This is a genomic window from Flavobacterium sp. GT3P67, assembly GCF_004349155.1.
Classification (GTDB): domain Bacteria; phylum Bacteroidota; class Bacteroidia; order Flavobacteriales; family Flavobacteriaceae; genus Flavobacterium; species Flavobacterium ranwuense.
Window position 1 is genome coordinate 346029 of sequence record NZ_SMLF01000002.1, and the last position, 52983, is coordinate 399011.

A 52983-nucleotide genomic window follows, 5' to 3' on the forward strand; every position below is an offset into this window, starting at 1 on the left:
ATGACATCATGTTTGATGAAGAATTGTGTAACCAAGGAAAAGCGTTTACGAACAAAATTTGGAATGCCTTCAAACTGATAAAAGGCTGGGAAGTTTCGGACTCCATTCCGCAGCCGGAATCATCTAAAGTGGCGATTGAATGGTACGAGGCCAAATTGCAACAAACGCTTTTAGAAATTGAAGACAATTTCGAAAAATACAGAATTTCTGATGCTTTAATGGCAATTTACAAACTGGTTTGGGATGATTTCTGTTCTTGGTTCCTGGAAATGATAAAACCGGCGTACCAACAGCCAATTGACAGCGTGACTTTTGCGAAAGCGATAGAAATGCTTGAAAATAATTTAAAATTATTGCATCCGTTTATGCCGTTCTTGACAGAAGAAATTTGGCAAATTCTTGCCGAAAGAACTCCGGAACAAGCTTTAATTGTTTCGACTTGGCCAGAATTGAAACCATTTAATGCGGGTTTAATTACTGATTTTGAAAATACTATTGAAGTGATTTCTGGAATTAGAACGATTCGTAAAGACAAGAATATTCCGTTTAAAGATACAATCGAATTGAAAGCGGTAAACAATGACAAAGCCTCAACGTATTTTGATTCAGTAGTGATTAAATTAGGAAACATAACTTCCTTGGAATATGTTTCAGATAAAGTAGACGGAGCATTATCTTTCCGTGTAAAATCGAATGAATATTTCATTCCTATTACTGGAAATATAAATGTAGAAGAAGAAATTGCAAAACTTGCTGCCGAGCTGATGTATACACAAGGTTTTTTGAAATCAGTTCAAAACAAGCTGGCAAACGAGAAATTTGTGGCTGGTGCGCCGGAGAAAGTTTTGGCAAACGAGAGACAAAAAGAAGCAGATGCGCTGTCTAAAATTGAAACCATCGAGCATAGTTTGGCCGGATTGAAATAAAATTTAGTTTATTTATAACATTCAAAATCCCATTCGTCGCGGCGAATGGGATTTTTTTGAAAAATTAAATACATATTTTGTTTTTGGCTAAGAGTGGAATACTTGAAATTCTAGACGGTATTTTATCGATAAACGTCATTGGTATTGCGATTTAAAGAGTATTTCTTCCTTTAAACGATTTTTATGCATTTACTGATGTATTGTTAATATGTTTGTTAAATATTTGTCAAATATTACATCAATAAAGAAATGAAAAAAATATTTAGTCCAGCGTATAGAGAGTATTATCTTGAAGGGTATTCAATAGGTTTGGATCCATTTCTGGAATTTAATTATGCAAAAAGGAATGAAGCTTTTATTGCTGGATTTGATTCTGGAAGATCAGATTATGAGAGGATGAACGGATGCATTAGTGATGGAATCCCACAATGTATTGTTACTAATGAAGTTTTGGAAGATTTTCTTCTTGCAGGTTTATTGGGCTTAAGTATCGATACGGATGGTTATGCTTCACATCAAATAAATTTGATAGCAAAATGGTATCAAAGTGGTGTAGAGAAATATGAGCCAAATCAAAGTATCGCTCTTTTTGAATTACTTGAAAAAAATGGAATTCAAATAAATTAAATTTATTGTTTTGCAAATAGTTTAAACTAAAAAATCCGTGTTATCACGGATTTTTTTATAATAAGTATTTTGATTTTAACCCAATAAAAACAAGAAGATCAACGGAAATAAAATTCCTGCCAAAGCGAGTTTCCAACCGCGTTCTTTGAAACTGAACTTTCCTGCTTTTACCATAATAGTTCCTGTAAGAGCAATAATAATTAAACTCAGTGCAAAAACATCAGAATAATAAATCCAAAAATTAGAAGTGCTTTTATGCAATTTCATCGTTTGGCTGATGATTGGTGTTTTTACAAAAGATACAATTTCTCCTTTTCCGGTTTTCATATCAATCTCGACATCATGTTTTTCAAAAGAAATTTTAAAGACTTCTTTTTTTACATTATGACGTCTGAACTTGTCATCAATACCCAATTGATTTCCTAAATCTTCCGCAAATTTTTCATTGATTTCACTTTCTGCCGGAAGCTTTACTGTTATGGATTTTGTTTCAGTAGTATATTTCTCAGGATGCCAATATTCTCTGTGATTCATCATAAGCCCTGATAAAGCAAAGGAAACGATGAGTCCAATATAGAAGTAACCTAAATCTCTGTGTAAGTTACGGAAAGTTTTCTTTTTCATTGTATATGCGGATTTTGCGTTTGCAAAAATAATCTATTCTGGTATAAAAAATCAAAAACTTTTTTCTGTTTTTCGATAACTGATTCAGTCAGAAAAAAGTTTTTGAATCTGTTTGTTTTGCTTGTTTTAGAACTTGTATTTTAATGATGTCATAACCATACGCGGAGCGATTGGGTTTACACTGTAATTTTCATGAACGGTATAATTTAACTCATTTGTAATATTTGATAATCTACATAAGATTGAAAATTGTTTCCAATTGTAACCTGCAGAAACATCAATTGTTGTGTACCCTTCTAAAGGAATTTCTCTGTCCCAAATTCCACCAGGTTTAGTACTATCATATTGGCTGTTCCAACCACCAACTCTTTTACCTATGTAGTTTCCTATTGCTCCAAAAGATACTCCTTTTAATGCTCCGGTTGGCAAAGTATAGAAAAAGCTTAAATTAGCTGTATTAGATGGTGTTCTTGCTACACGATCCCCTTCAATGAAGCTTCCTTTTAATCCTGAAGTTTTGGTATAACGCATATCATTATAACTGTAACCGGCTATAATGTTTAACCCTTCAGTAGGTTTTGCAGTGATGTCTAATTCTATCCCTTTGCTGGTTGTTTCACCACTTAAAACCTTTATTGAACTATCTGTATTACTTGAACCATCGGCTTTAAATTCCGCTGTTTGCGCTAAATTACTATTTGTAATTTGGTATACCGTAACATTTGTACTTAAAACTCCTCTCCAAAAATCTTTTTTAACACCCGCTTCGTATTGGTCAATAATAGAAGGTTCAATTGCTTTTAAGTCAACTGTTGTTCCAGTATTTGGTGTAAATGAGTTTGAGTAGCTGGCAAACAACGACATGTCTTTGGTTGGTTGGAATACAAGTCCTAGTTTTGGAGTAAAAGCTTCATCTTTACGTTTTGGAGCTTCTGTAACTGTATTTTTAAGTAAGTCGTATGTGCCCACTTCTGCTTCTTGCCAAGACCAACGAATTCCTGCCAAAACTTTAAATTTTTCGGTAATCGAAATTAAATCTTGTGCATAGATTCCAAAACGATTCGTGTCCGTTTTTACTATTTTGGTAGCATTAGCATTTGGGATAGCTCCTCCTTGATTAAAATTGTCAAAATCAAAAATGTTACCGCTACCATAAGTTGGCGTGCCAAATGCAAAAGTATAAGCTTGTGTAAATGAGTTTTCCATATCAACACCTGTGAATAATTGGTGTTTTACTTTTCCTGTTGAAAAATTCCCTTGTAAACTAAGTTGCTCACCGATTATTTGCTCTAGGTTTTTATTTTGTCCTAATGGTCTACTCCAGTCGCCGTTTGCTGCAGGCTGAATACGTTCCGTTCCTTTTGAAGTTCTGTTGTAATCTTGAAAAGAAGTATTGAAATTTAGTTTCCAATTGGTGTTCAAATCATGTTTTACTGATGCAGAAACAGTAGCTTGTTTTGTTTGACCATTTGACCAAGTTGCGCCTAAATAGGTGCTTCGGGGAAGGTCTACAATTTCTTTTCCAATGATTCCAGTTCCAAAATCAGGAGTCCAGTCATCGTGCAAGTAATCTCCTTGTAATGTAATTTCTGTTTTTTTGCTTACTTTGAAAAGAAAAGAGGGATTAATATAGTAACGCTCTTTTGTTACGTTATCTCTGAAGCTTTCCGAGTTTTCATAAGAACCTGTAAATCGGTAAGCGATAATATCATTCAATGGACCGTAAATGTCAATTGATGGTTTGTAAAAAGAATAACTTCCCATTTGCATGGATACTTCTCCTCCTTTTGTGAAAGAGGGTGATTTTGTCACCATATTCAATATTCCGCCAGGCGCTACATTTCCGAATAATAAAGCGGCACTACCTTTTAATACTTCTACTTTTTCTAAAGAAGAAACTTCTGGGATAGAACCACTGCTAAAACGAAATCCATTTTTAAACATATTATTGGCAGACATGTCGTATCCTCTTGAGAAGAAAGATTCTTGAGCTCCACCACGTGCTGAACTAACGTAAACACCATTTACATTTTTTATGACATCGCTTAGTCTGATTGCTTGTTGTTGTCCAATAGTCTCGCTTCCAATCACTTGTATGCTTTGCGGAGTGTCCATCGGTTTCAAACCAGAACGTAAGGCAGATACGGGTGCTTTTTGATGATTAGAAGTAATGATTACTTCTTTAAGAGTCCCTCCTTTTTTATTTTTTATGGTGTCAGAAACAGTGTCGAAAGCTTCAATAGCGTTTGTGTTTTCTGTATCATTTGCTGCTGTTTGTGCAAAGCCAGCCAGACTATATAAAAAGGTTAACGAAAGCGGTAAAATATATTTCATGATTGTTTATTTGGAATAATTAAAAATAACGATGCAAATATAGAATCCAATTTTGATTTAACAAAACTTATTTAGATTAAATATGAATAGTAATTTAAAATTATTTTTTATGGAGTTGAAATACAGTATTTTAACTCCATAAAAAAACCTTGCTTATTTAGAGCAAGGTTTTCTTTAAGGTAAATATGTTAAAATTTTGAGGTCGATTTTCTATTTCGTCCCCACCAAATATAGAATCCTGATAAAGGGAGACTTGCAATAAGTAAACTGGTCAGGAAGGCGAATATTTTCCCCGGTAATCCTAATATGGCCCCCGTGTGAATATCGTAATTCATTTTCATGAGGTTATCAGCAATATCAGCATCTTTTTTTCTGCCCCATATATGAGAAACATTGATTTCTTTTAAACTGTATTGATCAAAATACCGGTAGTCAATTTCCCAATAGGTTCCTTTGTCTAAATTAGCATTGGCGGCTATTGGTGAAGCAACTGTTTCTGGCGGATGTATTTCTATGGATTCCGCTTGAGGATATTCTTTTTGCATTTTATGCCAGATTTTATCCAATGGGTTTGCGATTGCATTAGTTGTTGTGTTTATTTTCGAAAGCGGTTCTTCATATAGCAGTGATTTTTCACCACCGGACACTTTATAATAGGAATACGCAAACCATTGAAATCCCCATACCAAACCCGTAACGGCAAAAATAATTCCAATTATAAGCACATAAAAACCGGTAATATTATGTAAATCGTAATTTTTTCTTTTCCACTTCGTGCCATTTTTCCATTTGAACCAAAAGCGCTGTTTTGCCGCATTTTTATTTTTGGGATACCAAAGAATCAATCCCGAGACTAATAATACAAGAAAAATTAAAGTGGCTATGGAAACTACGACTTGACCAATTTCATGGGGAAGCCATAAGTTGAAATGTCCGTCTAGTATAAAAGGAAAGAGCCCTTCCTCATTGTTTATCGTTTTCAAAACTTTTCCTGTATAAGGATTTATAAAGATCGTATAGTAATACGTGGGTTCATAATGATAAAATTCAGCTTCTACGGCATTATTTTTTTCGTTGTATTTTACAGCATGGAGTAGTTTATTTGGAAGCTCTTTTTTAGCAATTGCTGCTAATTTCGAAGGAGGTAAAAAAGCATCTTCCTGTTCTTTTACAAAACGATATTCTTCAGTGCTGTTTTGTATTTCTTCCTGAAAAGCATACAAACAACCCGTTATGGCAATTATAAAAACTATTATGCCTGATGATAAACCCAACCATAGGTGTACTTTTCCTATCAGTTTTTTGAAATTATTATTTTTCATTTAAAAAGAATAAAACTCCTCACCTAAATGAGGAGTTTAGTGAAACAAAACTAACTAACTCTAAAATTTATACCCAACAGATAAGCGCATGTTGGTTCCGGCTTCTGTTTGCCAGTAATACATGGTATTATAGCTATAATATCCTCCAGAATACAAGTATTTATTCAAGATATTATTGACAACAAGGTTGACTGATATTTTGTTTTTTTGGTAAGTAACACCTCCGTCCAATCGGAAATAGTCTGGAAGCATTCCTGTATTATCAGGTGAAATAAACCAAGGAGCTCTCTTTACTTGGTATTGGTATCCTAATGAAAAGCCAACACCATTGAGTGTTCCTCTATCTATTTTATAGTTCAGCCAAGCATTTTGTATGTGTCGTGTAGTTCCCGCTACTTGAGTTCCCACTAGAGATTGATCAGTGTCTTTGGTTGTTTTTCCTTCTGTAAAGGCGTAGTTTACAATAAGATCTAAGTTTTTGAAAATTTCACCTCGAATATCTACTTCAAAACCTTTTGTTTTTTGTTGTCCACTTTCTCTACTGAATTGGTTGGTAGAATTGGAATGTTCAGGATCTAATGTTAGCACATTGTTTTTGGTTATTTGGTAAACGGAAACAACTGAATTCCATTTTCCGTTTAACCAGTCTCTTTTTAAACCGAATTCTATATTTCCTCCAGTTTCAGGCTTGAAGGATTTTCCTTGCCAGTCCGCGCCATAATTTTCATTAAAAGATTGATCGTTCACAAAATAAGCGGCCGTGTTTTTATCAATAGAATAACTCAAACCTACTCTTGGTGTAAATTTTTCGTTTTTGGTCCCCCCAGAGTAAACATTATACGCTTTAAGTACAGTGTATCTTCCTGCCAATGTTAATCGAAGTTTATTGTCAAAGAAACCCAATTCGTCCTGCACATATAGCGCTTTGTAACTGTTTTGGTATTTCACACCTCTATCTTCCAGACTTTTACTTCTGTCAAAAGTAGGAGAGGCGGCTAGTGTTCCGTGTACCGGATTGTAAATGTCTAAATCGGGCATTGTAAAGGATTGTGACCAGTCGTGAAAAAATGTTTTATCACTTAAATCCAATCCCGATAGTATTTTGTGGGTTACGGATCCTGTTTTAGCTTCACCATTTACAAAAGCTTGTCCAACATATATTTTTCCTAAAATATCCCAATTTCCACCAGCACGTTTAAGAATTGCATCATTGTTTGGGTCAAAGCCGGCAGGCCATAATGACATTCCTTCCTGTTGGTAATTAAGATAGGATGTTTGAGCCGTTAATTTCCAGTTATCACTTATTTTCTGGTCTAAAATGGCAAGAATATTTCTTTCTGTCATTTTTGTCGGGTCTAAATTTGATTCTGAAGTGGTAAAGTTTCTTGGCAAATCAGCGTACCCTTTTTTAGAAAAAGCATAGTTACTCCCAACGGCATTTACTTTAGAGAATTGTTGCGTGTATTCCAGTGTTATTGCTGTTTTATCGGTTGCCAAATATTTAAGCACAGGAGCAAATGTGTAGCGGTCATTAAAATCAAAATCACGGTAACTGTTTTTCTTTTCGCCCATTATATTAATGCGGTACAATAGTTTTCCGTTTTTGGTCAATTTCCCATCAAAATCTAATGTTCCTCTATACATATCAAAACTTCCCAGCGTTAAACTCGCTTCGCCTTTGGTACGTCCGCTAGGTTTTTTGGTAACTACATTATAAAAACCGCTCGGGTTACCGTTTGCGAGCATAAATCCTGCAGGACCTTTTACAAATTCGATCCGTTCTACCATACTCATGTCCTCCGTAAGTGGTCCCCAACTTGAGCTTACATTCATTCCGTTTCTAAAAGCGGCTACTTGACTGCCTCTCATAGTTATATTGGCATAATTATCCCAATGTTCCACTCTTGTAGCGCCACTCACATTGCGGGTCACACCTTCCAGCATATTAAAAATTTGTTGGTCTTGAATAAGTTTTCCAGTTATGACCTGAATGTTTTGTGGGATTTCTATAATAGGAGATTGTAATCGAAGCGTAGATGAAACACGATTCGTTTTGAAAGCACTTTTGTTACTCAAAACCACCACTTGATTGAGTTCATTGTTTGATAAAGTAAGTTTTAGTGCTACGGCAGTAGTTTCTCCAGTAGTAATTTTTACTTCTTGCTCCAGGTCATTATACCCAACTAAAGTAACTTTTAGGATATGAACTCCTTCTGGTATGTTTTTTAGTATAAAAATTCCATTGTTATCCGCAATAGTATTTTTGTTAGCTCCTTTTATAGAAACTGAAACTCCTTCGGCGGGTTTGTTGTCACTAGTCAAAATAACCCCTTTTATGCTACCGGAGTTTTGGGCAAAAGCGGTGGTTATAGAAAGTAGTACTAGGCATACGAGAAAAATAAATTTAGGGATTCGTTGTTTTAAATAGTTCATGATTAAAAATTAAATGAGTTAAAGCTTATTTAGAACAAATAAGAATAAGCAAAAATAAAATTTAATTTTTATTTAACAAATATTATTTAGACTAATTAAAAATAATATTTTAATAAGATGATTTCCATATTTTTAGGTATAAAAAAACCTTGCTTTTCTAGAGCAAGGTTTTAATTTGAGTATAAAATATTAAACTTTTACTTGATTTTTTTCATCGAAAACTGTTCGGAGCTTGGTTTTCCTTGTTGGATTCCTGAAATTTTAGCGACTAAACTGTCTGGAGTAATTTGGATATAACTGATTTTTTGAGGATAGTCGTGTTTCAAATTTTCAAATGCTACTTGTTTATCGGTTGCAGCTGTCAATTTGAAAGCTACTGGTTTATCGTTATTTTGTCCTTTTACTGTTGCAGTATAAGTCAGTTCTTCTCCTTTTTGTTGCAAAATAATAGATTCAAAATGCAAAGTATCTTTCTCTTTAATATAATAAGATTGTGCTTCAAAAGTACTGTCGTTTACTTTTTTCCAATTTTCCGTTAGATTGCCATCAGCTGATTTGTTTTCCCAATTACCCAAAAGCCAACTTGTTGCTTTGATTTTTTCGTTTTTGTTTGAATCAGAATTTTTGCAAGAAACAATTGCTAACAAAAGCAGTAAAAGAGTGGTTTTTTGAAACATTGGTGTTAATTTTTGGTGTTAATTTGAATAAGCTAAAGTATGAAAAAAAATAGAATAGAAAGATTTTTGATTTTACGGAGTTTATCACATTTGAAATCAAAAATCTGAAATCAAAAATCAGCAATTATTTAAAGACTTTCGTTCAAAATAGAATAAACCAGTTCTTTAGTGGGTTTTTGATCTTTTAATTTCGCTCTAACCACATCAAAAGTGACTTTGAAATCACAGCCTGATTTATAGTTGCTGCAACCATAAGCGGTTTTTCCTTTAAGAACTGTTCCTTTTTGACATTTCGGACAGGCTAATTCGTCTGGAATGGCCTTCGCCTCCGTTTTCTTAGGCTCTAATACAAGTTTGAAATTTTCATCAAAGCGAAGCAAACCTTCCACAGTGCCGGCATCGGTTTTAAAGTCTTTTAAATTTACGGTAGATCCTTTTTGAAGCAATCGCAAATATTGGTTCTCCGATATTTTTTTATCCGCAAAAGTATAGGGCAATAGAAAAGTGCAACCTGCTTTATAATCGGAACAGCCATATGCCGATTTTCCTTTGATGAGCGTTGCTTTTTTACATTTAGGACAGGCTTCCGCCAAAATTCCTGCCGCTTTTTTTTTCTCAACAATAATGTCTTGTTTTTGAATATTTCCTGCATGCGAAATATTGGCACGTCTGGTTTCACTTCGTACTTCGTACACCAAGGATTCTACCATGCGTTTCATATTGTTAATAAACGCAGCGGCGGTAAAGGTTCCTTTTTCAATATCTTTCAACTGCTTTTCCCAAGAACCCGTAAGTTCCGCCGACTTTACCAATTCATTTTGAATAGTGTCAATCAATTGAATTCCCGTTGGTGTTGGCAATACCTGTTTTTTATTCCGAACAATGTATTGGCGTTTAAACAGCGTTTCAATAATATTGGCTCGTGTTGACGGACGCCCAATACCATTTTCTTTCATCAATTCGCGTAAATCTTCATCATCGACTTGCTTACCAGCGGTTTCCATGGCACGCAATAAAGTTGCCTCGGTAAACTGATTGGGTGGCTTGGTTTCCTTTTCTAAAAACGAGGGTTCGTGCGGCCCTTTTTCTCCCACAACAAAACTCGGTAATATATCGGCTTCTTTTTCTTTAGCGTTCGGGTCTTCAAAAACTACACGAAATCCTTTTTTTAAGATTTCTTTCCCCGTGGTTTTGAAAGCTACATCGGCCGCTTTTCCGATCACTGTTGTATTGGCTACCAAACAATCGTCATAAAACACCGCAATAAAACGCTTGACAATAATATCATACACTTGTTGCTGATTGTATTGCAAATTGGATTGTATGCCCGTTGGAATAATCGCATGGTGATCTGTTACTTTTTTATCGTTGAAAACTTTAGCCGATTTTTTAATCTTTTTTTCTAAAAGTGGTTGCGTCAACATGGCATAATTAGTCAAGTTTTGCAGGATGCCGGGTACTTTTGGATAAATGTCGTTGGGTAAAAAGGTGGTATCGACTCTCGGGTAAGTAACTACTTTTTGCTCGTACAAAGTCTGGACAATTTTAAGCGTTTCATCTGCCGAAAATCCAAACTTTGTATTGCAATATACTTGCAAGCCTGTTAAATCAAACAGCTTAGGCGCAAACTCATTGCCATTCTTTTTTTCGACAGAAACAATTTCAAAATCACTTTTTTGGACTTTATTAGCCAAAATTTCGCCATCTTCTTTTTTTAAAAAGCGTCCTTCTTCATAGCTGAAAAGCGTTTCTCTGTACATGGTTTGCAACTCCCAATACGGTTGCGGTTTGAAATTCTCAATTTCCTTGAATCGGTCCACAACCATGGCTAAGGTTGGGGTTTGCACCCTTCCAATAGACAATACTTGTTTGTAACCGCCATGTTTTACGGTGTACAAACGGGTGGCATTCATACCGAGTAACCAGTCGCCAATGGCTCTGGAAAATCCTGCGTAGTATAAATTATCGTAGTTGACGGATGGTTTTAAGTTTTCAAAACCTTCTTTGATGGCTTCGGTGGTCAGGGATGAAATCCATAAGCGTTTTACCTCGCCTTTGTACTGGGCTTCATTCATGACCCAGCGCTGAATGAGTTCTCCTTCTTGCCCGGCATCCCCGCAGTTGATGACCAACTCGGCTTTATCGAACAGGCTTTTTATGATTTTGAATTGCTTTTGAATACCCGAATTCTCCACCACTTTGGTTTCAAATTTATCGGGAAGCATGGGCAGGTTGTTCAAATCCCAACTTTTCCAGTGGGGTTTGTAATCGTTCGGTTCTTTCAAGGTGCATAAATGCCCAAAGGTATAGGTTACGGCATAGCCATTACCTTCGTAATACCCGTCGTGTTTGGTATTGGCCCCTAAAACGGATGCGATTTCGCGTGCTACACTTGGTTTTTCGGCAATACAGACCTTCATTTTCTCTTACTGATTTTGAGTGCGCAAATTAGGAATTTAGAAATTGGTATTAAAAAGAAATCTGTAAGAGTTATGAACGGGCATTCACTAGCAGATAATTGAGAGGAACGCGTAATCTCATCCAGTTTCTCAATTGTTTTTTTGCTTATTGCTGTAGGTAAAGTTTACAAAACTAGGGAAGCGATTGTGGATATCCGAAGGATCGGGGATGGTTTGCTGATTTTTACTTGTGCAAGCAATTTCTTTGTGTCCCAATGGTTCCTAATTTGAGCGATAAATGAGTGAAGACCTGTTTTGTTATTATTTTTATTAGGTTTTGTAATTGATTATATTTTTCTTTGGTTAGCGCCAACAATAAGGTGGTTATTTGTCTGTGTAAATTTTGCTGGAATAACCTACTTTAGTTTTAACTCAATTAAGAATCGAACAAAAACAATCAATAAAAAAAAATATGAAACACCTGTTTTACATTATTTTAATAGCTGTAACTTTGTTTACAAAGGCCGGAGCACAGGATACTTCTCTGTTTCCAAAAGGAGAAATAGCAACGGTTAACAATCACACAGGAACTGTATGGCTCCATGAATTAAACGCACCTGATGCGAACTTTGATTACAGCTTAGCTGTGGCAACCTTTGCTGCTGGTGCAAAATTAGATTGGCATATTCATCCCGGGGGACAAATTCTGCTTATTACAGAAGGCACCGGGTATTACCAAGAAAAACACAGCCCCATCCGAGTAGTTAATAAAGGGGATGTAATTAAATGCCTGCCAGGTATTACTCATTGGCATGGTGCCACTCCTGAAAGTAGTTTTGCTTATATTGGAGTTACTCCCGCCCAGAAAGGTAAAACAATATGGTTAGAAAGAGTAACGGATAAAGAATACAATAGCATAAAAACACTTGCAATGAATAGTGCAAATAGGGAACAAGAAATTATTAACCTCTCCAGAGATAAGTGGCGCTGGATGTCAGAACGCAATGTTGATTCCCTTGAAGCCCTTTTTAATGAAAAAGCGGTCTTTATTCATATGGGCGGAAACATGACTAAAGAACAGGAACTCAATGTCATCAAAAGCGGAGCAATTCAATACAAGCAAGCGGATATACAGGAAACTTCGGTGCAGTTTATAGGCAATACTGCCATCCTTTTAAATAAAATCCGACTCACAGCAGTTGTTGGCGGTAATGAGGTGGTTAATCCTTTTGTGGTTACAGAGGTTTATATAGAGCAAAATGGCAAATGGAGTTTAGGCTCACTTTCATTCACAAAATTACTCGGACAATAGTCCCGAACAACAATAAAATACGATGTTTAAAACTTTAAATCTTGTATAATAAATACCTTTTGATTGAGTGATAAAGCGGAATAAAAACCTAAGAATTTCGAATTTTACCAACCTATGTTGCGTATAATGCCGATTGTTTCATTTATAAGTTTTTCAATAACTAATGTGAATTCTAAAACATAACAAACGAAAATTTTCTGAAGTAGAAATGGTATCAATGTCTAATTTTCCACATATAGTTTCGTTGCGTTACAAGGATGCCACTTCCATCAGGACTATCGATCTGTTTTATTTGCATGACAACCAGATTTCGAATGTTACAGCACTGATTTTTATTGTTGTTTATAATCCTACAAGGTCTGTAAAAGCCCTTGTGGGAGAATCTTAAATCTATAAATAAATGAAAATCAGACTATTAAATAGAAAATAACCATTGCACTCAGTACTACCTAAAGCAAAATATTCGGCTAGATTGTTATTTATTTTCTGCTCAAATGTATTTGTGTGAGCCGTCACAGCTTGGCATTTTTTTAGACAAACCGCAGGTGCAATCGTTGATTCCTTTTCCGTTAAGAATACGCGGAGTGTATTTCTCAATTCGGGTCTCGCGGGTTTTGGATTGTTTAGGAGCCGAAAAATAGAGATTGTAAGCACGTTGTCGGCCTGGGGTTAAGGCTTGAAAAGCAGTTTTTAAGTTGGGGTTTTTGGCTAAGGTATTTTGTAATTCTGCCACCAATTCAAGTTCGGTATTGCTTTTGAAATTCACTTTCAAGCCTGCTTTTTCAATTTCAATGGCTTCATAAATATAGGCTTTGATTATAGATTTCTGTTCTATGATTTCTGCCAGATTGGTAAACTTAAAAAAACGTATTGCCTGACTGTTTTCTCCGGGTTTGCTTAGAATTCCATTGCTGTCTTGAAGTAAAGTTCCTTTAAAAAAGCTAAGCGCACAGTATTCTTTAAAACAGCCTATAAGTGCAACATTGTTTCCCTCAAAACTATAACATGGCGTGCGCCACTTTAATTCTTCGGTTAGCCCGCACGCGAGCAGCAATAGTCGCAATTGCTCTATTTCGGGCTGCCATTTTTTGGCATTGTTTATAAAGTCATCAACTTTGGGATTCATTGTGTTAGATTTTAAAAAATAAAGAAGGTTTTGGTTTTATAAAAGTATAAAAAAAAAACGCGTGGTAAACGCTATGATGGCGCTCTAAATTAAAATTGGTACTCGATGCAAATTAGGGCGAGTGGAATTATGAACGACTATGAATGAGTCATTGCGAGGAACGAAGCAATCACATCTAGTATTTTCTATTGTTTTATTTGCTCATCGTTGTGTGAAATTTGGTGATCTTGTATTTATTTTTGGATTAGAGATCAAGTAGGTTCCTGATACAATTTTTAGACCTTTTCAAAACTAACTCCTTTTGCTGCATGAATTTTACGGAAAACCATAAATGTTCTTTTTTATTACAAATGCCCTAGCTCTGATGGAAGCGGTATCCTTTTTCTGGTTTTTTTGCCAGAAAAAGATACAGCGAATAGCAGGAAACAGCTCCTGATTGCCACACAATTCGTTAGTCATTGTTCGCAATGACAATCTCAATTGGGAACCTTGCAAACTGAATACTTTTTTCGTATTTTTGCACTCCAAATAAAGGAATAAGAAAATGTTAGATAGACTTCAAATAGTAAAACAACGTTTCGATGAGATCTCGGATTTAATCATTCAACCGGATGTGATCTCGGATCAGAAGCGTTATGTGCAATTGAATCAAGAGTACAAAAGTTTAAAAGCTTTGGCCGAAAAGCGCGATGAATACGTGCTTTTGATGGCAAATATTGAAGAAGCAAACGAAATAATAGCCGATAACAGTGATGCAGATATGACCGAAATGGCCAAAATGCAACTCGATGAGGCCAAAGAAAGATTACCGGAATTAGAGGATGAAATCAAATTTATGTTGATTCCTAAAGATCCCGAAGATGCTAAAAATGTCATGGTGGAGATTCGCGCCGGAACGGGTGGGGATGAAGCGAGTATTTTTGCAGGGGATTTATTCCGTATGTACACGAAATATTGTGAGAACCGTGGTTGGAGAACTTCGGTTGTGGATATGAATGAAGGAACTTCTGGAGGTTTCAAAGAGATAATTTTTGAAGTTACCGGTGAAGATGTTTACGGAACCTTGAAGTTTGAAGCGGGTGTTCACCGTGTGCAACGTGTACCGCAAACAGAAACGCAAGGACGTGTTCACACCTCCGCAGCGACTGTTATGGTATTGCCGGAAGCAGAAGAATTTGATGTGCAGATTGATATGAATGATGTACGTGTGGATTTTTTCTGTTCGTCAGGACCAGGTGGACAATCGGTAAATACAACCAAATCAGCGGTTCGTTTGACGCACATTCCAACAGGATTAGTAGCGCAATGTCAGGATCAAAAATCACAACATAAAAATAAAGATAAGGCATTTGGCGTTTTGCGTTCCCGTTTATACGAACAGGAATTAGCCAAAAAACAAGCCGAGGATGCTACCAAACGTACTTCTCAGGTAAGTTCTGGTGACCGTTCTGCAAAAATCCGTACCTACAATTACGCACAAGGTCGTGTAACGGATCACCGTGTAGGTTTGACGTTATATGATTTAGGAAATATCATGAATGGTGACATCCAGAAAATTGTTGACGAGCTAGCGTTAGTCAACAACATGGAAAAATTGAAAGAAGCCAGCGAAGTTTTTTAAATAAAAAAAAGTGAAATGAATTTCACTTTTTTGTGTTCCTCGGAGCCTTAAAAGGGAAATGTCTTTTTATAATAATAATAAGCTATTGAAGCCTGTATTTAGTTTTAAAAACTATTTATAGGCTTCAACAATTCTATACATCACTATATCATTTGTAGCCATCAATTTTATAGTTTTTAATGCTTTGGCTTCAGAAAGTGTATAACCACTTGCATAACCAGTTGGGGTGTTTACTTCCCAGAAATATACCGTTTTATCAGTTGTTTTGCTAATTGCAATTTTTTGTTGTTTTGAAATTGGATTTTGATCAATTTTTTCTTTTGCGTTTGCAAACAAAATTGTTGTTGCAAGTAAAGATGCTGATAAGATAAAGTTTTTCATGTTTTTTTGTTTTTACATTGTTAGATTATTACTGTAAAGATAACATACTTTTGGATTTTGTTTATTATATAAATTTATTTTTCTTACATAATTGAATCTTATTGGTTTGAAAATCAATTTCTTTAGGTTTAAAAAGAATGCTTTAGTTTTGTCCCGTTAATCTATTCCGATACTGATCTAAAAAGGGAAAAACAATAAAACATAGTGTATTCATTGGTTTTTAAGTTATAAAACGGACAATGCTTTTGGGTTTTTTTCATAAATTTGCAGCTCACAATTTAAACAATGACTACACAACAACTTATTGACCAAATCAAAATCAAGAAATCATTCCTAGCTGTAGGACTCGATGTTGATTTGAATAAAATACCGCAACATTTATTAGAACTGGAAGATCCTATTTTTGAGTTTAATAAAGCGATAATTGATGCGACCCATGATTTAGCAGTAGCTTACAAACCCAATACGGCTTTTTATGAAGCCTACGGAATAAAAGGTTGGATGTCTTTGCAAAAAACAATTAATTATATCAATGAAAATTATCCGGATATTTTCACGATTGCGGATGCAAAACGTGGTGATATTGGAAACACGTCCTCGATGTATGCCAAAGCTTTTCTCGAAGATTTAAAGTTCGACAGCGTTACTGTTGCTCCTTATATGGGAAAAGATTCGGTAGAGCCGTTTTTAGCTTTCGAAAATAAACATACCATAATGTTGGCTTTGACTTCCAATGAAGGCGCATTCGATTTTCAGACTTTAAACGTTGATGGAAAAGAATTGTACAAACACGTATTAGAAACTTCTAAAACGTGGAAAAACAGCGAAAATCTAATGTATGTTGTTGGTGCTACCAAAGCGGAATATTTTACCGAAATCCGTAAAATTGTTCCTGACAGTTTCTTGCTTGTTCCCGGAGTGGGCGCACAAGGCGGAAGTTTAGCCGAAGTTTGCAAATACGGTATGAATGCCAATGTAGGCTTGCTGATTAATTCTTCCAGAGCGATTATTTATGCTTCAAACGGAACTGATTTTGTTGAAAAAGCAAGAGAAGAAGCGTTGAAGATGCAACAGGAAATGGAAGAAATTATTAGTTTAAGGTTTAAAGTGGAAGAATTTTAAACAGGGACTTTTTCTTAAACCATTAAGAAATTAAGTTTCATTAAGCTTGCGTTTAGATTTGAGTAGAAAACTTTGTGGGCTTCGAGGTTAAACTTTAAAATCTTAACTTTTCTTAATTTCTTAATGGTTAAAAAGCTGTCAATTTATGCTTTAATAATGTCAACTTTTAAACTTTAAACTTGAAACAAAAAAAATTAATCGATCAACTCGGGATTTCCCATTCATTTGAAACTTCTCCCAAACGCATTATTTCACTGGTTCCTTCACAAACGGAATTACTGTATGATCTAGGTTTGGAAGCCAACATTGTTGGAATTACCAAATTCTGTGTGCATCCATATCATTTTAAATCAACGAAGAAAATCGTTGGCGGTACCAAAAAAGTGCATTTTGAGAAAATCAGATTGTTACAACCTGATATCATCATTTGTAATAAAGAAGAAAATACACAAGAAATCGTAGAAGAATTGCGTAAAATTTGTCCAGTTTGGGTAACGAATATCATCACGATTGAAGACAATTTTCAAATGATTACCGATTTTGGTCAGCTCTTCAATTGCAGGACCGAAGCCCAGAAATGGAACGACAAATTGGCTTTTGCCTTGAGCGATTTTAAATACTTCGTCAAAGATATACCCGTTAAAAAAGCAGCGTATTTCATTTGGAAAAACCCTTTTATGGTCGCTGGTTCGGATAATTTTATCAATGAATTACTGAAGCTGAACCATTTTCAGAATATTTATGATACCAAAGGACGCTACCCGGAAATTGAACTCAAAAAAATGCGCTTGGAAGGCGATCCGGATTTGGTTTTTCTATCCTCTGAGCCGTATCCTTTCAAAGAGGAAGATGCTTTCGAAATAGGAAGACACACGCATCATGCCAAAACGGTGTTTGTAGATGGCGAAATGTTTTCTTGGTATGGAAGCAGGTTGCTAAAAGCGTTTGACTATTTTAAAAAAATGCATCAAAAATTATAATTCACATTCTTCTAAAACTAATTCTTCTGTTGTCATGGTAGACTTAACAGTAGATTTTTCGATGTTTAAATTTTGTTCTGAGAACATTTGGTATTCTCTTTTAAGCTTTTCTATTTCACTTTTCTCTTTCAATAATCCTTTCATGGGTGTAATTTTTTTGCAAATTTACGGTATACAATCTTTAAAATAGCATTATTTTTTGTTAAGATTGGGATTTAAAATTAAAGTCCTATTTTTACAAAAAAAATTAAAACGTGATTAACTATACCATTTACGAAAATAAAAGCAGCGATCAGTGGGTAACTTTTGTCCATGGTGCTGGTGGAAGTTCTTCTATTTGGTTCAAACAAATTCGTGATTTTAAAAAACAGTATAATGTATTGTTGTTAGATTTGCGGGGTCACGGGGAATCAAAACCCACTTTAAAAACGGCTTTCAAACAGAAATATACTTTTTCGGCTTTGGCCAATGATATTCTGGAAGTCTTAGATTTTCTAAAAATTAAAAAATCACATTTTGTTGGTATTTCATTGGGTACCATACTCATCAGACAATTGGCTGAAATGTATCCGGAACGCGTGCAAAGCATGATTCTTGGGGGTGCTATCCTGAAAATGAATTTCCGTTCTCAAGTATTGATGCGATTGGGAAATATGTTTAAATATGTATTGCCTTATTTGGTTTTATATAAGTTTTTTGCTTTTGTCATCATGCCTAAAAAAAGTCACAAACAATCCCGTGTGCTTTTTATCAATGAGGCCAAGAAATTATACCAAAAAGAGTTTATCAAATGGTTTAAACTAACTGCCGAAATAAACCCGGTTCTTAAGTGGTTCCGTCAGGTCGAATTGAATATTCCTACGCTTTATGTTATGGGTGAAGAGGATTATATGTTTTTGCCATCAGTTAGGAAAGTTGTCGAAAATCATTATAAATCGTCAAAACTCTTTGTAATAGAAAAATGTGGACATGTAGTAAATGTGGAGCAACCTAATGCTTTTAACGATGCGGTTCTTTCTTTTATAAATGCGGCTAAATAAAAAAATGCCTGCATTATAAATGCAGGCAATTCTTTAACTAACCAAAACCAAAATAATAAATAACCAGTTTATTACTATGCAAAGATCACACATAAGGAGGTGTTTTGCTGTTAAGATTTTGTTATTACTTTGTTGTACATAAGTTAAGTTTCTTTAACTTTAATTCTTTAGTATTTATTTAAGGATTTTGATGCCGTCTGATACTATGGTATAGATCGAGATTAGGACCATCTTTGATATTCATAATGATTTTGCTGCTAAGCGTTTAGGAGTTGAGGTTGATTAGTTAGAAAGATAAAAACACTTTGAATTTAAATAAAATGAATATTTTCGAATTGGAATTGTTGACAGATACTCTCGATGAAACGGAATTGTTTTATAACAACGTCATCGGGTTAAAAACTATTTCGAAAAATAAATCGACTATTTCATTTGCCGCAGGTTCCACAAAACTAACTTTTCGGTCTTCCAATAATTTAAAACCGGTATATCATTTTGCTTTTGACATACCCAATAATAAATTATTAGAAGCCTTTGCCTGGATAGAAAAGAAGACAGAAATTTTGGAGGTAATTCCGCCTGATAAAATCGCCGATTTTTATAATTGGAATGCCAAGTCTTTTTATTTCTATGACAATAATGGAAATATTTTGGAATTCATCGCCCGTTTCAGTTTGGATAATGCTTCTGAGAAACCATTTGATGGTTCATCAATTGTTTCCGTTAGCGAGATAGGTTTTGTCACTAAAAATGTTTCCCAACTTAGTGATGAAATGTTTAATAAATACGGTCTTTCTGTATTTTTAAAACAACCCAAACTCAATAAATTCGTTGTTTTAGGCAACGATACGGGGCTTTTTATCCTTGTTGAAGAAAATCGAGATTGGTATCCAACGCATAAAAAATCAAAATCATTCTATACCAAAGTAGTATTTGATAGTGATGGAATAACTAAAGAAATTGAAGTTTCAGGTTAAAAAAGTAATCAAAAAATGCTCGCCAAAAGTGAGCATTTTTATATAATAGAGAATATTCTTTAATTCTGTGGGGTTTTGGCTCCCTCTCCTTTGGAGAGGGTTGGGGAGAGGATTTTAAGAAAACACAACTGTTTTATTGCTGAAAACCATTGTTTTTCGTTCCGAATGCAGTTTTATGGCTCTTGCCAAAACGATACGTTCCAGATCTCGTCCTTTCATGATAAAATCCTCAATGGAATTAATATGTGAAACACGGGTAATGTCCTGCTCAATAATTGGACCTTCGTCCAGCTCTTGCGTAACATAATGACTGGTGGCACCAATGATTTTCACGCCTCTTTTGAAAGCAGAATGATACGGTTTTGCTCCCGGGAAAGCCGGTAAAAAGGAATGATGAATGTTGATGATTTTATTTTCATACAATGCAATCAAATTTGGTGTGATGATTTGCATGTAGCGTGCCAGTACAATAAAGTCAATTCCGTATTTTTTAAGCAATTCAATTTGCTGTTGTTCCCCTTCTGCTTTGTTTTCTTTGGTAAAAGGAATACAGTGAAAAGGAATATTAAAACGTTCTGCAATAGGTCTTAAATCCTCGTGATTGCTAACAATCAGCGGAATTTCTACATTCAATTCCCCAGCACTGTAACGACCCAAAATATCAAATAAACAATGGTCGTATTTAGATACAAACAATGCCATTTTTGGTTTTTGATCTTTAGTGTAAATCTCCCATGACATATTGAAATCTTGGACAATCGTTTGATGAAAATCATTTTGTATCGATGCTAAACCTATTTCTTTATTGGTCAATTCACATTCTAAACGCATAAAAAACTCATTCTGTTCTACATCAACATGTTGGTCAATATAAACAATATTACCTTCTATTTTTAATATAAAATTGGTCACTGCGGCAATGATTCCTTTTTGGTCTTCACAATGAATGAGTATGGTTATTTTTTGCATTTCTAATGGTTTACATATTTCAATAGGTCTTTTTTGATAAAATCCGGGGTTATTAATGCCGCTATTTTAGCCGCCGAATTTCAAGTTATCTTTTGTCCTGCATCGCAAAAACCTTTTGCAATAAAACAGAAGTTCTGGCACTCAAATTTGTTCTGATGTTTTTCTCTTCAACGGCAACCATCTTAAAAACGCCATTCAACGCTTGATTGGTGACGTAATCAGTCAAATCTGGATTCACTTTATTTACTAAAGGAATACTGTTGTATTTTGTAATAATGTTGGTCCAAACTTTATCTGCACCCACTTTAGTAAACGAATTTTTAATCACAGGATTAAATTTTCCGTACAAAGCAGTTGAAGTACTGTTTTGTAAATAATTCGTAGCCGAACTTTCATTTCCCATCAAAATCGATTTGGCATCCATAAAAGTCATGTTTCTGATGGCGTCAACAAATATTGGAGTCGCTTCCTTAACCGCGTCTTCAGCAGCACGATTCAACACTTTCAACCCTTCGTCAGCCAAAGAACTGAGTCCTATTCTTCTTAAACCAGCATCCACTTTTCTCAATTCTTCCGGCAATAAAATTTTTACGGCTTCATTTCTGTAAAAACCATCTACTGCGGTCAATTTTGTTACCTGTTTCGAAATCCCATTATTCAGCGCTTCCTTCAAGCCTCCTGCAATATCAACACCGCCAATTCCTTGCGTCTGTGGCAATTGATTCAAAACCTGTTGCATTTCTGCACAACCGGAAAGTGAAACCGCCATCATTACCATTAAAATTTTTTTCATCGTAAATTACTTTTTTTCTTGATGTGCCATATGGCTTTTGTAAAAATACTATTTATTCAAAAACAAAGCCAACTATTCTTTAGGAGCACAAACTTTAGTTTATTAATCAACATTTGTCCCGCTTTCCGCTATATCCTCGCCAAAAAAAGCGAGGGATGCCGCTTTAATCGGGGCTAAATAACAAAATTCTTCCTTATTTATTAACAACCAGAAGCAATATCAAATGATTTTTAAAATAAAATCGTAAATTGCAGGCTTAAATTATCATATTCATAAAATGGAGCAACAAAAGCCATATATCCCTAACAATAAAGTAAGAATTGTTACCGCAGCTGCACTTTTTGACGGTCACGATGCCGCAATCAACATTATGCGTAGGATTATTCAGTCTACAGGTGTTGAGGTAATCCATTTGGGCCACGACCGCAGCGTTGAAGAAGTAGTAAATACTGCGATACAAGAAGATGCCAATGCTATTGCAATAACATCCTATCAAGGAGGGCATAACGAATATTTCAAATACATGTATGACTTGCTTCAAGAAAAAGGAGCAGGGCAAATCAAAATATTTGGTGGCGGCGGAGGTGTAATTCTGCCTTCTGAAATTGCCGAATTGCAAGCGTACGGAATCACCAGAATTTATGCGCCAGATGATGGACGCGCTATGGGATTGCAGGGAATGATAAATGATTTAGTACAACAATCTGATTACCCTATCGGAGACAAACTAAGCGATGAAATCGATCATTTGGAAGAAAAAAATCCAAAAGCAATTGGCAGAATCATTTCATCAGCAGAAAATTTCCCTGATGTAGCGGCCAAAACTTTGGAAGCAATCCAAAAAAAGAATGAAAACAGTACGATTCCGGTTCTTGGAATTACAGGAACGGGTGGAGCAGGAAAGTCATCATTAGTGGATGAATTAGTGCGTCGTTTTCTAATCGATTTCCCGGAAAAAACAATCGGATTAATATCTGTCGATCCATCCAAAAGAAAAACGGGTGGTGCATTGTTGGGAGATAGAATCCGTATGAATGCCATCAATAATCCTCGTGTTTACATGCGTTCATTGGCAACACGTCAATCGAATTTGGCTTTGTCTAAATATGTTGCCGATGCGATTCAAGTGATTAAAGCAGCAAAATATGATATTATTATCTTGGAGACTTCGGGAATCGGTCAATCCGATACGGAGATTATGGACCATTCTGATGTATCCTTATATGTAATGACACCGGAATTTGGTGCTGCAACCCAATTGGAAAAAATCGATATGCTTGATTTTGCTGACTTGGTAGCAATAAACAAATTCGACAAACGCGGTTCTCTTGATGCGTTACGAGACGTGAAAAAACAATACCAACGTAACCATAATCTTTGGGATGCTAATTTAGATACACTTCCGGTTTTCGGGACGATTGCTTCGCAGTTCAACGATCCGGGAATGAATACGCTGTACAAAGCGATCATGGATAAAGTCCATGAAAAAACGAATTCTGATTTGAAATCAACGTTTCAAATCACGCGCGAAATGAGCGAAAAAATCTTCGTTATTCCGCCACACAGAACGCGTTATTTATCTGAAATTGCCGAAAGCAACAGGAAATATGATGTTACGGCGGTAAGCCAAGAACAAGTAGCTCAAAAATTATACGGTATTTTTAAAACGATTGAAAGTGTTTCGGGAAAATTTCCAGTTATAAATAAAACTGGTATTGATGATGACTCTGTATTGCCAAGCGCTCTGGAACTCGTAAAACAAGGGGTTGCTGAAAATAAAATTTTTCTAAATCTTTTACTGAATCAATTCGATAAAGTAAAAATGGATTTAGATCCGTACAATTGGGAAATTTTATTGACTTGGAACGAAAAAGTAAACAAGTACAAGAATCCGGTTTATACCTTTAAAGTTCGTGACAGAGAAATAAAAATGGCTACGCATACGGAATCACTTTCTCATTCTCAAATACCGAAAATAGCATTACCAAAGTACCAAGCTTGGGGCGATATTTTACGTTGGTGTTTGCAGGAAAATGTTCCTGGAGAATTTCCTTTTACAGCAGGTTTATATCCTTTCAAACGGGAGGGAGAAGATCCATCAAGAATGTTTGCCGGTGAAGGCGGACCGGAAAGAACCAACAAACGTTTTCATTATGTGAGTGCAGGATTGCCTGCAAAACGATTGTCGACTGCTTTTGACAGTGTGACTTTATACGGAAATGATCCACATGTACGTCCTGATATTTATGGAAAAATAGGGAATGCCGGAGTGTCTATTTGTTGCTTGGATGATGCCAAAAAATTATATTCCGGTTTCGATTTGGTCCATGCGATGACTTCGGTAAGTATGACTATTAATGGCCCGGCACCCATGTTGTTAGGCTTTTTCATGAATGCAGCGATTGATCAACAATGTGAGTTTTACATCAAAGAAAACGGTCTTGAAAAAGAAGTTGAAGTAAAAATCAACAAAATATATGCAGCAAAAGGAGTCGAAAGACCGCATTATCAAGGCGGTTTGCCGGAAGGAAACAACGGTTTAGGGTTGATGCTTTTGGGCGTTACCGGAGATCAGGTTTTACCTTTGGATGTTTATAACGAAATCAAAACAAGAACGCTATCTCAAGTTCGTGGAACAGTTCAAGCAGATATTCTTAAAGAAGATCAAGCACAAAATACCTGTATTTTCTCTACTGAATTTGCCCTTCGATTAATGGGCGACGTGCAGGAATATTTCATTACTAAAAATGTTAGAAACTTTTATTCGGTTTCTATTTCAGGGTATCACATTGCCGAAGCAGGAGCAAATCCTATCACGCAGTTGGCTTTCACATTATCGAATGGTTTCACGTATGTGGAATATTATTTGAGTCGTGGAATGAGCATCAATGATTTTGGACCAAATTTATCTTTCTTTTTCTCGAATGGAGTAGATCCGGAATACGCAGTTATTGGTCGGGTGGCACGTAAAATTTGGGCGAAAGCCATGAAAAATAAATACGGCGCTAACGAACGGGCTCAAATGTTGAAATACCACATTCAGACTTCTGGACGTTCTTTGCACGCACAGGAAATTGACTTCAATGATATTCGTACGACTTTGCAAGCTTTGTATGCGATTTATGATAACTGTAATTCATTGCACACCAATGCCTATGATGAAGCAATTACAACGCCTACGGAAGAATCCGTACGTCGAGCAATGGCAATCCAATTGATTATTAATAAAGAATTAGGATTGGCTAAAAATGAAAATCCAATTCAAGGTGCTTTCATTATCGAAGAACTAACGGATTTAGTGGAAGCTGCTGTTTTATTGGAATTCGACCGAATTACAGAGCGTGGAGGTGTGCTTGGCGCTATGGAAACCATGTACCAACGTTCTAAAATTCAAGAAGAAAGCTTGTATTACGAAACTTTAAAACATACAGGTGAATTCCCAATTATTGGTGTAAATACTTTTTTAAGTTCCAAAGGTTCTCCAACGGTTATTCCAGCCGAAGTAATTCGTGCCACCGAAGAAGAAAAACAATACCAAATTGATATGTTGAACCATTTACATCAGTCCAATCAGGATTTAGTAAAGGAACATTTAAATACGCTTCAGGAAGCGGCCATTAAAAACGAAAATTTATTCGAACACTTAATGGAGGCGACGAAAGTTTGTTCTTTGGGACAAATCACTTCGGCTTTATTTGAAGTGGGTGGTCAATACAGAAGAAATATGTAAACTACATTTATAGTAATAGATTTTATAAAAGACCTTTCAGTGATGAGAGGTCTTTTTCGTATTACAAACATTTATCTCAAACTCTCACCTCAAACGGTGTCTAATAACTGTGTGGAGTTTCCTCCTCCGATAGCTATCGGAATCCATCAGAACTGTAAAGAATACTTAATTAGGGAACAAAATTAAACGTTGACATCTTTGAAATTGTTTAATCTAGCGTATCTAATCAATTGAGTAAATGTTTCATCATCAAGTATTGGAATTTCTAGAATGGAATTTAATAAAGTAGTGTTAAATTGTTTGGCACTGGACACGAGATAGGGTTTTAGGTGTTTGCCTATGCTCTCGTAATACAATTTTTCGGTGGTGTTTTGATACTCGAAATGCGGGCTGTTTTTAATTATGGTATAATTGGTGTATCCAACTTCCTTCATAATCAATTCCAATCCCTTCACGAGATTTAAGCTATTATGGCTGACAATATTGAGTTGTTGAATGTCATCTCTTCTGAAAACGGAAACAATCACTTTGGCCACATAATCGACAGGAATGATATTCAAGCCGGTTTTTTCATTAATCATAAAGCGCACATTTTCCTGTTCGGTTTTTCTTTGGGCAGCAAAGTGGAAAAATTTGGCCAAGAGGTAGAAAACCATGTATTTGGAGATGAAATAGTTGTTTTCGGTTCCTAACATTTTTCCGCAAATAACGCTTGGACGCAGTATTTGAAAAGGTAATCCCAAGGCTTTACATCGTTTGGCTACAAAGTTTTCCGAATGAAATTTGGCATTTTCATAAGCGTTGCGATGCTTTGGGACGAAATCCAGATTATGAAAGTCGTTGTCTACTAATCCCGTGCGTTCTCCAGAGGAAAAAGCTGTTCCAATGTAAATGAATTTTTTTATGAAATGATGAAAATTGTTTAAAATGACTTTGGTATTCTTAGTGTTTTCATCAAATATTTTCTCACGATGCTCCTCATCTGTCGATAAATTGACAAACCCTGCCGAATGGATAAAATAGGCGCCATCAATCTTATTTGAAAAATTCTCCTTTATAGAATCCAAATCCGTATCGATGATTTCGATGTATTGGTCTAATTTTTCAAGCCCTTTCTCTTTTAGGATTTGGGGTGTATAGTTGCTAGATAGCAATTCGTTTATGCGGTCCAAGGCAGTTTTTTTTCCTTTGCTTCTGGAAATCAAGAAAAGTTTCCCGTCAATTCCCTCGTTTATGAATAGTTCGAGAATTTCATACATGATTTGAGAACCCAAAACGCCCGTTGCACCTGTAAGTATTATTTTCATCGTAAGTGTTCTTTTAATTGGATACTGAATTAGATTAATAAACTAAGAGAAAAAAGGTATAAGAAAAGGAATAGACGAGTCTTAAAGTAGGTGATATTCAGACAGTTGTTATTTGTTCCTTTTTCGGAAAAGTCTAGTAAAGTTACTAATTTTTTTGTCTTATTTATGAATTTTTTTAAATTTTGACTAAGCACCCAAGTATTAATTCTTGGGAAACTACTAAAACTCCTTTTTAGAATGTCCAAAAGTAAAATGATAACAATTATCATTTTAAACATTTTTTGCATCTATTAGGTTCAGGAACATATGCTGGAAGATTTTCCCAATATACTTTCTCATGATTATACGAACGCCCAGGAGCACATACTTGGGAATATTGGGAAAATGCCTTGTCTTCTCATGTGTTATTTTTTAGCAAAATTTTAAGAAACAATACTGTTGTCGTAAAATAGAAATTAGAATCGAATTGTAATTTTTAACACAAAAGACCTTTCAGCAATGAAGGGTCTTTTTTAGTGCCATTTTTAGAGCCTCATACTATTCTGGAAGAATAAAAATCAATGTTTTAGACCCTTATGAAGTTTTTGAAAGCTTAAAATAGCAATCATTTTTAATACTTATAAGATTTGGATATTTTTAATGAGATGTTGGGTAAAAAATCGACATTAATAATCCATGTGTTAAATAATTTTATTGTTTTTAACATTGTTTTTTTATTAACAAAATTTAAATAATAAATTATTTAATTAGCTGATTATCAATTAGTTAACCAGTAATTCAGTATTAATATTTTATAGCTGTAAACCTTTTCTTAGCGAATAGTGTCTCTTGTCGGGAATAATAGAATTTTGTCTTGTTTAGGTTTTTTTTGTTTTCTTTTTTTGATGTAATACCTAACTTTGGTTAACAAAATTTTTCATAATTAAGTCGTTTTATACTAACGACTTTTAGGTTAATAAAAGATTTTTTTATTCCTCATAATAAAAAAATTCTTTGGATGATGGAGTACTTCATGTAGGTGTTTTTTGAAGTTGTTTCGTTTTTTTTAAGTTTTCTCGCTGAGTTAGAAAACTTTTGTTTGTGTCTATTTTATTAATTTCAATGCTGATTGTTTTAGATTAGAGTTTGTAAGATTGCTTTTTAAAGCAACAATCTGGTTAATAAAAGAATTTAGTTATTGTTCCCCACAATAAAAATCCTTTGAATGATGGCGTACTTCATAAATGCGTTTATGAAGGTTGGTTCGTAACTTATCAATTTTTAATGCCCCGATTTGTAACTTCCTTTTTTTCTAATTTATGGTATTAAACTACACTCTATGAAACAGGACTTTTCAATTTTTCGAAAACCCAACTTCTACTTGCACTTTACTTATTAATAATATGGTCTTAAAACCAAATTATTATGAAAAAATTTATATTCTCTACGATAAAAAGTGTGCAAGACTATTGCCGCACTTTTTCCTGGCGTTTCAACGCAGGTTTCTCAAAATTTAATTTCACGGCTCTTCTTAATCGGCTGTCAAGGTTATCGCTCAACTATTGGCGCCAGTCGCTTGCTTTGCCCCTTATGTTGGTGGCAATTTTAATGACGGGTTATACGGTTAATGCGCAGAACATTCAAGGGGTAGCACCTGTATCACCGCCCTTAAATGTGGGTGGGACTGCCGGGCATGCAATTGACGGCGACGCCTTTGCTCATGAACCTATTGGCACTATGTATGAATTTGTAGGCGACTTGTTTGACAAATTGCATCCTACTATAGCCGGTCATGGCTTGATTAACCCATTTACCGGTGAAGTTTTTTACAAACCCACTGCCACGGTCACTGTGCCGGTTACCTATCAGTTGAAGGATGCTTATCAAAATGATCCAACCATATTCACCTCTTCCAATAAAATAAATGATAATCCAAACACCTATACTTGGGGAGCAGGATCTTCACCTCCCAAAAACGAAATCCAAAACACGGGCGCTCATTTTAGTTATGGTGATCCAGGTGTAACAGGAGGAGTAAGTATTGATGGTCTAACCTTTGTTTCGGGTACTAGTGGACCTGGAGTAGCTACGGATTTGTGGGCTCTTTTTGCAGGTGACCGTCAGGTGACCAATGGGAGCAGTTACATAGATTTCGAGTTTTTGCAGGCTCCCTTAACGATTACTGGTGCCACCTTTGGCGCCGTTGACCCCACAACTGGTGTTGCACCAATCACAGGTGGCAGTGGCGGATTTACTACCTTAGGAACTCAGGGTGGTCGTACAGTCGGTGACGTATTGGTCACTATTGAATTTACCCAGGGAGGCGGTGATGCTACCGTCGTGATTCGGAAATGGGAGGCAATAGCAGGAGGCGGTTATGAATATGTAGTTCATCCCAACTCTGAGTTTTTGGGCGAAATTTATATTACCAATAACTTCTCGACTACCACAGTACCCTTTGATACCTATGGAACCTTTCCTGGTGTTTATGCTCCTAATCAATGGGCTGAGGGTGCTATCAATCTTACACAAGTGTTCGCAGCGAATAGTAATCCATGCTTTACACTCAGTACGCTGTTTATTAGAACACGGTCTTCAGGAAATTCAACGCAATCTGAATTAAAGGATTTTCCGGGAGCTCCCGTTCAGTTGAATTTGGATTTTACTCCAAATGCTAATGCCGGTGCAGATAAAGTTTTAACTTGTACAACAACTTCCATTGCATTAAGCGGAAGTTCAACCACATCAGGAGGGACATTCTCTTGGGTTGCAAGTAATGGTGGAAACATCGTTTCAGGAGCAAATACAGCCACACCAATTGTTAATGCGACAGGTACGTATACCTTAACCGTTACCAGTGCAGCCAATAGTTTATGTACCGCTACCGATGTAGCCTTGGTAACGTTAAACAATACGCCGCCAAATGCCAATGCAGGAGCAGACAAAGTGTTGAATTGTACCACTACTTCAATTGCCTTGAGCGGCTCCTCCACAACAGCAGGCGCTACCTTCTCTTGGGTTGCGAGTCTTGGTGGAAACATCGTTTCTGGTGCTGCAACAGCAACACCAACTGTAAATGCAGCAGGTACGTATACATTAACTGTTACTGATCCAGCCAATGGATGTACTGCTACTGATGTAGCCTTAGTAACGTTAAACAATACGGCACCTAACGCTAATGCAGGAGCAGATAAAGTTTTAACTTGTACTATAACTTCAATAGCCTTGAGCGGTTCGTCTACAACAGCAGGAGCTACCTTCTCTTGGGTTGCGAGTCTTGGCGGTAACATCGTTTCTGGAGCCACCACAGCTACACCAACTGTAAATGCTGCGGGTACGTATACGTTAACTGTTACTGATCCAGCCAATGGATGTACTGCTACTGATGTAGCCTTAGTAACGTTAAACAATACTGCACCTAACGCAAATGCTGGCGCTGATAAGGTATTGACTTGTACCATAACTTCAATTGCCTTGAGCGGTTCCTCCACAACAGCAGGCGCTACCTTCTCTTGGGTTGCGAGTCTTGGCGGTAACATCGTTTCCGGTGCTGCCACAGCTACACCAACAGTAAATGCAGCGGGTACATATACATTAACTGTTACTAATCCAGCCAATGGATGTACTGCTACTGATGTAGCCTTAGTAACGTTAAACAATACTGCACCTAACGCAAATGCAGGAGCTGACAAAGTATTGACTTGTACAATAACTTCAATCGCCTTGAGTGGTTCCTCCACAACAGCAGGTGCTACTTTCTCTTGGGTTGCGAGTCTTGGCGGTAACATCGTTTCGGGTGCTACCACAGCTACACCAACTGTAAATGCAGCCGGTACGTATACGTTAACAGTTACCGATCCAGCCAATGGATGTACTGCTACCGATGTAGCTTTAGTAACGTTAAACAATACGGCACCAAATGCCAATGCAGGAGCCGATAAAATGCTGACTTGTACCATAACTTCAATTGCGTTGAGTGGTTCCTCTACAACAGCAGGCGCTACCTTCTCTTGGGTTGCTAGTCTTGGTGGAAACATCGTTTCGGGTGCTACAACAGCTACACCAACTGTAAATGCAGCCGGTACGTATACATTAACCGTTACTGATCCAGTAAATGGATGTACTGCTACTGATGTAGCGTTAGTAACTCTTGATGCTAATACACCAAATGCAAATGCAGGAGCAGACAAAGTATTGACTTGTACGATAACTTCAATCGCCTTGAGCGGTTCGTCTACAACAGCAGGCGCTACCTTCTCTTGGGTTGCGAGTCTTGGCGGTAACATCGTTTCTGGAGCTACCACAGCTACACCAACAGTAAATGCAGCGGGTACATATACATTAACTGTTACTAATCCAGCCAATGGATGTACCGCTACTGATGTAGCCTTAGTAACACTTAACAATACTGCACCAAATGCAAATGCAGGAGCTGATAAGGTATTGACTTGTACCATAACTTCAATTGCCTTGAGTGGTTCATCCACAACAGCAGGGGCTACTTTCTCTTGGGTTGCAAGTCTTGGCGGAAACATCGTTTCGGGTGCTACCACAGCCACACCAACAGTAAATGCAGCGGGTACATATACATTAACTGTTACTAATCCATTAAATGGATGTACTGCTACTGATGTAGCCTTAGTAACGTTAAACAATACTGCACCTAACGCAAATGCAGGGGCTGACAAAGTATTGACTTGTACGATAACTTCAATCGCCTTAAGTGGTTCCTCCACAACAGCAGGTGCTACCTTCTCTTGGGTTGCGAGTCTTGGCGGTAACATCGTTTCGGGTGCTACCACAGCCACACCAACTGTAAATGCAGCCGGTACGTATACATTAACTGTTACTGATCCATTAAATGGATGTACTGCTACCGACGTAGCTTTAGTAACGTTAAACAATACGGCACCAAACGCGAATGCAGGAGCCGATAAAGTGTTGACTTGTACCATAACTTCAATTGCGTTGAGTGCTTCGTCTACAACAGCAGGCGCTACCTTCTCTTGGGTTGCGAGTCTTGGTGGAAACATCGTTTCGGGTGCTACAACAGCTACACCAACTGTAAATGCAGCCGGTACGTATACATTAACCGTTACTAATCCAATCAATGGATGTACTGCTACTGATGTAGCGTTAGTAACTCTTGATGCTAATACACCAAATGCAAATGCAGGAGCAGACAAAGTATTGACTTGTACGATAACTTCAATCGCCTTGAGCGGTTCGTCTACAACAGCAGGCGCTACCTTCTCTTGGGTTGCGAGTCTTGGCGGTAACATCGTTTCTGGAGCTACCACAGCTACACCAACAGTAAATGCAGCGGGTACATATACATTAACTGTTACTAATCCAGCCAATGGATGTACCGCTACTGATGTAGCCTTAGTAACACTTAACAATACTGCACCAAATGCAAATGCAGGAGCTGATAAGGTATTGACTTGTACCATAACTTCAATTGCCTTGAGTGGTTCATCTACAACAGCGGGGGCTACTTTCTCTTGGGTTGCAAGTCTTGGCGGAAACATCGTTTCCGGTGCTGCCACAGCCACACCAACAGTAAATGCAGCGGGTACATATACATTAACTGTTACTAATCCAGCCAATGGATGTACTGCTACTGATGTAGCCTTAGTAACGTTAAACAATACTGCACCTAACGCAAATGCAGGGGCTGACAAAGTATTGACTTGTACGATAACTTCAATCGCCTTGAGTGGTTCTTCCACAACAGCAGGTGCTACTTTCTCTTGGGTTGCGAGTCTTGGCGGTAACATCGTTTCGGGTGCTACCACAGCTACACCAACTGTAAATGCAGCCGGTACGTATACATTAACTGTTACTGATCCATTAAATGGATGTACTGCTACCGACGTAGCTTTAGTAACCTTAAATAATACGCCGCCTAATGTAAATGCAGGGGTTGATGTTCAGATATTATGTGGTCAAACTACTGCATTATTATCAGGATCTTCCTCTACAGCAGGAGCAACTTTCTCCTGGATTGCCAGCAATGGCGGAAACATTGTTTCTGGAGCTACAACAGCTACACCAACTGTAAATGCAGCCGGTACGTACACATTAACCGTTACTGATCCAGTAAATGGATGTACCGCTTCTGATGTGGTTCTGGTTACTAATCAAATTTGTGCATTTGAGGGTTGTACTTTAGGATACTGGAAAAACCATACTAATAGATGGTGTTCAAACTATACTCCTTCAATGTTGTTTGGAGATGTGTTTGTAAATGCACCGTCCAATCTTGCTGATTTAACTTTATTGCAAGCGCTGAATTTAGGTGGTGGAGGTATTTTTAATTTAGCTCGTCAAGGAGTAGCCGCTTTATTGAATACTTGTAGCGACGAAGTTGATTATCCTGCACCTTATTCTGATAGTCCGCAATCAGTTATAGATGCCGTTAATGCGGCCTATTTAGCAGGAGGAAGCGCACCTGGAAAATTAGCAACTCAATTGGATATTCTTAATAATTCAGGATGTCCGTTAGGAGGAACTAGTGCTACAAAAGGAGGAGATGGCTTGGGTGATAAAGCAAGTTTTGATGCCTATCCTGTTCCTTTCAAAGACCAACTTACTGTTAGATATAATTTTGATTATGTATCTGATGTAAAAATCGATGTACTTAATTCACAAGGTGTTTCAGTACTTTCAAAAATGGATAGTAATAGTTATTTGAACAAAGAAGTTACACTAAATCTTAATTCTCATGTAGATAGATCAGAAGTGTATGTTGTAAAAGTAACTACCAACAGAGGAAGTAGTGTGAAAAAAGTAATTTCTTCAAAATAGGTTGTAAATAATCATCTGGTCCAAAAAATAAACGGATTAGAGTATAAAATTAAACCTCGAAAGCTTTTGCTTTCGAGGTTTATTTATCCCTTTTTTTTTAAATTGATTTTAGATTATTTTGTAAAGCCCCTACATTGGTAAATAAAAAGAATTTAGTTATTGTTCTACGCAATAAAATATCCTTTTGATGAAGGAGTTCTTCAATTTTTTTGAAGGTGTTTTTTAATACGGGAAGCTTATCGCTTAAATCGAAAAACTTTCTTTTTTTAACTTATTTATTAATTTGAAATTAAGGTTTTTAAGTTTCTTTTAAAGCCCCAATTTGGTTAATAAAAGGTAGTTTATTCCCCCAAAATAAAATATTCTTTTGACGATAGTTTACTTCATGAACTCTTATGGAGGTATTTCGTTTTATATGATTTTTTCTTTCCCAAGTTTACTGGTTTCCTATTTTTTAACAACTATGGAGTAAAATTACAATATTATGAAAAATACTACACTTCAGCAGTTTTTCGGACATTTACCTAGTAAAATAATAGGTTGCTTTTTACCGAAAAACAAAATATCATCATTAGGCTTTTTAACGTTCAATGAATCAGATTTTTATCCAAAATCACTAATAAACAGTACTCATATCCGATGTTTTATTCATGATAGTTTATTGAAGCTATTGGGTGAGAGAACTTTTTTTTCTTTTAGAAATGCATGTATGTTTTTAATAGTTAGTTACTTAAGTTCTTTTAATGTATTTGCACAAGTTTTTCCAGATCCTAAGAGATGTACTTCCAAAGATTTACAATTAGTTGAAGCAAAGCTGACTGGTGGAGATCCATGTAATTCATGTACTCCGGGCAATACTGTGATCAGAACCTTGACATTATCTATTAACAATACTACAGGATCAAACAGAACGTCTTTTGCTTTCTGGGGAACGTTAGAGAGATATAATGGTACTACTTTCGTTTCTTCTGAGTCAATAAGCGGATGTAATAGTACTCCACTTCCAGGGTATGAAGCTGCACTTCCTCCCAATCAGATAACAGCTTTGAATTTTGGGAATGTTACATATTTGTGTGGGCAAAGATTGGTGATTACTAATTTGTATTTAGCATGGACTGCAGCAACTGATAATGCGTCATGTCCATTGGAATCAAGTAAAATTGCTCCGAAATGCGGTACCTTACCTTTTATAGAAATTAATGCAGGGGTTAATGGAACTCTTACAGCTGTCAATGCTACTTGTACTGCAGGAGGTTCTATTACTGTGGCTCCATTTGGTGGTTTGCCACCTTATAGTGTCAAATTAGGAAATGGTACTCCAGTTCCCGTTGTTGCTGGTGGCTCAACAATTTTTACCAATCTTGCTGTCGGTAATTACAATGTTACGATAACAGATTCTACTCTTCCTAATAACTGTAGTATTATTATACCTAAAACAGTTGGAGGACCGACTCCAATTGCGAAACCAGCGGCTACAGTTGTTCAGCCAACCTGTTCTATTGCTACGGGAACCGTTAATGTAACATCACCTGTTAATGCAGTTGCCTATACGCTTAAGCAATCAGATGTTTTAAAATACACAGCCGTTAGCGGAGTGTTTAGTTCAGTAGTCCCTGGTATTTATGAATTTGCTGCTTCCATTGGTATATGTAGTACAGCAGGGGATAATATTACTGTAAATTCACAACCTGCAACGCCATCAGCACCTTCATTAAAAATAACTCAGCCGTCACTTTGTGGGCCAGCAACTGGTAGTATCGAGGTTTGTAATCCTATTATTGGATACACTTACAAATTAAATGGTGCTAATCCAGGTGTTATGGCTGTGGCAAATGTGCCAGTTATATTCAGTAATCTTGCGGCAGGTTCTAATCCAAGTGTTACAGCTACGAGCCCAGCTAATTGTACTTCTTCTCCGGCTAATTGCAGTAGTGCAACGGCTACTTGTGCGGCACCCTCACAAGCTGCTAAAACTACTGAAGCCGTTGCGCCGATAGAAACAAAAACTGAAACTGCAGGTTTTACTACGTACCCTGTTCCTTTCAAAGATCAGCTTACCATAAGATATGATTTTGACTACAAATCGGATGTAAAAATAGAAGTGTTTGATTCACAAGGTATTTCGGTTCTTTCTAAATCCGATACCAATAGTTATTTGAATAAAGAAGTTACGCTTGATCTAAAATTGAATAGAGGAAGAGACCAAGTTTATGTTGTAAAAGTAACTACTAATCGCGGAAGCAGTATTAAAAAAGTAATTTCTTCTGAATAATTATAAAACTAATTTTAACTAAAAAGCATCCGTTTTCGCGGATGCTTTTTTTGTGCGCTAATTCGATATGCGACTGTCTAATTGTTAGTTTAACCCGTCGAATGTGATTAAAAAACGTCAGTTCGATTCAGGCATTTTGTTTCGTTATTTCGTACCGTCACTTCGAGTTTTTTGGCTTGAAATAAGATGTTTTGAAACGGGAGTTTAATAAGCCAAAAAGTATCGAGAAGCTTTTCATCACAAAAGCTTCTCGCCAAGTATCAATGAGAAGTTTTCCTTTGGCTTCGGGCCAAAAAGTATTCATGTGTGGAATCAATTCTTTCAAGGAATTACCAATTCCAAAAAAAAATATCATGCTGTTCTATTAACCGGCCTTCTGATGTACAGCCTAACATTATCATGTGTAATTTAAGTTCTTTTTCCATTTCCCAAAAGTGCATTATTTTTTAAAATAAACTTTGGCACAATTCATGAATAGAGTTTTAAAGTATAAATTATTAAAGCTATAACGAATGAAAAAAATTACCTTATTTTTAGTTTTCATCGGGATGATGACACTACAAAGTTGCGAAGTAACTGAAGTATATGATGATGTGGATAATGGCCCTAGAACAGAAGTGTTTGAAGTTACAACTTCATTCAATTCCAATAATAATTATAGTCGTTTGGTCGTATTTGATCCGCCACTTTACTCCTCTGATTCCGTTTTAGTATATCATTTGTATGATACTGTAAATGGGCAAGATATTTGGAAATTAATGCCTCAAACGTATTATTTTAATGATGGAGGGGAATTAAATTTTAATTTTGATTATACTAGATTTGATGTTAAAATCTTTCTTTCGGCTAATTTCAGTCTTAATACTTTAGAGCCAAGCTGGACGCAAAGTCAAACTTTTAGAATTGTAATTATACCAGATGGTTTTGCCAAAACAGTTAATAAAAATAATATTGACTCCGTAATGTCAGCATTAAGTGTTAGCAAGACTGAGGTTAAGAAAATTGATTTGTAAAATATTCTTTTAATAAAAAAAGGAAATCTCACGATTTCCTTTTTTTATGCTTTTAATTCAGTTTATAACATTAATCAATATATTTTTGTCATATCGAACTCTTTAACTTCGTCCAGGATAAACTAAAATCGAGATACGATGAAGGTTTTCGACTGCGTTCGAACTGACGAATAGGGCTGATTTTAGCCAGTTTAAGGCTGAAAATATCAAAGACCTAGATGAATTACTATTGATTTTAACATGCGGTGATTGATGGAAAAACAATTCAAATATTTTAGATAAAAATTAGGAAAATATTTTTTTTTGTTTATTATTTTAGAGATATCTTTAATGGGAATTTAAAAAACCCATATTATGAAAAAAATAATTTCACTTTTAGCGGTTATCGGAATAACAATATTTTCAAGTTGTGAAGGACCAGAAGGAATACCCGGACAAGACGGGCAGGACGGATTAATAGCCGAGGTTATTGAAGTTACGAATGTTTCGTTTAGTTCATCAAATAATTTCACCAAAACGGTTCTGTTTGACCCACCTATTTTTGAGTCGGACGTGGTTTTAGTTTATAGACTTACAGGAGTGTTTCAAGGCAAAGATGTTTGGAAATTATTGCCAGAAACACATTACTCTCCTAGTGGAACCTTAAATTTTGGATTTGATTTTGATTTCACTGTAAACGATGTAGATATTTATTTAGTTGGGAATGATTTATCGACGGTTCCAAATGAATTTAAATCAAACCAAGTTTTAAGAATAATAATTGTCCCAGGAAGTTTTTCTAAAACTTTGAATACAAACAACTATGCAGAAGTTATCAAAGCATTAAATATTAATGAAAGTCAAATTCAAAAAATTAATTTTTAAGCTTTAATCATAAAAAAAGGAAATCGTGAGATTTCCTTTTTTTTATGCGTTCTGTTTTTTTGAATTATTATACAAACTCTTTACTGCTTTTTCTAAGCGACACTGCAATTCCTATTATAAGTGATAATGCAATAAAAGCCAGGGAACCCCATTCCGGAATTTCAATAAAATCATGAAGTAGCATTTTTAATCCTACAAAACTCAAAATAGCAATAAGGCTGTATTCGAGATAGCTGAACTTTGCCAACATATTAGCCAAGAAAAAATACATGGATCGCAATCCTAAAATGGCAAAAATATTAGAGCTAAAAACTAAAAAGGGATCATTTGTTATCGCTAAAATTGCAGGAACACTGTCAATAGCAAAAACCACATCCATAACTTCAATAACTACAAGTGCCACAAAAAGAGGTGTTGCTGCTGTTATATGCCTTCTTTTTACAAAAAAATGCTCTTCATCAATATGATTTGAGATGGGCATTATTTTTTTGAGACTTTTATAAACAAAAGATTTTTTGGGTTCAAATTGTTCATCATCACCGCTAAATAGCATTTTCATAGCAGTGTAGATCAGGAATGCCCCAAAAATATACGTCATCCAAGAAAATTTGTTGATTAACATAACGCCAAAAAAGATCATCAAACCTCTAAAGACAATCGCACCCAATATTCCCCAAAATAAAACACGGTGTTGGTATTTTTGTGGAATTTTAAAAGCGGAGAAGATTATAGCGATGACAAATATGTTGTCTATGCTTAAAGATAATTCGATTAAATAACCGGTAATAAACTTTATGGATGCAGTTGCCGGTTTCAATGCATCAGGATTAGCAATGTAATTATTACTGTAAAGCCAATACACTACTCCTGAAAACATAAAGGATAATGTGACCCATATGGCCGTCCATTTACCAGCCTCTTTTGAACTTATAATATGTGGTGTCTTATTGAAAACACCCAAATCAAGAGCTAGAAAAATCATTACTGCTGCTAAAAAAGAAATCCAGACAATCATAAATAAAATATTTAAAGTTGTACAAAGATACTTTTTGGTTTTTTAACTTCCATTAAATATTTAATCTAAAGTTTTTTTATAGAATAAATAGCGTTTTAATTTTTTGATGGAAAATAACAGTTAAAAAAAATAGCATCACTAAAATTATTATGTTGTTATTATTAAGCGTGTTTTTTAAGAATTTGATAAAATTAATTAATTGCCCATAAAAAATAGAGGTAAAATTTCATAAAAGTAATAATTGAATTATATTTGCACCAAAATATTAGGGGTTTAATCTATAAAAATAATTTTTTATGTCAACATTACGTTTTCAAGCTTTGAGAGAAGCATCAAACAGAAAGCCTGTTCAATTTGAAGAAACCGATAGAAAATCAACTATTTTTGGTTCGAATGTGTTTAATGATAAAGCAATGAAGCAATATTTGACTTCGGATGCTTTTAAAGGAGTGCAAGGTGCTGTTCAGCATGGAACTAAAATAGACAGAAAATTAGCTGATTATATTGCCATGGGTATGAAAGAGTGGGCTCTGTCAAAAGGAGTAACTCATTATACACACTGGTTTCAACCACTTACAGGAACTACTGCTGAAAAGCATGACGCTTTTTTCGAAACATCTTATGATGGTAGCGATCCGGTAGAAAAATTTGGTGGTGCTCAATTAGTACAACAAGAGCCAGATGCATCTAGTTTCCCAAATGGAGGAATTAGAAACACATTTGAAGCAAGAGGATATACCGCTTGGGATCCAACATCTCCAGCATTTATTTTTGGAACTACTTTATGTATTCCAACCGTTTTTATTTCTTATACAGGAGAAGCTTTAGATTATAAAACACCTTTATTGAGAGCCTTGACTGTTATGGACGACGCTGCCACCGAAGTGTGTAAATATTTTGATAAAAATGTCAAAAAAGTTACGGCAACTTTAGGATGGGAGCAAGAATATTTCTTGATCGACAGATCATTGGCAGATTCTCGTCCTGACCTTATGATGACAGGAAGAACTTTGCTTGGACATACTTCTGCAAAAGGACAACAATTAGATGACCATTATTTTGGTTCTATTCCAACTCGTGCTTTAACGTACATGAGAGATTTAGAGCAAGAATGTATGTTGTTAGGAATTCCGGTTAAAACGCGTCATAACGAAGTGGCTCCAAATCAATTTGAATTGGCTCCTATTTTTGAAGAAACAAACTTAGCGGTTGATCACAACTGTTTATTAATGGATGTAATGCAAAAAGTGGCGGAACGTCATGATTTAAAAGTATTATTCCATGAAAAACCGTTCAAAGGAGTAAATGGTTCAGGAAAACACAACAACTGGTCATTGGCAACTGATACTGGAGTTAACTTATTAAGTCCAAGTAAAACGCCAATGAGCAACTTACAGTTTTTGACTTTCTTTATCAACACGATCAAAGCGGTTAATGATTATGAAGCATTATTGAGAGGAGCTATTGCTTCTGCAAGTAATGATCATAGATTAGGTGCAAATGAAGCGCCACCGGCAATTATCTCTGTGTTTATTGGGGGACAATTGACAAAAGTTTTAGCTGAATTAGAAGGTGTAACTCCAGGAAAATTATCTCCAGAAGAAAAAACAGATTTAAAATTAAATGTAGTAGGTAAAATTCCAGATGTACTTTTGGATAATACAGACAGAAACAGAACTTCACCATTTGCTTTTACAGGAAATAAATTTGAGTTCAGAGCCGTGGGTTCTACTGCAAACTGTTCAAATGCAATGACTACTTTGAATGCCATTGTAGCAAAACAATTGAGAGATTTCAAAAAAGAAGTTGATGCTTTGATCGAGTCTAAAGACATGAAGAAAGATGATGCGATCTTCAATGTATTGAGAGAATATATCAAAGTTTCTAAAAATATTCTCTTCGAAGGAGATGGATACAGCGATGCATGGGAAATCGAAGCAGGAAAAAGAGGTTTAAGCAACTTCAAAACAACGCCGCAAGCATTAAAAGCGAGAGCTTCAAAACAAGCTTTGGATTTGTTTTCTGAATTGGGTATCATGAACCACATTGAAGTGGAAGCGCGTTACGAAATTGAATTGGAAGAGTACACTAAGAAAATTCAAATTGAAGGTAGAGTTTTAGGTGATATTTCTAAAAATCACGTAATTCCTACTGCAATTCGTTACCAAAATACTTTAATTGAAAACGTTAAAGGATTGAAAGATATTTTTGGAGCTGAATTTGAATCGATTGCCAAAGAGCAAATCATCTTAATCAGAGAGATTTCTGGTCATATCGAAGGAATCAATTCTAAAGTTGAAGCGATGACAAACGAAAGAAAGAAAGCAAATATTTTGACTGATGCCCAAGAAATGGCGGAAGCATATTGCGATTCAGTAAAACCATATTTTGAAGTAATCCGTGAGCACTGCGATAAACTAGAATTATTAGTTGACAATGAATTATGGACATTGACTAAATACAGAGAATTGTTGTTTACAAAATAAAAGATTTTTTTTTTAATTTCACCCGATCCGCTTTTATAGTGAATCGGGTGTTTTTTTTATACGATTTTTTTTATTTGTGCGTTATTTCAGAATAAAATATAACTTTTTATACTATGAGAATAAAGATCCTTTTGGTTTTGTTGTTTTTTAAAACAATGACTTTATTCGCTCAAGATAAACTGGTTTTGTTTTTTGATTTTAACCAAGATATAATTAATGAAAAATCACAACATGATTTTTGTAAATGGTTAGAAAATTCAAAAGGCAAAGAAATTGTAAAGATTCAAGGGTATTGTGATAGCATAGATTCCAATTCTTATAACAAGGAATTATCTTTTCGAAGAGCTAATAACGTACTCGCACTTTTAGAATTTAATAAAGTTCATCTGAGCGAGAAACTTGAATTATATGGTTTGGGAGAAGACTTTCAACAATTAAAAAATCAAAGCGATAACCGAAAAGTTTTAGTTTATTATCAAGATAAGACATCCATCAAGAAAAAAACGGATAATGAGAATTTAGCTTTTGAAAATACCCAAGACAAAGAAGTTCCGGTTAATGAAACAAAAAATATTGTTTCTCTAATTGAAAAAGTCAATACTGCTAAAGTAGGAGATTTAATAAAACTTGAAAATTTGAATTTTCATTTTAATTCAGAAAAAATAATTCCAGAATCAGAGCCAATTCTTTCGGATCTTCTTCAGGTTCTAAAAATGAATCCTCAATTAAAAATTTATATTTACGGGCATATTTGTTGTAACAACAACCCAAATGACGTAAAACTTTCTTACAGAAGATCAAAATTTGTATTTGATTATTTAATAAGAAACGGAATTGCTACTTCAAGATTGGGTCATAAAGGATTTGGAAGCAGCAGGCCTATATATGCGTTGCCGGAAAAAAATGAAGCAGAACGAATTGCTAACAGAAGAGTCGAGATTCTTGTCGTGAAAAAATAGTGTAATACTGTAAAACCATGTTTTAAAATTATCAGAAATCCCTGTGATAGACTAGAGTTACTGGTAGATGATGACTATGTCCAGAGAGTTGTTATTTGTAAAATAATAACAAACGTTTTTTATAGAAAATGCCTTTCCGTTTTGGATAGGCATTTTTTTTTAAACCCAGATTCCGCATTAGACTTCGTGACGAAGCTAAATTATTTAATAAAAACAAGGGCTCACGGACAATTTTTAAAGAAGGAATACTTTTGTCTTTCGATTTTAAAAATTGGAGTAAGTACTTGGTTTTGAAGAAGAATTTAGATGCAGTAGATTTCTAATGCGGAATTTGGGTTAAAGTTAAATACATTTAATTTTAGTTTGCTAAACTGTTTCTTCTGCAGTTGTCGGATCAATGATTGTTGATACTCGATTGATAGAATTTGCAGGAAAACCACCTAGTTTCGCGTGTTCGCGAATCATTTCCTCATTTGGTGCAATATAAGTACAATAAATTTTGTCAGCGGTTACCTGGCTGTTAACCCACTGGATTTGGGGGCCCATTTTACCCAACACTCCACAAGAAGTTTGGGAAATAGCTTTCAATTGTTCGGCGTTTAATTTACCGGCACCGGGAATCTCTCTTTCAATTACATATTTAGGCATGATGTTGTTGTTTTAATTTCCTACTCATAAGGCTTTTCGGCAAGGCCCCGTTTTTTATAGTGGTCGCTGGTTTCCACTTTTCTAAGTTTAATTCATGGTTTAAAATTTGTTAAACTTTTAAAGGTAATTTATTGATGAACTTCAATTAAAATCAATATAAATTTAGGATAATACCGATTAAGATAAACGGTATTTAGATGTTGATTTTTACATTTAATAATCTAGTATAGAAAACATTACAACAAATTTAATAAAATAAAACTACACTTTATAGACGGATTGTAGATTTAACGAAACACTTGATGACCCCATAGGCAAAACCCAAAAAAATAATTATCTTTGCCGCACAACTACCTGCCATAAAGCAGGCTTCACAACTATACTACATGAGTTCAGATACTTCAAAAAGATATGCGCTTCGCGGTGTTTCGGCATCCAAAGAAGATGTTCATAATGCGATAAAAAATATTGATAAAGGATTATTTCCACAAGCTTTCTGCAAAATTGTCCCTGATTATTTAACGCAAGATGAAGAATATTGTTTAATCATGCATGCTGATGGAGCTGGAACTAAATCCTCTTTGGCTTACATGTATTGGAAAGAAACAGGAGATATTTCCGTTTGGAAAGGCATTGCTCAAGATGCTTTAATCATGAATATTGACGATTTATTGTGTGTAGGAGCAACGGATAATATTTTGCTTTCGTCCACTATTGGAAGAAATAAAAATTTGATTACCGCCGAAGTAATTTCAGCAATTATCAATGGAACCGAAGAGCTAATTAAAGAACTGGATTCTTTTGGTGTAACCATTCATTCAACAGGTGGTGAAACGGCAGATGTTGGCGATATTGTTCGGACTATAATTGTAGATTCAACAGTAACAGCTCGTATGAAACGTTCTAAAGTTATTGATAATGCTAATATTCAAGCAGGTGACGTAATTGTAGGATTGGCTTCTTTTGGTCAGGCCACTTACGAGAAAAGCTATAATGGCGGGATGGGAAGCAACGGATTAACATCGGCGCGTCATGATGTTTTCGGGAAATATTTGGCAACCAAATATCCGGAGAGTTACGATGCTGCAGTTCCTGAGGAATTAATCTATTCCGGACAAGTAAAATTGACGGATGCAGTTGAAAATTCACCAATAGATGCCGGACAATTAGTGCTTTCGCCTACCAGAACGTATGCGCCAATTATCAAGAAAATTTTAGACCAATATTCTTCTAATGAAATTCACGGAATGGTGCATTGCAGTGGAGGAGCGCAAACTAAAATTTTACATTTTGTAGAAAACCTGCACATTATAAAAGACAATTTATTTCCGGTCCCTCCATTATTCCAGTTGATACAAGAACAATCTAAAACAGATTGGAAAGAAATGTACCAAGTATTCAATTGTGGACACAGAATGGAAATTTATGTTCCGGAAGCAGTTGCCCAAGATATTATTGCGATTTCAAAATCATTTAATGTTGATGCACAAATTGTGGGTAGAGTAGCGGCAGCCGATACCAAACAACTGACGATTACCAGCGAATACGGAACTTTCGAATATTAAAAAATAAAACAAAATACTATGTACGAATTGGTTTTTTGGAAATATCTTGAGGGAATTTATCTCAACCATCACTTAGTTTATGAAACTATTGTAGAAGAGCAAGCCGAAATTAATGGTCTTGAAGAACTTCCTGTTCAAGTTATCTTGAATAGAATCGCTTCTGTATTCTCAAAATGGGAAAAAGTAGACGATAAGAGTTGGAAAAATAACACTGGTGTGGGTGCTTTTCACATCAGAACGACTCCCCAAAGTATAAAAATTGATTGTTATGGTACTGAAGGAAAGACAATGGATACTTTAGTGAATATAATGGAAGAATTCAAGTGTCCGCTGTATGATCCACAAGTTCCGGAACGTTATGACGAAATGAGTGAATAATTTTTTTAGGAGCTAATCCAGCGCTCCGTTACAATCCTCCCTTAAAAAAAATATTTTTCTAAATCCTGAAAGGAGCTTCCGTTGGTCGCTCTTTCAGGACAAGAAAAATTATTTGTTTGCAGTCCGGGATTTTCACTTCGATCTGGGCTAAGACGATCAGTAATTTATAACCGAGATTAGCTAAATTGAATCAGCGTTTATTTTATCGCTGGTTTATTTAAAAGAATTGGCTCTCCAAAACCAATCTGCTCTAGCTTTTTCAATTGCGTTTCAGCATCGCCTACCACTAAATAGATCATTTTATCAGCATTCAAATACTTCTCTGAAAGCTTTTTTATGTTTCCAATAGTGCTGTTTTTTACAATGCTTTCCTGTTTTTTTGCATAATCATCAGCGTAATTATAGTTGCTGATGTCATAAAGCATTTCCAGTTTAGCCGAAAGCGTTTCAAATGCTCTCGCATTACTTTTGATTAAATATCCTTTAGTCACTTCAAGATCATTCTCGTTGAAATTTTTCCCGTATTGCGCTACAATTTCTTTTATCAAACTAACGGATTCAAACGTTACATTAGAACGTACACCACTAGAAATAGTAAATGGACCTTTATTAGTGGAACCATCAAATGACGAACCAATGCCATACGTATATCCTTTTCCTTCACGTAATTCTTGTGTCAATTGTGAAGCAAAACCACCACCGCCCAAACGGTAATTCATTATTTGAGCGGGATAAAAATCAGTATCAGTAGCGGCAAGAGCAGGATAACCAATTCGGATTACAGATTGTTTTGCGCCCGGAACATCGTAAAAATAAATTTTTGAGGAGGCTACCGTATTTGCAGTTGCTATTTTAGGAATCGTAACTTTTTTAGCCTCCCAGTTTTTATTTAATGTCGCTAATGAATTAATCACATCCGTTTTTGAAATAGCACCAACAATCTGAAAATCAGAAACAGATGGCGAACTATTTTTAGAATAATAATTTTTCAAATCATCAATAGTGATGCTGTTTACAGAGTTTTCGGTACCGATGCGGTTGTTGGATAAAATAGATTCTTTTCCATGAATTAATTTTTTGAATTCATTTTTGGCAATACTATTTGGATCTGCTTTCTGTTGTAGAATTTGGCTTAAAGTACTTTGTTTAATCAAATCAAATTCCTTTGCATCCCAACGGGGTTGTAACACTATTTCCTGAACTAATGCCATAGTCGCATTGTAATTCTTTGCCAGCGTGTTTCCTGAAATAAAAATGGCTTCATCAGTCGCATACGCTTTAATTGTGGCCCCCAGACTTTCAATAGCATTCTCCAGTTGCTCCGGAGTTTTGTTTTTTGTGCCTTTTGGCATCAGTTCAGCCAGCATAGTTGAAACTCCTGTTTTATTTGTTTCTTCAAGTAACATTCCACCTTTAATTTGCAATTGAAATTGAACAAGAGGTACTTCTTGGTTTTCAATACCAAAAACGTTTAAACCGGATGACAACTTATTTTTCCACACCAACGGTAATTTTACATCAGGGCTTTCTCCATAAACGGGTTCCACACTTCGATCAAATTTAGAAGGTGTTTTTTCATACGTTGCAACAATGCTGGCATCAAATGAATCTTCTTTTCCTTCAATGATTTTTTCCTCAACAACGGGTGCTAATAGGGAACCGTTCAAGATTAAATTGGCTTCTCCTTTTGGAACAAAACTTGTGGCTACAAAGTGTTTTCCTTTGACGTATTTTTGATACACGCGCATCACATCTTCGGTAGTAACCGCCAGAATATTTTTTACATCTTGGTTGATATAATCCGGAGTTCCTGCAAAAATTTCATATTGTGCCAGTTGAAACCCTTTTCCTAATACGCTGGATAGATTTGTGTAAAAAGCAGTTTCTTGTCCCGCTTTAATTCGATTTAAATCCTGTTGCGAAATTCCTTCGGATTCAAAGTTTTTAAAAGCTTCGTTTACACCATTCATTACTTCATTCAAATTTGTTTTTTCAAAAGCAGTAACACTTAACATATACTGACCTGCTATTTCTGAATTGTATTGGAAAACGTCAGCGGCATCCGTTATTTTTTTGTCTTCTACGAGGGTTTTGTATAAAGGTGCTTTTTTACCTTTTGAAAGATAACTGGCCAAAACTTCCAAGGCATAACTGTCAGGATGGTATTCGTAAACCGAAGGCCATGTTAGAGTTAATTGTGGTAAACGGGCAAAATTATCTTCATAATACAGTTTTTTAGTTTGGGTCAATGTTACAGACTGCTTCTCCATTTTAGGAATAGCTTCTCCACGTTTTATTTCTCCAAAGTATTTTTCGACCCAAGCTTTTGTTTGTTTGACATCAAAATCTCCTGCAATAGTTAGCGTAACATTATTAGGTACATACCAGCGATTGTAAAAACTTTTTACATCTTCAAGCGTCGCATTTTGTAAATCTTCCAAGGAACCAATGACATCCCAGCTATACGGATGCGTTGCCGGGTATAAACTTTTAGAGATTACAGAAAAGTTGTGTCCATAAGGTCTGTTGTCATAACTCTGTCTTTTCTCATTTTTAACCACTTGTTTTTCTTTGGCTAAAACGGGTTCTGTTACGGTATTGATGAAATAGCCTAATTTATCAGCTTCGGCCCAAATCATTTTTTCTAAAGCGTCTTTAGGAACAGTCTGAAAATAATTTGTACGATCTCTGCTGGTAGAGCCATTGGCGCCAGAGCCTCCAATTCGGGCACTCATTTTATCCAATCCTCCTTTTCCCAAGTTTTCAGATTCCAAGAAAAGAAGATGCTCAAATAAATGGGCAAATCCGGTGCGACCCTCTTTTTCTCTCGCAGATCCTACATGGCTGGTCAAAGCAACAGCAACAACTGGGTCAGATCGATCAATATGCAAGATTACATGCAGACCGTTTTCTAGGGTGAACTGTTCAAATTCTACTTTAAATTCTTTTGATTTATCCGTTTTACTTTGATTTTGGGAATAGGAATTGAATGCCGTAAAAAGAACTAAATGAAGGATAAAAAACTGGATTGATTTCATTGTTTAATTTTTAAAATTGGATTTCGTAGTTATTTAGTTAAACTAATTCTTTGCTACCGATAACGAAATTAAGAAAATAAAAATAATAAATCTCTAAATCGGAAGAAGTTAAATGTAGAGATTTGCATTAATTTTACGACTTGATTTAAAATTATTCCTCTGTCGAAAATTTGATTTTAATATTTGAATAAAGAGATTCAAATTCATTGATTTTTTTAATCAGAACGGTATTAGTAACGTCCGATAAAATGAAAGAGCCTTAAGTATTTAGGATTTTTTTAGGCATAAATAAGTATAAGTATGAACACGAATTTCCCCAAAAACACCATCTTAGAAGATGAAACTGTTTTACTGCGCCCATTATTGGAATCAGATGTTGAAAACTTATTAGAGATTTCCCTCAACGAACCGGAGACTTGGGAGTATTCTTTAGTTCGTGCCAATGGAAAAGAAAATCTTGAAAATTATATTCAAATTGCCTTAAAAGCAAGGGAAAATAAAATCGAATTTCCCTTCATCGTTTTCGATAAAAAATCAGGAAAATATGCTGGAAGTACTCGTTTTTACGATATCAATTTAGAATTCAAAACACTTCAATTGGGGTATACTTGGTACGGTAAAGCGTTTCGAGGAACTGGGTTAAATAAGCATTGTAAATTTCTATTATTACAATTTGCCTTCGAAACATTAGGAATGGAACGCGTAGAATTTAGAGCTGATAATAATAACCAACAAAGTATTGCGGCCATGAAAAGCATCGGTTGTAAAGTAGAAGGAGTGTTGCGCAATCACATGCCTACTTTTGGAAGTGAAGTTCGTCGCGATAGTATTGTATTAAGTATCTTAAGAAACGAATGGTTTGATGCCGTTAGAGAGAATTTGAAAAGGAAATTATAGGGCAAAAGTTATTGGTTCCCAGATTCCGTTTATTGTTTAAATCATCGAATCGGCACTGCTTTTTTGTGGACTATTAATTGTCTGTATTTTGATTCTGTTTCTTTCAGATCTTCCTCCATTTGTTTGTATTTGCTAATGTCCTTTATCGTTACTACAGCTGTTAGCACTAGGTTGAGGATAAATCCAATGATTGTTTTTTTTCTAAAGAAATTTCTATAGTCATACGGTATAAAAATTAAATAGCAGTAGTCACGATATTCAGAATTTAAAATTTAATATAAGTGAATGAAAGTTAGCTGATTAAATTAAATTAGCCAGTGATTTTTTAAGATTTGTTGTTAAGTTAGGAGTGGATTTATTTTAATTTTAAGAGTAAATCGGAAGGCTTTTTTCAAGAAGAGACAGAGAATTTAAAACAGCAAAAAGCCATGAATTATTCATAGCTTTTTGTATTAATAGCTCCCTATTTTAGGCGCTGTTTGCAAAACTGCGCTGACGATTGTTTTATATCAGCATGGTCGGGTTGCCAGAAACCGCTGTTAGGCTTCGTTTTTTTCTGCTTATACTTTTCCGTTATATTTTGGGTCAAAATCCACCATCCATTCAATACCGAATTTGTCTCTAAACATCCCAAAATAGGAACCCCAAGGACTATCGGTAATAGGCACTTCAATATTTCCGCCTGCTGAAAGTCCGCTAAATAACTTGTCGGCTTCTTCACGACTTGCTGCGCTAATAGATATTTTAGATCTGTTTTCATTTTCATTTACTCGACCCATACTTTCTGGAACGTCATTGGCCATTAGAATATTTTGGCCAATAGGCAGAGCAATGTGCATTATTTTTTCTGCTTCGTTTTCTGCTACTGGAAATTCAGGGCTTGATATGTCTTTGAAACGCATAATCTTTGCGAACTCTCCGCCAAATACGGATTTGTAAAAATGGAATGCTTCTTCGGCATTTCCGTTGAAGTTAATGTGAGGATTGATAAGTGCCATAATTTTATTTTTTAAGTTGTTAAATGGTTTACTTTCTTAAAATTTTATCCAAAGCCTTTCCTTTTGCTAATTCATCTACCAACTTGTCTAAATATCGTACCTGTTGTGTTAATGGATTTGCAATTTCTTCCACCCGATAGCCGCAGATTACACCAGTTATCAGTTGAGCGTTAGGGTTTATGATTGCATTCTTAAAGAATTTTTCAAAGGTTACTTTTTCATCAATGTAATTTTGAAGGCTTTTGTCATCATAACCAGTGAGCCATTCAATTACTTGATGTAATTCTTCTTTCGTTTTGCCTTTCTTCTCCACTTTTGCGAGATAATGAGGATATACCGAAGTGAATGTCATTTTCGCAATACGCTCATCGTGATTATTTGTGTTATTCATTTCCTGTTTGTTGTTACTTTTGGAGTCGTATTAGAATGACGCACAATTTTCCCTTGCTACTAGTGGTATGGGACTAAATTAAGCCCATTATTCGGATTTGCCACCCGAGCGATAGCGAACAGGCGAAGCAAATCATCCCAAATACAAAACCGACTTCCCATTAAGTCAATTATCCAAATCCGTTGTAGTAGCTTTTGTGCGCTGGCTTTTTATTTATTTATTTTCGTATCATTAATTTTGTTAAATCAATCTTTCCGCAAGGGATTTCTTTATTGTTAACTCTGTAAAAAAGATTTTGCCCTCTCAAGCTAAGCCCTGTTCGTAATGTACCTTCGCCTACTCTTTGATTAGAGAGCGTTACGACATAAAAATCCGTTGATTCCTTAGGTTTAATAGTCTTTTTTAAGGAAGATGATTTATCGATATTATTATCTAAAAAAGATTTTAAAGGCAGACCATAGTCGGGCAGCGACGACTTCTCGATTGTAATTTGCTCAGAAGAAATAAGTAATTTCATATAGTTTCCCGCTGGTGTAATTTCAAATACTTCTGAAGGAAAATCAATTTTCAATTCTAAAGGACTAATTGTTTCATTGGTTACTCGAGTCCAAAATATAGCATAAATATATTTCTTACCATTAGGATTAGTGTAGTGAATATTACTTTTTGGAAAGCTGTTTTGTATTATCAGCCGTGCACCGTTAGACTCGTGATATTAATGTTTAGTATAATAATTTTCAGTATCGTCATGCCTTTTGTACTCTACTTTTTTTATAGAGTTTAAAGGTTTTTCTGGCGTTGAATTACTACTTTGCTTACAGGAAAAAAGCCCTGCTGTTGCCATTATCAATATTATTATACTTCTCTTCATTTTAGGTACACTTTTAAGTTTGCGCACAACGTCCTGTGGTTTTGCGACGGTTGCGGAAAACACCCACAAACTCTTCGGATAATCACGGATATCGAAAGTACAAAACAATATTCAAAGTCAAGACTTAAACCCCAATTTCTTGAAGCCACTGTTAGCTGTGCGGACCTTGATAGCTTTATGTTGTCAATCTAAATAGAATAAGATTTGGATTATTTTCGACTGCATCTTCCAATTTCTTAAAATTTAATTTTTGAAGAAGTCTAGTAGAGCTTTGATTATGTTTATGCGTTATTGCATCTATCGTTTTTAGTCCAAGTGTTTCAATTGCATATCCTATAACCTTCTTCGCAGCTTCGATCATAATTCCTTGACAATTATATTCAGTAAGAAGTTCATATCCAATTTCACATTTCTTTAAACCGCCTAAGAAGTCAAATAGACAAATTGTACCAATTAATTTATCTTCGCCAGTTTTTGTAATTGTCCAATAAAAAAGTTCATTGCTTTCATCTTCAATTATACTTTTGATGAAATTTAAGGCATCTTCTAATGTTTTGCTCGGTTTCCTGTCAAGAAATTTATTTATTTCTGTATTCGAGCGTAGTTGCAATATTTCTTCGGAATCATTTTTTGAAAGTTTCCGAAGCGTCAACCTTTCGGTAATCAATATTGGGAAAGTTTGCAAGTTCTTATTCATTTTTGTTTTAAAGACGGTTTTTCTGCTTGACAGCTAACGTCCCGCCGCTTGGCGAGGTTGGGGACTAAATTAAGATTTATTTGCGGTTAAGCACAAAATTTCCAAATACAAGACCAACTTTAAATTAAGCCTAAAACCCCAATCTTGCCAAACGGCTGTTATAACCCGTTTTAATTAATTTTGTTGTTTTTTGTTTTTCAATTCTTCCTGCTTTCTTATTCTTTCGGCTTTAGCTGCTTTTTGTTTTTCTAGTTTAATATTTTTTTCTGCCGTTTCAGCTTCTAACTCAAGAAATATTGTATTAGTCTTATCTAAAATATTCTTTTCGCTTTCACTTAATTGTGTATGAGAATACTTGTCAGTAAGAATTTGCCCAATTTTTAATTTCCCAACTCTAGTTTCTTTTTCGTCATTCAAAATATTAAATAGTTTGAAATGATTCTCTCTTGTCTGCAATATTTGAAAAAATATTTGATAGATAGCATCAAAAGTTTTGAAATCAGACTGTGATAAAGCTTTAACGAAAGCATTAACTTCGATTGTCTTCGATTGCAAACCAGTTTCCATAATAGAATTCATAAAATCTGTTGTAGACTTTATTATATCATTTTCAAAAGCGCAGTCTACAGAACTATTATAATAGTCGAGTAAATCGTCATTAATTATAGAATCTTTTATAGATAAATCAAGAAAATGCTGAAAGAATAAAAGCTTATAAGAATTTATGTAGTCAGGTTTTAAATCAAAATTAAATTCCTCATCATCCTCGTCAGAGTTTTCGTTAATTTTTGAATTTTTTTCTTTTAGTTTCAAATATGCTTCTTTAAGAATTAAAAAATCTTCCTTTTCTAATTCACGCGATAGTAATTGTTGCGATAAGTTTGAAATATCTTCAGGTATTTTTAATAATCTTTCTAAAATATGAACAGTTTCCTCTCTTTTAATTTTTAAAAATAATCCATAAATATCTTTTTGAATTTGATTATTAATTTTTACAACTTCGTCTTTTACGAGTTTTGTTTCAGACAAAAGTGTTTTGTTTTCTTCTCTTATCAATACAATTTTTCTTTCAATAAACGTAACATATAATCCCAGCCCAATTGCAGCGACACTAAACAATATTCCAAAAATGGTTAAATTCAAAGAAGCTGCTGAAATTTGATTTGATATACTATCTAATGTTTTTTCGTTAATTTTTTCTTGCTTCTCATAATCTTTCTGTAGCTCTGCAATTTTACTTTCTAATATATTTGTTTGGTTTATATTGGAATTAGCTTCAAGTTCATTTTTTTTAAATTCTAATTTAACTGGGTCTTCATTTCCTATTGCATAAAGAGAAATTGATAAAAGTGTAAGCAGAATAATTTTCTTCATATTTTACTGTTTCTAAAAAATGGGTTAT

40 protein-coding genes (1 of these 40 cut by a window edge) are annotated in these 52983 nt (G+C 35.3%); 19 read left to right on the forward strand and 21 right to left on the reverse strand.

Features of this window, described 5'->3' with window-relative positions:
* Positions 1-926: the final stretch of a valine--tRNA ligase gene (locus E0H99_RS06075; RefSeq protein ID WP_131992432.1), read on the forward strand. The gene continues 1708 nt to the left of window position 1, outside the view; only the last 926 of its 2634 coding nucleotides appear in the window; its start codon lies beyond the left edge, outside the window; the stop codon is at positions 924-926.
* Positions 927-1175: 249 nt separating this feature from the next.
* The gene (locus tag E0H99_RS06080; RefSeq protein ID WP_131992435.1) at positions 1176-1553 is read left to right on the forward strand and encodes a hypothetical protein; all 378 of its coding nucleotides are present in this window, start codon (positions 1176-1178) and stop codon (positions 1551-1553) included.
* A gap of 75 nt (positions 1554-1628) precedes the next feature.
* On the opposite strand, the gene E0H99_RS06085 is transcribed toward E0H99_RS06080, so the two are convergent.
* The 6 genes from E0H99_RS06085 to E0H99_RS06110 all read right to left on the reverse strand — a co-directional run bounded on the left by E0H99_RS06085 (position 1629) and on the right by E0H99_RS06110 (position 11363).
* Positions 1629-2177 (reverse strand): PepSY-associated TM helix domain-containing protein, encoded by a 549-nt coding sequence (locus E0H99_RS06085; RefSeq protein WP_131992438.1) that lies wholly within the window; start codon positions 2175-2177, stop codon positions 1629-1631.
* 126 nt (positions 2178-2303) lie between these two features.
* The gene (locus tag E0H99_RS06090) at positions 2304-4511 is read right to left on the reverse strand and encodes a TonB-dependent siderophore receptor (RefSeq protein WP_131992441.1); all 2208 of its coding nucleotides are present in this window, start codon (positions 4509-4511) and stop codon (positions 2304-2306) included.
* Positions 4512-4699: 188 nt separating this feature from the next.
* Positions 4700-5833: a PepSY-associated TM helix domain-containing protein gene (locus E0H99_RS06095; protein ID WP_131992444.1), complete on the reverse strand. Its 1134-nt coding sequence runs from the start codon at positions 5831-5833 to the stop codon at positions 4700-4702.
* Positions 5834-5893: 60 nt separating this feature from the next.
* The gene (locus tag E0H99_RS06100) at positions 5894-8266 is read right to left on the reverse strand and encodes a TonB-dependent receptor (protein WP_131992447.1); all 2373 of its coding nucleotides are present in this window, start codon (positions 8264-8266) and stop codon (positions 5894-5896) included.
* 197 nt (positions 8267-8463) lie between these two features.
* Positions 8464-8943: a DUF6265 family protein gene (locus E0H99_RS06105; RefSeq protein WP_131992450.1), complete on the reverse strand. Its 480-nt coding sequence runs from the start codon at positions 8941-8943 to the stop codon at positions 8464-8466.
* A 128-nt stretch (positions 8944-9071) separates the two neighbouring features.
* Complete coding sequence (locus tag E0H99_RS06110; RefSeq protein ID WP_131992453.1) at positions 9072-11363, reverse strand: DNA topoisomerase 3; 2292 nt, start codon at positions 11361-11363, stop codon at positions 9072-9074.
* Between the two features lie 451 nt (positions 11364-11814).
* Here E0H99_RS06110 and E0H99_RS06115 point away from each other — a divergent pair, with 451 nt between their 5' ends.
* Both E0H99_RS06115 and E0H99_RS17170 read left to right on the forward strand, forming a co-directional pair.
* Entirely contained in the window at positions 11815-12654 is an 840-nt protein-coding gene (locus E0H99_RS06115; RefSeq protein ID WP_131992456.1) for a DUF4440 domain-containing protein, read from the forward strand.
* A 217-nt stretch (positions 12655-12871) separates the two neighbouring features.
* A complete protein-coding gene (locus tag E0H99_RS17170; RefSeq protein ID WP_165930198.1) occupies positions 12872-13042 on the forward strand; it encodes a hypothetical protein in 171 nt (56 codons plus the stop codon).
* A gap of 102 nt (positions 13043-13144) precedes the next feature.
* On the opposite strand, the gene E0H99_RS06120 is transcribed toward E0H99_RS17170, so the two are convergent.
* Positions 13145-13780, reverse strand: a complete 636-nt coding sequence (locus E0H99_RS06120) for a DUF1801 domain-containing protein (protein ID WP_131992459.1) — start codon at positions 13778-13780, stop codon at positions 13145-13147.
* 544 nt (positions 13781-14324) lie between these two features.
* Between E0H99_RS06120 and prfA the strand changes: the two genes are divergently transcribed.
* Positions 14325-15401, forward strand: a complete 1077-nt coding sequence (gene prfA / locus E0H99_RS06125; protein WP_131992462.1) for a peptide chain release factor 1 — start codon at positions 14325-14327, stop codon at positions 15399-15401.
* Between the two features lie 111 nt (positions 15402-15512).
* Here the strand turns inward: prfA and E0H99_RS06130 are convergent, their stop codons facing one another.
* On the reverse strand, positions 15513-15782 hold the full coding sequence (locus E0H99_RS06130; RefSeq protein ID WP_131992465.1) for a hypothetical protein: 270 nt from the start codon (positions 15780-15782) through the stop codon (positions 15513-15515).
* A gap of 285 nt (positions 15783-16067) precedes the next feature.
* Between E0H99_RS06130 and pyrF the strand changes: the two genes are divergently transcribed.
* Both pyrF and E0H99_RS06140 read left to right on the forward strand, forming a co-directional pair.
* Positions 16068-16904, forward strand: coding sequence for an orotidine-5'-phosphate decarboxylase (gene pyrF, locus E0H99_RS06135; RefSeq protein ID WP_131992468.1), 837 nt, complete (start codon positions 16068-16070; stop codon positions 16902-16904).
* Positions 16905-17083: 179 nt separating this feature from the next.
* Positions 17084-17884 carry an ABC transporter substrate-binding protein gene (locus tag E0H99_RS06140; protein WP_131992471.1) on the forward strand — a complete coding sequence of 267 codons (801 nt, stop codon included), beginning with the start codon at positions 17084-17086 and terminating at the stop codon, positions 17882-17884.
* On the opposite strand, the gene E0H99_RS17175 is transcribed toward E0H99_RS06140, so the two are convergent.
* A complete protein-coding gene (locus E0H99_RS17175) occupies positions 17879-18028 on the reverse strand; it encodes a hypothetical protein (RefSeq protein WP_165929466.1) in 150 nt (49 codons plus the stop codon). The genes E0H99_RS06140 and E0H99_RS17175 overlap by 6 nt on opposite strands.
* Positions 18029-18138: 110 nt before the next feature.
* Between E0H99_RS17175 and E0H99_RS06145 the strand changes: the two genes are divergently transcribed.
* Both E0H99_RS06145 and E0H99_RS06150 read left to right on the forward strand, forming a co-directional pair.
* On the forward strand, positions 18139-18924 hold the full coding sequence (locus E0H99_RS06145) for an alpha/beta fold hydrolase (protein ID WP_131992474.1): 786 nt from the start codon (positions 18139-18141) through the stop codon (positions 18922-18924).
* 320 nt (positions 18925-19244) lie between these two features.
* A complete protein-coding gene (locus tag E0H99_RS06150; protein WP_131992477.1) occupies positions 19245-19901 on the forward strand; it encodes a VOC family protein in 657 nt (218 codons plus the stop codon).
* A 114-nt stretch (positions 19902-20015) separates the two neighbouring features.
* Here E0H99_RS06150 and purU read toward each other — a convergent pair whose 3' ends face one another.
* Both purU and E0H99_RS06160 read right to left on the reverse strand, forming a co-directional pair.
* Entirely contained in the window at positions 20016-20870 is an 855-nt protein-coding gene (gene purU, locus E0H99_RS06155; protein ID WP_131992480.1) for a formyltetrahydrofolate deformylase, read from the reverse strand.
* A gap of 85 nt (positions 20871-20955) precedes the next feature.
* On the reverse strand, positions 20956-21663 hold the full coding sequence (locus tag E0H99_RS06160) for a DUF4197 domain-containing protein (RefSeq protein WP_131992483.1): 708 nt from the start codon (positions 21661-21663) through the stop codon (positions 20956-20958).
* A 277-nt stretch (positions 21664-21940) separates the two neighbouring features.
* On the opposite strand from E0H99_RS06160, the gene E0H99_RS06165 reads away from it, so the two are divergent.
* Positions 21941-25393 carry a methylmalonyl-CoA mutase family protein gene (locus E0H99_RS06165; protein ID WP_131992486.1) on the forward strand — a complete coding sequence of 1151 codons (3453 nt, stop codon included), beginning with the start codon at positions 21941-21943 and terminating at the stop codon, positions 25391-25393.
* 182 nt (positions 25394-25575) lie between these two features.
* Here the strand turns inward: E0H99_RS06165 and E0H99_RS06170 are convergent, their stop codons facing one another.
* Positions 25576-26700: an SDR family oxidoreductase gene (locus tag E0H99_RS06170; RefSeq protein WP_131992489.1), complete on the reverse strand. Its 1125-nt coding sequence runs from the start codon at positions 26698-26700 to the stop codon at positions 25576-25578.
* Between the two features lie 1404 nt (positions 26701-28104).
* On the opposite strand from E0H99_RS06170, the gene E0H99_RS06180 reads away from it, so the two are divergent.
* Both E0H99_RS06180 and E0H99_RS06185 read left to right on the forward strand, forming a co-directional pair.
* Complete coding sequence (locus E0H99_RS06180; RefSeq protein ID WP_131992492.1) at positions 28105-33489, forward strand: T9SS type A sorting domain-containing protein; 5385 nt, start codon at positions 28105-28107, stop codon at positions 33487-33489.
* Between the two features lie 484 nt (positions 33490-33973).
* The gene (locus E0H99_RS06185; protein ID WP_131992495.1) at positions 33974-35761 is read left to right on the forward strand and encodes a T9SS type A sorting domain-containing protein; all 1788 of its coding nucleotides are present in this window, start codon (positions 33974-33976) and stop codon (positions 35759-35761) included.
* A gap of 157 nt (positions 35762-35918) precedes the next feature.
* Here E0H99_RS06185 and E0H99_RS17390 read toward each other — a convergent pair whose 3' ends face one another.
* A complete protein-coding gene (locus tag E0H99_RS17390; protein WP_235832147.1) occupies positions 35919-36116 on the reverse strand; it encodes a DUF1543 domain-containing protein in 198 nt (65 codons plus the stop codon).
* Positions 36117-36273: 157 nt separating this feature from the next.
* Here E0H99_RS17390 and E0H99_RS06195 point away from each other — a divergent pair, with 157 nt between their 5' ends.
* Positions 36274-36774, forward strand: coding sequence for a hypothetical protein (locus E0H99_RS06195; protein ID WP_131992498.1), 501 nt, complete (start codon positions 36274-36276; stop codon positions 36772-36774).
* Positions 36775-37128: 354 nt separating this feature from the next.
* Positions 37129-37638 (forward strand): hypothetical protein, encoded by a 510-nt coding sequence (locus E0H99_RS06200; RefSeq protein ID WP_131992501.1) that lies wholly within the window; start codon positions 37129-37131, stop codon positions 37636-37638.
* Between the two features lie 67 nt (positions 37639-37705).
* On the opposite strand, the gene E0H99_RS06205 is transcribed toward E0H99_RS06200, so the two are convergent.
* Positions 37706-38653, reverse strand: a complete 948-nt coding sequence (locus E0H99_RS06205; RefSeq protein ID WP_131992504.1) for a TerC family protein — start codon at positions 38651-38653, stop codon at positions 37706-37708.
* Positions 38654-38949: 296 nt separating this feature from the next.
* Here E0H99_RS06205 and E0H99_RS06210 point away from each other — a divergent pair, with 296 nt between their 5' ends.
* Together E0H99_RS06210 and E0H99_RS06215 are read left to right on the forward strand one after the other, a co-directional pair.
* On the forward strand, positions 38950-41139 hold the full coding sequence (locus tag E0H99_RS06210) for a glutamine synthetase III (RefSeq protein ID WP_131992507.1): 2190 nt from the start codon (positions 38950-38952) through the stop codon (positions 41137-41139).
* Between the two features lie 113 nt (positions 41140-41252).
* Positions 41253-42098, forward strand: coding sequence for an OmpA family protein (locus tag E0H99_RS06215; RefSeq protein WP_131992510.1), 846 nt, complete (start codon positions 41253-41255; stop codon positions 42096-42098).
* 366 nt (positions 42099-42464) lie between these two features.
* On the opposite strand, the gene E0H99_RS06220 is transcribed toward E0H99_RS06215, so the two are convergent.
* Positions 42465-42746: a DUF4242 domain-containing protein gene (locus tag E0H99_RS06220; RefSeq protein WP_131992513.1), complete on the reverse strand. Its 282-nt coding sequence runs from the start codon at positions 42744-42746 to the stop codon at positions 42465-42467.
* A 386-nt stretch (positions 42747-43132) separates the two neighbouring features.
* Between E0H99_RS06220 and E0H99_RS06225 the strand changes: the two genes are divergently transcribed.
* Together E0H99_RS06225 and E0H99_RS06230 are read left to right on the forward strand one after the other, a co-directional pair.
* A complete protein-coding gene (locus E0H99_RS06225) occupies positions 43133-44311 on the forward strand; it encodes an AIR synthase related protein (RefSeq protein ID WP_131992516.1) in 1179 nt (392 codons plus the stop codon).
* Positions 44312-44329: 18 nt separating this feature from the next.
* Positions 44330-44689 (forward strand): hypothetical protein, encoded by a 360-nt coding sequence (locus E0H99_RS06230; RefSeq protein ID WP_131992519.1) that lies wholly within the window; start codon positions 44330-44332, stop codon positions 44687-44689.
* 197 nt (positions 44690-44886) lie between these two features.
* Here the strand turns inward: E0H99_RS06230 and E0H99_RS06235 are convergent, their stop codons facing one another.
* On the reverse strand, positions 44887-47727 hold the full coding sequence (locus tag E0H99_RS06235; protein ID WP_131992522.1) for a M16 family metallopeptidase: 2841 nt from the start codon (positions 47725-47727) through the stop codon (positions 44887-44889).
* 300 nt (positions 47728-48027) lie between these two features.
* Between E0H99_RS06235 and E0H99_RS06240 the strand changes: the two genes are divergently transcribed.
* Entirely contained in the window at positions 48028-48624 is a 597-nt protein-coding gene (locus E0H99_RS06240) for a GNAT family N-acetyltransferase (RefSeq protein WP_131992525.1), read from the forward strand.
* Positions 48625-49184: 560 nt separating this feature from the next.
* Here E0H99_RS06240 and E0H99_RS06245 read toward each other — a convergent pair.
* The 5 genes from E0H99_RS06245 to E0H99_RS06265 all read right to left on the reverse strand — a co-directional run bounded on the left by E0H99_RS06245 (position 49185) and on the right by E0H99_RS06265 (position 52955).
* A complete protein-coding gene (locus E0H99_RS06245) occupies positions 49185-49622 on the reverse strand; it encodes a VOC family protein (RefSeq protein WP_131992528.1) in 438 nt (145 codons plus the stop codon).
* 28 nt (positions 49623-49650) lie between these two features.
* Positions 49651-50013, reverse strand: coding sequence for a DUF2200 domain-containing protein (locus tag E0H99_RS06250; RefSeq protein ID WP_131992531.1), 363 nt, complete (start codon positions 50011-50013; stop codon positions 49651-49653).
* 217 nt (positions 50014-50230) lie between these two features.
* Entirely contained in the window at positions 50231-50584 is a 354-nt protein-coding gene (locus E0H99_RS06255) for a hypothetical protein (protein ID WP_131992543.1), read from the reverse strand.
* 475 nt (positions 50585-51059) lie between these two features.
* Positions 51060-51581, reverse strand: coding sequence for a GNAT family N-acetyltransferase (locus E0H99_RS06260; RefSeq protein ID WP_131992546.1), 522 nt, complete (start codon positions 51579-51581; stop codon positions 51060-51062).
* 174 nt (positions 51582-51755) lie between these two features.
* Positions 51756-52955, reverse strand: a complete 1200-nt coding sequence (locus E0H99_RS06265; protein ID WP_131992549.1) for a hypothetical protein — start codon at positions 52953-52955, stop codon at positions 51756-51758.
* Positions 52956-52983: the final 28 nt, after the last annotated feature.

Bases quoted from the DNA above. Each gene is read 5' to 3' on its own strand.
- prfA (WP_131992462.1), top strand. From the start codon at position 14,325: ATGTTAGATAGACTTCAAATAGTAAAACAACGTTTCGATGAGATCTCG.
- E0H99_RS06185 (WP_131992495.1), top strand. From the start codon at position 33,974: ATGAAAAATACTACACTTCAGCAGTTTTTCGGACATTTACCTAGTAAA.
- E0H99_RS06195 (WP_131992498.1), top strand. From the start codon at position 36,274: ATGAAAAAAATTACCTTATTTTTAGTTTTCATCGGGATGATGACACTA.
- E0H99_RS06120 (WP_131992459.1), bottom strand. From the start codon at position 13,780: ATGAATCCCAAAGTTGATGACTTTATAAACAATGCCAAAAAATGGCAG.
- E0H99_RS06260 (WP_131992546.1), bottom strand. From the start codon at position 51,581: ATGAATAAGAACTTGCAAACTTTCCCAATATTGATTACCGAAAGGTTG.
- E0H99_RS06085 (WP_131992438.1), bottom strand. From the start codon at position 2,177: ATGAAAAAGAAAACTTTCCGTAACTTACACAGAGATTTAGGTTACTTC.
- E0H99_RS17390 (WP_235832147.1), bottom strand. From the start codon at position 36,116: ATGATATTTTTTTTTGGAATTGGTAATTCCTTGAAAGAATTGATTCCA.
- E0H99_RS06225 (WP_131992516.1), top strand. From the start codon at position 43,133: ATGAGTTCAGATACTTCAAAAAGATATGCGCTTCGCGGTGTTTCGGCA.
- E0H99_RS06265 (WP_131992549.1), bottom strand. From the start codon at position 52,955: ATGAAGAAAATTATTCTGCTTACACTTTTATCAATTTCTCTTTATGCA.
- pyrF (WP_131992468.1), top strand. From the start codon at position 16,068: ATGACTACACAACAACTTATTGACCAAATCAAAATCAAGAAATCATTC.
- E0H99_RS06230 (WP_131992519.1), top strand. From the start codon at position 44,330: ATGTACGAATTGGTTTTTTGGAAATATCTTGAGGGAATTTATCTCAAC.
- E0H99_RS06220 (WP_131992513.1), bottom strand. From the start codon at position 42,746: ATGCCTAAATATGTAATTGAAAGAGAGATTCCCGGTGCCGGTAAATTA.
- E0H99_RS06080 (WP_131992435.1), top strand. From the start codon at position 1,176: ATGAAAAAAATATTTAGTCCAGCGTATAGAGAGTATTATCTTGAAGGG.
- E0H99_RS06110 (WP_131992453.1), bottom strand. From the start codon at position 11,363: ATGAAGGTCTGTATTGCCGAAAAACCAAGTGTAGCACGCGAAATCGCA.
- E0H99_RS06170 (WP_131992489.1), bottom strand. From the start codon at position 26,700: ATGAAAATAATACTTACAGGTGCAACGGGCGTTTTGGGTTCTCAAATC.
- E0H99_RS06130 (WP_131992465.1), bottom strand. From the start codon at position 15,782: ATGAAAAACTTTATCTTATCAGCATCTTTACTTGCAACAACAATTTTG.
- E0H99_RS06105 (WP_131992450.1), bottom strand. From the start codon at position 8,943: ATGTTTCAAAAAACCACTCTTTTACTGCTTTTGTTAGCAATTGTTTCT.
- E0H99_RS06215 (WP_131992510.1), top strand. From the start codon at position 41,253: ATGAGAATAAAGATCCTTTTGGTTTTGTTGTTTTTTAAAACAATGACT.
- E0H99_RS06165 (WP_131992486.1), top strand. From the start codon at position 21,941: ATGGAGCAACAAAAGCCATATATCCCTAACAATAAAGTAAGAATTGTT.
- purU (WP_131992480.1), bottom strand. From the start codon at position 20,870: ATGCAAAAAATAACCATACTCATTCATTGTGAAGACCAAAAAGGAATC.
- E0H99_RS06115 (WP_131992456.1), top strand. From the start codon at position 11,815: ATGAAACACCTGTTTTACATTATTTTAATAGCTGTAACTTTGTTTACA.
- E0H99_RS06205 (WP_131992504.1), bottom strand. From the start codon at position 38,653: ATGATTGTCTGGATTTCTTTTTTAGCAGCAGTAATGATTTTTCTAGCT.
- E0H99_RS06250 (WP_131992531.1), bottom strand. From the start codon at position 50,013: ATGAATAACACAAATAATCACGATGAGCGTATTGCGAAAATGACATTC.
- E0H99_RS06100 (WP_131992447.1), bottom strand. From the start codon at position 8,266: ATGAACTATTTAAAACAACGAATCCCTAAATTTATTTTTCTCGTATGC.
- E0H99_RS06090 (WP_131992441.1), bottom strand. From the start codon at position 4,511: ATGAAATATATTTTACCGCTTTCGTTAACCTTTTTATATAGTCTGGCT.
- E0H99_RS17175 (WP_165929466.1), bottom strand. From the start codon at position 18,028: ATGAAAGGATTATTGAAAGAGAAAAGTGAAATAGAAAAGCTTAAAAGA.
- E0H99_RS17170 (WP_165930198.1), top strand. From the start codon at position 12,872: ATGTCTAATTTTCCACATATAGTTTCGTTGCGTTACAAGGATGCCACT.
- E0H99_RS06210 (WP_131992507.1), top strand. From the start codon at position 38,950: ATGTCAACATTACGTTTTCAAGCTTTGAGAGAAGCATCAAACAGAAAG.
- E0H99_RS06245 (WP_131992528.1), bottom strand. From the start codon at position 49,622: ATGGCACTTATCAATCCTCACATTAACTTCAACGGAAATGCCGAAGAA.
- E0H99_RS06160 (WP_131992483.1), bottom strand. From the start codon at position 21,663: ATGAAAAAAATTTTAATGGTAATGATGGCGGTTTCACTTTCCGGTTGT.
- E0H99_RS06235 (WP_131992522.1), bottom strand. From the start codon at position 47,727: ATGAAATCAATCCAGTTTTTTATCCTTCATTTAGTTCTTTTTACGGCA.
- E0H99_RS06180 (WP_131992492.1), top strand. From the start codon at position 28,105: ATGAAAAAATTTATATTCTCTACGATAAAAAGTGTGCAAGACTATTGC.
- E0H99_RS06095 (WP_131992444.1), bottom strand. From the start codon at position 5,833: ATGAAAAATAATAATTTCAAAAAACTGATAGGAAAAGTACACCTATGG.
- E0H99_RS06150 (WP_131992477.1), top strand. From the start codon at position 19,245: ATGAATATTTTCGAATTGGAATTGTTGACAGATACTCTCGATGAAACG.
- E0H99_RS06240 (WP_131992525.1), top strand. From the start codon at position 48,028: ATGAACACGAATTTCCCCAAAAACACCATCTTAGAAGATGAAACTGTT.
- E0H99_RS06200 (WP_131992501.1), top strand. From the start codon at position 37,129: ATGAAAAAAATAATTTCACTTTTAGCGGTTATCGGAATAACAATATTT.